Consider the following 56,433-nt stretch of genomic DNA (forward strand, 5'->3'; position numbering starts at 1 on the left):
GAACCCGATGCCCTTGTTCGCCCCGGTGACGACGGCCGTTCTGCCGCTCTGATCGGGGACGGTGATTCCCCTCGCCCTTGCCGAGTTCACGCTCGTCATCTCAGGTTTCCTGCCATCCCGATCGCTTGGCCGTGTGCCCCATCATGCAGAACGGCTCACTCCGCGGTCGGTGCGGCACCGGCCCGCACGTGGTGATGAATCACCTCGGCCACCACGAAGTTGAACCATTTCTCCGCGAACTCCGGATCGAGATGACTCTCGACGGCCAACGCGCGCAGCCGCTTGATCTGCTCGCGCTCCCGCTCAGGATCCGCCGCGGGCAGCCCGTGATCCGCCTTCAGCCTGCCGACCTGCTGCGTGAATTTGAACCGCTCGGCGAGCAGATGCACGAGCGCGGCGTCGATGTTGTCGATGCTCTCGCGGATGCTGTGCAGCTGCTCGAGCGCGCGCGTCCGGTCATCCTGCTGGTCGATGTCGGGCATGTGACGAGGTTACCGGTGGATGGTGTGCGCTTTCCGGGCTCTACCTGGCAGATTCGCTCACTCCGCCATGGCCGAGGGCTCGGCCAGCACGCGTCGCAGCACCGGACGCGTCGCCATGAGTCCGAGCCAGACCACGAGGATGCCTCCCGCGATGCTGGCCGCGATCGTCACGAGCGACAGCGGCGCGAGAACGAGCGCCACGCCGGCCAACGGCAGCACGATCACCACGGCGGTCACCGCGGACCCGATGGTCACGATGCGCAACGGCGACAGCACGGCGCGAACGCGTGCTGCGTTCATGGTGCGCACGGGCATCCCGAGCCGGTCGAGGCTCACGTACAGGTCGCGGCGGTCGAGGATGCCCGATGCCTGGCTCACCCCCACAGAGCAGGCGACCATGAGGAACGAGATCGCCAGCGTGATGAACACTCCCGTGCGCACGTCGGCGAGGAGGAGCGCCTGGCCGTGATCGGCTCGCGAACCGCTGACCGCGCCGATCATCGCGAGCGCCGTGCCCGCGAAGACCGCGATGAAGCTCGTCATCGCGACCCCGCTCACCTGGCGCCAGGCCGCCTTCGGCGACTCGAGCACGGACCGAGCGGCGATCAGCCGTTGCGGAGTGCTGGCGCGTCGCAGTCCGGATGCCGCGAACCTGCGGATCACGAACGGGCCGACCAGCCCCAGCATGGCGTTGGCCGCCACGAACGCGGCCGCGAGGATGACGATCACGGTGACAGCACCACCGAGCATGCTCGGGTTCGCAACGCAGAACACGACGGCGACCAGGATCGCGACACCGGCTGCGACTCGCACCCAGTGCGAGCGTGGCGCCGACTGCCGGGTGCGTACGCCGAGCGGCGAGACGACCACACCCCGCAGGCCGATCGCAGCACTGGCGCCGGCGAGCATGCCGATGCCCACCATCACGGCCGCGACGACGAGCGGGTTCAGCAGCAGCGCGCCGGCTCCGATCGGATGTCCGCGGAACGCGATCAGACCCACCAGCGGCGTGAGCGCGAGGTAGAGCACAACGCCACCGAGCGCACCCAGCACGGCGAGCGCGATCGACTCGAGCACGGTCAACCGCGCGACGAATCCGGTGGTGGCGCCGAGGAGACGCAGGGTCGCGAGCCGGTCGTCCCTGCGGCGAGCGGAGAGTCGCGCCGCCGAACCGCCGAGCGAGGCGAGGGGCACCAGCAGCAGGGACGACGCGAAGATCGCAAGCACCTGGTAGGTGAATCCGAGGTCGTCATGCCAGCGGAAGAACGACAGCGCGCCGGCCAGCGTGGTGAGCAGCAGCGCGGTGGCGACGCCGAACGCGACGATCGGAAGCAGGATGGCGGCACGTCCGGATGCCGTCGGCCGCGCCAGCATGCGCGCTACCGCGAGCGTCTTCATCGCTGCGGCCCTTCGGCTCGGTCCCCGAGGCGCTGGCTTGCCTGGCCGGTGGCCGCTGGGACCGGCGGCATGGTCGCGAAAGCGGATCCCGCCGGAGTCTGGATGTAGTCCATGCCCGCTACGTGCGATCGCGTCTCGACGACCTGCCCGTCACGCAAACGCACCACTCGGGTGCAGCGCGCGGCGACGTTCTCATCGTGCGTGACGACCACGAGCGTGCGGCCTCGGCCCGTGGTCGAGCCGATGAGGGCATCCATCACCTCGCCGGAGGTAGTCGAGTCGAGCGCGCCGGTCGGCTCGTCGGCGAAGACGACGAGGGGCTCGATCACCTGTGCTCTTGCCACCGCGACGCGCTGCGCCTGACCGCCGGAGAGCTGACCGATGCGGCGCTGCTCGAGCCCGGCGAGACCGAGAGCCGCAAGCCATTGAGCGGCGCGCTGCTCGGCGTCCGCACGTGGCACGCCGCCGAGCATGAGCGGAAGCGCCGCGTTCTCAATGGCCGTGAGCTCGGGAATGAGCAGACCCTGCTGGAACACGAAGCCGAAGGTGTCCCGGCGCAGCGCAGAGCGTGCGCCATCGTTCAGACCGCCGACCGACACCGGGCCCTGCTGCGCGTGCAGCACGACGGAGCCGGAGTCGGGCGTGAGGATGCCTGCAAGCACATGCAGCAGCGTCGACTTGCCCGAGCCGGAGGCGCCCATGATGGCCAGCGCCTCGCCGACCTGCACGTCGAGCGAGACCCCGGCCAGGGCGTGGGTGCCGCCGTAGGACTTGGTCAGCGCGGATGCCTCGAGAATCACGGTCATGCATCCATGCTCGCCGCCGTCGTGGCGATGCGCGTCAGGCCATGGGTTGATTCGCAGGCGAGGGGCTAGGCCGATCGGATGACGTGACGAGCACCCTACGCCGGAGTTCGCAGCCCGGCGAGCAGCAGCCGCACCATGCGCTCAGGGCGCCCCGAGCCGGTCCGCTCGTCCGCGTGACACAGATTCGCGACCGCCCCGAGGAACTCGGCGGCGTCCACGTCTTGCACAACGTCTCCAGATCGCTTCGCCGCCGCCAGCAACCGCTGCAGCGTCGGCGCGAGGTGCGTGGAGAAGTAGTGAGCGAGGGGCTCGTACGCCTGGTCGCCCGAGTGCAGAGCTGCCGCAAGGCCGCGCTTCGTCGCCACGAACTGCGTGTAGCGCATGATCCACCGATCCAGTGCCTCGCCGGGCGGGTACTCGGCCTCGATCTCCGCGGCCGCGGCGACGCAGGCGTCGATCTCCTGCCGGAACACGGCCGAGATGAGGTCGGACCTGAGCGGGAAATGCCGGTAGACGGTGCCAACGCCCACTCCCGCTCGCTCGGCGATCGAGCGCACCGGGGCATCCACTCCCGACTCGACGAACACCGCCTTCGCCGCCTCGATGAGGGCGGCGAGATTCTGGCGGGCGTCCGCGCGCTTTCGGCGTGGCTTGGCGTCGATCGTGCCCTCGTCGGCGCGCTCGGTCGAAGTCATGCTCGGTCCCATCTGGTGTACGGAACGATGTTCCGCTAGGGTCTCAATTAAGCGGAACACGGTTCCGGAACAACACTCCCGGTCGCCCACGTGAGATGCGGATCGTTGTTCCGAATATCCATTCTAGCCCGCACGATGCACGACGTCGGTTGGCGTCACGTGCTCGGGCCGCAGGCATCCACTAGAGAAGGCAGCAGCATGCAACACAGAACACTCGGTCGCACCGGGATCAAAGTGACGCCGTACGCCCTCGGCGCCATGATGCTCGGATCGTTCGGCAATCCCGACAGGCAAGAGGCCATTCGCATCATCCATCGCGCGCTCGACGCCGGCATCAACTTCGTGGACACGGCAGACCGCTACGGAGACTCCGAGGAGGTCGTGGGGGAGGCGCTCAAGGGTCGCCGCGACGATGTCGTTCTCGCTACCAAGTTCTGGGGTCCGGTGGACGACGACATCAATCACCGCGGCGCGTCTCGACGATGGATCATGCAGGCAGTCGAACGTTCGCTGCGCAACTTGCAGACCGACCATCTCGATCTCTACCAGCTGCACCGCCCCGACCCGGACACCGACATCGACGAGACCCTCTCGGCGCTGACGGACCTCGTGCGACAGGGCAAGGTGCGTGCCATCGGCACGTCGTCGATGCGCGGATCGGAGATCGTGGAGGCGCAGTGGATGTCCGAGCGTCGCGGTTTCGAGCGCTTCCGCACCGAGCAGCCGAACTACTCGATTCTCGACCGCGAGATCGAGCGGGAGATCCTTCCCGTCGCGCAGCGTTATGGCATGGGCACGCTGGTGTACAGCCCGCTCGCGGGCGGAACCCTGACCGGGCGGTATCGCGCAGGACAGGAGAACGACAACTTCCGGTCCGCCCGAAGCGGTATGCGGCATTTCCACGACCAGCGACGGCTGGACGCGGTAGAGAAGCTCATCGCCCTGGCCGACGAGGCCGGAGTCAAGCTGACACACCTCGCGATGGCTTTCGTGATCGCGCATCCGGGCGTCACGTCGGCTATCGCGGGACCCCGCACCATGGAGCAGCTCGAGGACACGCTGGCTGGCCTAGACGTCGCGCTTTCGGACGACGTGCTCGACCGCATCGACGAGATCGTTCCGCCGGGCGAGAGCATCGGCGCGATGGACATGGTGTACCGCGGACCCGAGATGGAGAGCCCGGCGCTGCGACGCCGGCCCGTGCACGAGCGGGCTGCGGCGTAGGGGGCACCAACAGTCGGCCGGTCGAGGCGCCTCCGAACACATCAGATCTGTCGCCGTTGCACGCGGGGCGAGGCATCCGTGCACAACAGCGACAGATCTGCAAAGACGAGTGCCGCCCGAGCTCTTGACGCTCCACTTGTTTTTTGCAAGTGTGGTCCCAACAACCTGTCAGACTGCAAAGGAACTCACCATGACCGCCATGTTCGTCAACCTGCCCGTCACCGACCTGGAGCGCGCCAAGGCGTTCTACACGGCGCTCGGATTCACCATCAACCCGGCCTTCACCGACCACAACGCGGCATGCGTCGTCGTCGACGACGATCACTGCTACTTCATGCTCCTGGTGCGCGACTTCTTCCAGACGTTCACCGACCGGCCGATCGGCGACCCGTCGTCGACCGTGTCGGCGACGACCGCGATGTTCCTGGACAGCAGGGAAGCCGTCGACACGACCGTCGCCGAGGGCATTTCCGCCGGCGGCAGCGAGGAACGCCCCGCCGCCGACTACGGATTCATGTACCAGCGCCAGCTCACCGACCCGGACGGGAACCTGCTCGAGTTCGGCTGGATGGACCCGAAGGCTGCCGAGCAAGGTCCGGAAGCCTTCGCCGCGCAGCAGGCCTGACGGCGACCATCCAGACAGCACATGGCAGCACGCGACTATGGGCAGTACGGCGGTGTCGCACGAGCCCTCGAGCTCGTTGGCGAGCGCTGGGCGCTGCTCATCGTTCGCGACCTGCTCGTCGGGCCGCGCCGCTACGGAGAGCTCGCCGCGGGCCTTCCGCGCATCCCGAGCAACATCCTGGCGGCGCGGCTCAAGGAGCTGCAGGCGGCAGGCGTCATCCGCAGGGCACCGCGGTCGCGCATCATCATCTACGAGTTGACGCCCTTCGGCCGGGAACTCGAGCCCATCGTGCTCTCTCTCGGCGCCTGGGGATTCAAGGCGCTGGGCGACCCGCGCGATGAGCAGGTGATCACGCCCGACTCGATGACTGTCGACCTACGCACCGCGTTCCAGCCACGGATCGCCGCGTCCCTGCCGGCCACCGCCTATTCGGCGAGGTTCGGCTCGGCACAGTTGCTCGTGCGCGTGAACGGGCCGGCACTGGATGTGACGCGCGGCGACGGACCCTCGGACCTCGCCTTCGCGGCGGGCCCGGGCATCCGTCGGCTCATCTCGGGTGAGCTGGGGCCCGATCAGGCGATCGCGGCCGGCGTCATCGAGGTGTTGCGCGGACCGGGCGACCTCGTCGGCCGCTTCGCCAGCACGTTCCACCTCGCCGCCTGACTCGGAGGCCCGCCCCCGCGGCTGCTCCATCGGCGAGCCCGTGTGGATGACCAAATCCTGCCCAGGCACGGTCGCTCAGGCGAGCGCGGTGATCGAGAAGGCGTTGCCGTCGGGGTCACGGAACGCGAACATCGGCGGGATGCCCTGCCAGCGCAGAATCTCGTCGACGTCGACCCCGCGTGCGGCGAGTTCCCGGTGCGCCGCTTCGATGTCGTCGGTCGTGAAGCGGATTCCGATGGCGCCGCGCGAGACATCCGGCCGCGCGGGCTCGAGCGTAAGGATGACGTCCCCTTCGACCGGCGCTAGTTCGATCCAGCGGCCGCCGTTCGGGGTCGGCATGTCGCGGAGGAGTGCAAACCCGAGCGTGTCGACGTAGAACGGCAGCGCTCTCTCTTGATCGTCGACCGGGATGCTCACCGTTCGGATGCCCGTGATGTGTGTTGCGGCGTTCATGACAGCTCCTTCGATGCGCCCGCCGAATCGGTGGGTCTACGGGTATGACGATCGACGGGCCGGCCGATCGACATGCCGAGGAAACTGATCGGAGGAAGGCCGCGCCGCGCCGGGGCGTCTCAGCCGACGACGGCCGGAACGAGACACGTCGGCGACCCGGTCGCCACCGTCGTCTCTGGCACGGGCATCCCGTCGCGCAACCGGAACACTGCGATGTCCTCGCTCAGCTGGTTGGCCACAAACAGGCGGTCGCCCAGCTGCAGATGGTGTCGCGGCCAGTTGCCGCCGCAGTCGACCGCGGCAACGGGATGCACGCGCGCACCGGCATCCGTCACCTCGAGCACTCCCACCACGTTCGCGCCCCGCACGGTCACGTGCAGGTGCCCGTCGCCGTCAAAGGAGATGTGCGCGCCGGCGTTCCCGTCCCGTTCGTGCGGAGCGATCGCCGGCACGACTGATACGACGCCCAACGTGTGCGGATCGAGCACCGCCACCTCGATCGAGTACTCCGTCATCACGTAGACGTGGCCGCTGGGGTGCAGCGCCATGTGCCGGGGGCCGCAGCCGAAGGGCAGCACGGTCTCCGCCACCGGCACCAGGGATGCACCTTCGGCGCGCCACACTCGCACCGTGTCGTGACCGAGGTCGGTGGTGAGCACGCGTCCGTCGGGCAGGAACAGCGACGAGTGCGCGCGGCTCGGTCGGGGCTCCTCCGCGATATCGCGGTAGGGATCAACGGATGCCTGCGCTTCCGTCCGCCCGACGATCGCCCCGCGTTCGTCGAGCTCGTAGGCAAGCACGCGTCCGTCTCCCCAGCACGTCGCGATAGCGAATCGGCCGTCCGGTGCCACCGCGATGTGGCATACCGCCTCGCCCGCGGCTTGCGCGTCGCCTAGCGACTGCAGCGTGCCATCCCGCGCCACGCGGAACGCGCAGACGCGTCCGGCGAACTCCTCAACGGCGTACACGACAGGAAGGCTGGGATGCGTCGCCACGAACGAAGGCGAGTCGGCGGCAGCAGCCGTACGGATTCCCACGACCACTCCCGCCTCGTCGAGGGCGACGCGTGCGATCCCGCGTCCGTGGCCCCCGGCATCCGCGGTGTAGGTGCCGAGCCAGAGCGAGGAGGTCATGATTCAAGTCTGCGGGGCGTGACGAGAGACATGGTGCAGGCCGGAGTGGGCGCGCCGCCGTCTCGTCCGCGAGAAGCGGTGCGGCCGCCCCTACTCGGTCTCTGACCGCCCCTCGTCGATCCGGCGCATCTCGTATGCGAGCGCCGGGTTGCGCTCCTCGATGTGGGCCGTGATGTTCTCCCGCACATCGGATGCCTTGTTCTGGCTGAGCTTCGCGCGCGCGTCGAAGCGGGTCACGTGCATCCGCAGTCCCACCGTGCCTTTCGCGATGCGACGCGTTCCCGCCTCGTCTTCTGAGAGGCTGCGACCGTGCGGGTGGTGCTGCTCGAAGTAGTCGGTGAGACGGCTGAGCATGCGGTAGTTCTCGTCGTCGCTGAGGATCTCAGGCGTGCCGTAGAGATGCGCGGTGACGTGGTTCCAGGTGGGCACGATGTCGCCGGGCGAGTACCAGCTTGACGACACGTAGTCGTGCGGGCCCTGGATGATGACGAGTATTTCGTGGTCGCCCAGCTCGTGCAGTTCGTCATCCGGACGCCCGAAGTGGCTGACGATCGTGATGCCGTCGGCATCCTCATCAACCATCACCGGATAGTGCGATGCGACGAGCCCGTCACTGGTCGGCGACACGAACGTGGCCCACGGGTTGTCGCGGATCAGCCGCTTGACCTCTTCGGGGTTCGTCATGAGGTAGTGGGGTGTGCGGCGCATGGGATCCTTCGTTCCGGCGGGCATCGCCCGCCTAGACGAAACGCTATCTTGCTCGCACGACCGAACCGATTGAGCGGACGTGTCGGCGCAGCCGCGATATCCGCGATTGCCGCACCGTCCCGCCGATATGCTCGTCGCGGGTAGACAGGGGAGTTGTCCATGCGACGTGCGCGATCCGCGGTGTTGACCGCCTTCACGGCAGTGCTCATGTCGGCATGCCTCGCGGGATGCTCCGCTCCGGCACATGCAGCGGTTCCGCCGGCGCCGACGCTGGCAGCGGCATCCCACCGCACTCCGTTGTCTGCCGGAACCACGAACCTGGGAAGCGTGAACAGCGGTTGGTTCAGTTGAGCGCGATCCGCGAGCCGACCACGTGATCCGCGCGACGATCTTCGATCTCGATGGCGTCGTCCGTCACTTCGATCCGGACTATGTGGGTTTCATCGAGGTGCAATACGGACTTGAGCGCGGGGCTCTCAACCGGGCGGCATTCGAACCCAGGCTCCTCGAGCAGGTGGTGACCGGCCGCATCTCTCGAGCCGATTGGATTCAACGCATCGGAATCCAGGTCGGTGTTCCCCCGGCTGCGGATGCCTGGGGACGACAGCCCTCGCACGTCGACCCCGCGATGATCAGGATTATCGACCAGCTCCGACAGCGCGGCACTACTGTGGCGATACTGACGAACGGCACGGATACGATCCCGCAGGAGTTGACGGACCTCGACCTAGTTCGACACGTCGACCACGTCTTCAACTCGGCAGAGATCGGACATGCAAAGCCAAGCCGCTTCACGTTCCGCTACGTACTCGACGCACTTTCCATGCAGCCGAGCGCAACCTTCTTCACGGACGACTCAGCCGAGAAGGTCGAAGGCGCGGCACTCGTCGGTATGCATACCCATCTCTTTCGGAACGCCCCGGCCCTCAGCGCCGAGTTGGAGCGACTCGGATTGCTCTGAGCGGACTGACCCTCTGCCGGCGTTCGAAACCACGAAGTCCGCCGCTCACCACTTGCTGTTGATCGCCTGCAACCGCTGTCGGATCGCGGCGGACCGCGCATGCAGCACGTACGAAGCACCTGTGACGAGCAGCGGAGCCGGCGAGAGCCAGCCGATCGCGAAGTACGCTCCGATGAGCGGGGGCCACGCGAAGAGCGGGGGCCACGCGAAGAGCGGCAGCATCGGTACGACCGCGAGCAACCCGTAGTAGCACCCGACGACGGGGAGGGAATGCTGGGATATGCGAGCCCGCGTCGATCAGTGCGCCCACGATCAGGCCGGTGCCGCCCCACGCCGTCGTGGCGCGAGGCGGCGAAAGCTCGGCCGGCTCCATGAGCGCAACCAAGCATCGGCAGCATCCGCCCGCCGCACTACCGTTCGGCGGCCTCGCGGAGCATCCGTAGACTCTGCAGCGTCGTCGCGTAGACGATCGTGCTCGGATCGCCGTCGAAGTGGAACTCCCGCACCTCTCGCTTGTCGCCGTGGTGCAGGGCGACGAACACCGTGCCGACCGGCGCATCCTCCGAGGGCTGCGGCCCGCCCTCGCCCGTGACGGCGACGGTCAGGTCGGCGCCCGTCAGCCGCGCAACTCCCTCCGCCATCTGTGCGGCACAGCTGGCTGTGACGACGGGTCCCCGGTCGACCCCGAGCACGTCGTATTTCATCTGCTTCGAGTAGGCGACCACACCGCCCACGAACCACTGCGACGACGATTCGGCGGCTCCGAGGTGGCTCGCGATGGCTCCACTGGTGAGCGATTCGGCGCAGGCCACCTTCAGCGGTCTGCGCTGGGCGACGCGGGCGATGGCTGCGGCCTCTGCTACGGCATCCTCATTCAGTTCACCAGGGCGAGACATGCTCTTGTTCTAACTACGACGGCGATCTGCCCGGGAGCCCTTGACCTCACTCGGGGCCGGTCGCTACTCGGGTGGAGATCCGGCCATCGGTCCGACGTACCGGCCCCTCGGCCGCAGCCTCAGCGGACGCTGCGCGTATTCGTCGAGCGCGTGCGCGATCCAGCCCGCCATGCGGCCGACGGCGAAGATCGCGGCGCCTGCATCGGGCGGCATGCGCGCGGCCGTGGTCAACGCCGCGAGTGCGAGATCCACATTGGGATGCCGCCCGGTGCGAGCCAGCACCTCGCCCGTGAGCCGGTCGACGGCATCCAACACGCGCCGGCCGTCCGGCAGCTCGGCCACGAGCGGCAACAGGATGCCCGCGCGCGGGTCGACTCCCGAGTAGGCGGCGTGCCCGAAGCCAGGGGCCGGGCGGGCGGTGCGCGCGACCGTCCGAGCGAGCGCGGTGCGGGCATCCTCTCCGTCGAACATCATGCCGATGAGCTCGCACGCCGCGCGGCTCGCGTTGCCGTGCAGTGCCGAATCGAGGGCGCCGAGGCCGCTGGACACCACGGCGTACGGCGTAGCGCGAGCGGATGCCGCGGCACGCGCGGCCAGCGTCGACACGGCGAGGTCGTGGTCGACGAGCAGCACGAGCGCGGCGTTCAGCGCACGAAACTCTGCGTCCGTAGGGGGCAGCCCGGTAAAGGCGGTCCAGACCGCGTCGGCGATGGGTGAGTCGCCCTCCACCGGGGTACCCGCGGAGTCCGCCGAAGGTTCCGCTGTCGCAAAGTGCGGGTGTCGCCTGCCCGGACCCGCACTTTGCGACAGCGGAGCGGCGTCGGTGGCGCGGGGCGACAGCGGAGCGGCGTCGGCGGCGCGGGGCGACAGCGGAGCGGCGTCGGCGGCGCGGGGCGACAGCGGAGCGGCGTCGGCACCGCTCGGCGCCAACGCCGCCACCACTCCGCCGATCAGCCGCTCGGCAACGATCCGCACCGATGACGGGGCGAGGTCGTGCCGTGTCGGATCCACCGCTCCGAGCACGGGAACAGCAACCTGGATGCGATCCAGCGGCGTCGCCCCACTCCCGAGAGCGGCAACGGCTGTTCGTGCCGCGGCAACCGCCTCGGGATCGCCCCCGAATCCGCTCGCGCGCTCCGCGAGCGGCTCGCCCCACAGCCAGCGCGCCACCGACTCGTATCGATGGCCAAGAGCCAGCTCGGCGGCCGGAACTCCGCGGAAGTACAGCTCGCCGTCTTCCACAAGCGCGATGTCGGTATCGAGCACCATGAGCGGGGAGCCGGCGGGCGCAGCATCCGTTGTCCGGGGCCCACTCCGCCGACGGGAGCTGGCGAACTGCTCCAGCTCGAGGGCGTCGAAGGTCGAGCCCTGCGCATTCCGCTCGCGTGAGAGCAACCCCCGCGACACGTAGGCGTAGAGCGTCTGTTGACGAACACCGAGGCGTGCGGCGGCCTGCGCGGCGCTGAGACGAGGGAGAGGCGCATCCATGCGCCCATCATATTGATTCGATCAACATTGACGGATGCTAGATCAAGTCGCACCCTGAAATGATCACGAAGGAGATCGGCCATGTCCATCACCGCAGAAACCACGACCAGCGCAGCGGCGCCCACCGCGAAAAGTCGTGCGACCGCCACCATCGACGCCCCGCGCGGACTCGCCGGGGTCGTCGTCGCAGAGACCTCGATAGGCGACGTGCTGGGCAACGAGGGCCGCTACCACTACCGCGGACACGACGCCGTCGAGCTCGCCAAGACCGGCGACTTCGAGCGCGCCTGGCACCTGCTCGTGCTCGGCACGCTTCCCGATGAGGATGCCGCTGCCGGCTTCCGCGCCCGCATTGCGCCCCTGCGCACACTGCCCGACTCCGTGCACGAGTTCATCGCGCGCACGCCGATCGATCCGCTCCGGGGCCTGCAGGCGACGTTGCCGGTGCTCGCCGCAGCGCGCGGGGCCGAGTCGTTGTACGACCTCGATGAAGACGGACGGATCGAGGAGGCGCTCGCCGTGGCGGCTGCCGCGCCGGGCATCCTCGCCGCGTTCCGTCGCAGCCAAGAGGCGGCAGGCCGATCGACCGGCGAACCGGCCGCGGCCGCGGCCGCCAACCGCCTGCACACCGGCACGCCCGCGAACCGCGGGGTCGTCGCCGAGTACCTGCTGCGCGTCACGGGACGCGAACCGGACGAGCGGGCGGTTCGCGCGCTCAGCGCCTACCTCATCGCCACGCTCGACCACGGGTTCAACGCGTCGACGTTCACGGCCAGGGTCATCGCCTCGACGGGTGCCGACATGTCGTCCTGCATCGTCGGAGCCCTCGGCGCCCTCTCCGGCCCGCTGCACGGCGGCGCCCCGAGCAGGGCGCTCGACGCTCTGGATGCCGTGGGCACGCCCGACCGCATCGAGTCGTTCCTGCGCGGCGAACTCTCCGCCGGGCGTCGGCTCATGGGGTTCGGGCACGCGGTCTACCGAACCAGCGACCCGCGCTCCCGTCTGCTGCGCGAAATCGCGCTGGAGTTCGGGGGGTCTCGTGTCGAGCTCGCGGTCGAGTACGAACAGGCCGCCGAGCGGCTGCTCGCCGAGTACAAGCCCGGCAGGGACCTGCACACCAACGTGGAGTTCTACGCCGCGGTGGTGCTCGAGCAGTGCGGCATCCCTCGCGAGATGTTCACGCCGACATTCGCCATGGCACGCACCGTGGGATGGACGGCGCACGCGCTGGAGCAGGCGCGCGATCCGAAGATCATCCGTCCGTCATCGCGCTACGTCGCCTGACTCTCACCCCACGCGACGGAACAGTCGCGCTCCGGCGGCGGTGAGGGCTGCACCGACCGCGAGCACGGCGCAGATGCCCCCGACGTACGCGATCTCGAGATGGCTGCCGTGCTCCGAGACCGTTGCGTACACCAGCACGAACGCGGCAGCCGACACGACGGCCCCGCCGACCGCGATCCACCAGAGCCAGCGCAGCGCACGCGCGCGAACACGCTCAGCCTGGACGCCGAGCAGCGCGAGAACCGCGCCGCCCAGGCATCCGCAGATGGCCACCAGGATGAGGCCGGCGACCACATCGCTCGGACGATGCCACTGACTCACCAGGGCGAGGATGCCGGTCAGCACCGCGAACGCACCGCCACAGAGCGCCGCGACCAGACGCCAGCGCGGGGTCGCCACCAGGAACACGGCGAACGCCGCTGCCGCGGCCACCGTCGTATGCCCGGAGGGGAATGAGTTGCCGAACGGGTCTGTCGCGCCGGTCTCCGGGCGGGTGAGCAAGACGTACTTCGAGAGTTCGGCCAGGCCGCAGGCGACGCCCGCGACCACCACGGCAACGACGAGTTGCGCCCATCGACGTGTGGCGACGCCGAGAGCGAGCGTCAGAAGGATGCCTGCACCGAGCGAGATCAGCGGCACGACGTCGAGAAAGTGCTCGGAGAACGTCGCCACCGCGTTGTGCTGGTTCTCCGCACCATTGAACGCGCGCTCGTCCACGACCTGCCCGGCGTAGGTGCGCACGAAGAAGACATAAACGGCCACGAAACCTGCGAGCAGGCACAGCGCGGCCGCGAAGAACGGCCACGCACGCAGTCTCGGATTCACCGCGCAATCCTCACATCGCGTTCCAGCCTCTAGCTGAGAGCTCGACCCGTCGTCCGTGTTCTCGACCCAGAATCCCCTACTCCTCGAGCAGGTCGTGCCGCACGACGATCGCGTCACGTGCGGGTCCGACGCCGATCGCCGAGAAGCGGGCGCCGCTCATCCGCTCGAGGGCGAGCACATACTGCTGCGCATTCGGCGGCAGGTCGTCGAACTCCCGCACGCCCTGGATGTCCTCGTTCCAGCCGGGGAACTCTTCGTAGATCGGCACCGCGTGGTGGAAGTCGGTCTGGGATGAAGGCACCTCGTCATGACGCACACCGTCGACGTCGTAGGCGACGCACACCGGGATGCGCTCAAGCCCTGTGAGCGTGTCCAGCTTCGTGAGCACGAAGTCTGTGACACCGTTCACACGCGTCGCGTACCTGGCGATCGGGGCGTCGTACCAGCCGGTGCGTCGCGGACGTCCGGTGGTCGTGCCGAACTCGGCCCCGCGCTGACGAAGCCACTCGCCCATGTCGTCGTCCAGCTCGGTCGGGAACGGCCCCGCGCCCACTCGAGTCGTGTACGACTTCACGATCGCGATCACCCGGTCGATGCGGCCGGGTCCCACGCCGGAACCCGTGGCAGCGCCGCCGGCCGTCGACGACGACGAGGTGACGAACGGATAGGTGCCGTGATCGACATCCAGCATCGTCGCCTGACCCGCCTCGAACAGCACCTGCTTGCCGTCATCGAGCGCACGGTTCAGCAGCAGCGATGTGTCGGCCACCATGGGCCGCACCCGGTCGGCGTACGAGAGCAGGTCGTCGACGACCTCGTCGACCGTGATCGCACGCCTGTTGTACACCTTCACGAGCAGGTGGTTCTTCTGATCGAGCGCGCCCTCCACCTTCTGGCGAAGGATGCCCTCGTCGAAGAGATCCTGCACGCGGATGCCTACGCGGTTGATCTTGTCGGCATACGTCGGCCCGATTCCACGCCCCGTCGTACCGATCTGACGCTTGCCGAGGAAGCGCTCCGTTACCCGGTCGAGAGTGCGGTGGTACTGCGTGATGATGTGCGCGTTCGACGAGATCACCAGGCGCGAGACATCCACACCACGGGCGATGAGCCCGTCGAGCTCCTCGCACAGCACCTCGAGATCGACGACGACACCGTTGCCGATCACAGGGGTGACGCCGTCGGTAAGGATGCCGGACGGCAGCAGGTGCAGCGCGTACTTCTCGTCGCCGATGACGACCGTGTGCCCTGCGTTGTTTCCGCCGTTGAACTTGACGACGTAGTCGATACGGTCGCCCAGAAGGTCGGTGGCTTTGCCTTTGCCTTCGTCACCCCACTGGGCACCGACGATGACTATTGCGGGCATTCGTACTCCCTGTGTTCATTCGCGCGCCGCACTGCTTCTTTTGCGCGCCGCTCCCCGCCCGGCGCGCCGCAGTTGGCATGGCGGAGTGCTGTGTTCGGCGCCGGCACAGCCGCCGCCTTGAGGAGCGTGTCGGGCTCTCGAAACCGCGGCCTGTCCCAGCCTACCGGGGCCCAGAGACACGACGCTCTGAGGGGGCCATGCGGTAACCCTCGTGACGCCCGGTCGGCAGCGCGAATTCCGCGGTCCGGCCGCAACCGAGCCGCGGCCCGGAGAACCCCTAGTCCTCGCCGCGGATGACGATGGACTCGGTCGGGGGAGCCGGGTTGTGCACCGGAATCGGCGCGGTGCGCGCCGATTCGATCTCGGTGGCCGCCGTCGGATCGGCCTCGGTGAGCAGCTCGGTGAGGCGCGCCACCTCGTCGGCCTCACGGATGGCATCCGCTGCACGACGCAGTGCGTAGAACGAGCGGAGCACGCCTCGGTTCGGCGAGTGAGACCACGGAATGGAGCCGTGGCCCCTCCAGCCGGCGGCCTCCAGCGCCTCGATTGCGCGGTAGTAGCCGACGCGCGCGTATGCGTAGGACTGGAGCGGCGCATCCGGGTCGAACGTGGCATCCGCGAGCTTCGCCCAGGCCAGGCTGGAGCGCGGATACCGTGCAACGACGAGCTTGAGAACCTCGGGCTCGCCGCCCGCGTCGAGCAGCTCGACGACCACGTCCCGCTCGGCTTCGAGGCGGATCACAGGCTGGTCTTCCGGCAGCGCAGCCGGGGTGTCGGCGCTCATACGGCCATGGTAGTTCGGCTGCCATGCACCGCCGGGAACACTCGCGAAGACCCGCGCACGACTCGGCTAGACGCCACGAAGCACTCGGTCTGAGTCGCTCAGCGGAGGATGAGCACACCCGTCAGGCCGACGCCGGCGACCAGGATCGTCGCGAGCAAGGCCAGCAGCAGGGGGCGGCCGCCCACCCTCACGAGCTTGCGGATGTCCACCCCGGCACCCAGCGCGAACATCGCTGCCGCCAGCACCGCGCCCTGCGCAGTCTTGGCGACATCGAGCACGGGAACGGGAACGATGCCCACCGAGCGCAGCACGACCATGGCCACGAACGCGAGCACGAAGAGCGGGACAAGCGGCGGCCGCTTGCCGGAGGCATCCGCCCCCGTGCGGCGCCGGTGCGCCACGCCGACGACAGCCATGACGGGTGCGAGCAGGAGCACCCTGGCGAGCTTGACGATCACGGCAACGGCGAGCGCTCCGCCGCCGATGACGCCCCCGGCAGCCACGACCTGGGCGACCTCGTGCGTCGAAGCGCCCGCCCACAGCCCGGCTTCACCGCTGGAGAATCCGAGAAGCGAGCTCGCGAACGGAACGAACGGGATCATGAGCGTTCCGAACACCACGACGAGCGCTACAGCGGTCACGACCTCCTCGTCTTTGTCCGTCTGGATGACGCCGTCCACTGCCGCAACCGCCGCGGCACCGCAGATGGAGAACCCGCCGGCGATCAGCATGCGCTGGGCGTATGGCACGCCGAGCCATTTCCCGATCAGCAGCGTGCCGGAGAAGCCGATGCCGACGATGGCGACCACGAGCAGGATGACGCCCCACCCGAGTCCGAGGATGTCGCCGAGCACGAGCTGGAGCCCGAGCAGTACGATGCCGAGGCGCAGCAGCTTCTTGGCGGCGAACGCCAGTCCCGCCTCCATCACAGAGGGCACGGGCACCGTGTTGCGCACAAGCACGCCGAGCACGATCGCCATGAGCGTCGCACTCAGCACAGGCACGACGGATGCAACGGCGAGCGCTATCGCGACCGCCACCGCACACAGAGCAAGCCCAGGCGCAAGCCGAAGAGTGCCGTGCCACAGCGCAGAGGTGCGCGATGCATTGGGGGGATGCTCGATGGGCGCGGTACTGGTCACGATTCCAGCCTGAGATCGAGCCGGGGCGATCGGTAGCCGCCGGATCGGCATGAGGGCATATCATTCCGATATGCCAGCAGTCAGGGATGAGGATGCCGGTGCACACGCCGGCACCGATGCCAGGCGCAACGACCGTTGGCCCGATCTCGCGGTGCTCGAGCTGCTGGTCGCCGTCTCCGAGCACGGGAGCCTGAGTGCAGCGGCGCGAGCGGTCGGAATGGCGCAGCCCAACGCATCCAGGGCCATCGCTGCATGGGAGAAGAGCCTCGGCGTGCGGCTGCTCGAACGATCGCCGCGCGGATCGCACCTGACCGCCGAGGGCGACGTGGTGGTGGACTGGGCGAGCGCCGTGCTCGACGATGCCAGGGCGCTGCACACCGCGATCGCGGCGCTGCGGCGGGATCGCAACTCGCACCTCACGGTTGCGGCGAGCCTCACCGTTGCCGAATACCTCATTCCCGTGTGGCTCACCCGGTTGCGGCGCGAGCATCCTTCGCTCGATGTCGGGCTGCTCGTGCAGAACTCCAGCGAGGTGTTCGATCTCGTCGGCTCCGGGCGAGCGGCGGTGGGGTTCGTCGAGTCCCCTCGGGTGCCTCGCACGTTGCGGCGCATCGCGGTTTCGCACGACCGGCTGGTCGTAGTCGTGGCGCCCGAGCATCCGTGGGCCAAGCGCAGGCGTCCGCTCGGCGCGGCCGAGCTGGCGGCCACGCACCTCGTTACCAGGGAGCCCGGCTCGGGCACGCGGAACACCCTCGATGACGCTTTGGCCGGCTACCGGCGCGCAGATCCCGTGCTCGAGCTGTCGAGCAACGCCGCCGTTCGCGTTGCGGTGGTCAGCGGGGCGGGTCCCGCCGTGCTCAGCGAGCTGGCCGTGGCGTCCGCCGTGCGAAGTGGGGAGCTCGTCGAAGTCCCCCTCTCGGGGCTGGAGCTCGTGCGCACGCTGCACGCGGTGTGGACGGATGCCGCGGCCCTGCATCCTGCGGCGGCCGACCTGGTCGCGATCGCGCGGCGGCAGGTCTCCTCCTGAATCCCTCGCAGCCCTGAACTAGTCGCAGGCCTGAGCTAGTCACGGCCCGGAGCTGAGGCCTCACGCGAGACGACGCGGATTCGCACCGGCCCGCAAATGGGGAGGTGCCGCGCGAATCCTCGCGACGCACAATGGGACATGGCGACCGCGCGCGGAGCCATCCGCACACCCGATCAGCGGCTACGTGTTTTCGTGAGTTCAACGCTCCGCGAACTGGAGTCCGAGCGCAGAGCCGCGCGTTCGGCCATCGAACGCCTGCGTCTGGCCCCCGTGATGTTCGAGCTCGGCGCACGCCCTCACCCGCCGAGATCGCTGTACCGGGCCTACCTGGAACAGAGTGACGTCTTCGTCGGGCTGTACTGGGAGCGGTACGGCTGGATCGCACCCGGCGAAGAGGTGTCGGGGCTGGAGGACGAGTACAACCTCGCGCCGCCCGAGATGCCCAAGCTCATCTACATCAAGTCGTCTGACAAACGCGACGAACGCCTGCTTCACCTGATCGATCGCATCCGCTCCGACGACAACGCCGCCTATGTGTCGTTCGATTCGGACGAGCAGCTCGCGGAACTGATCGCGGCAGACCTGGCCACCCTGCTGGCCGAGCGCTTCGACGACAGCCGCGGCAGGCATCCGGGCGCACGCCACGAAGGCGACGGCGAAACTGCGCGTGATACTCAGCCGAAGCCGGCGCCGCTGGACGCAGCTCGCCCCCTTCCTCCCGCATACACGCCGATCGTCGGGCGTGAACGGGAGGTGGCAGAGATCGCCAGGATGCTCCACGCCGGCTCCGACCGCTTGCTCACGATCGTCGGGCCTGGCGGTGTGGGCAAGAGCCGGCTCGCACTCGAGGTGCTCGAGCGCGCCCGCCACGACTTCGCGGACGGGGCATACTTCGTGCCGCTGGAGAACGTGTTCGAACCCAGCCTGCTCCTCTCCACCATCGCCTACGCGCTCGGCGTGCGCGACACAGGCGAGGTGTCCGTCGAGGAGCGCCTCTCCATCGCCCTCGCGGGCAAACGCATGCTGATCGCGCTCGACAACTTCGAGCAGATCATCGGCGCCGGGCCCACCCTTGTGCACCTGTACTCGATCGCACCGTCAGCCTCCTTCCTCGTGACGAGCCGGTCTGTGCTCCGCGTGCGAGGAGAGCGCGTCTACGAGCTGCAGGGGCTCGGGGTGCCCGATGAGAGCGTCGAGGCCACGGTCGAATCGGCGCTCGAGTCGGAGGCCGTGCGGCTCTTCGTGGCGCGGGCATCCGCGGTGCAACCCGACTTCGTGCTCGACGACTCCAACGCCGACACCATCTCGCGCATCTGCGAGACGCTGCAGGGCCTGCCGCTCGCAATCGAGCTGGCCGCCGCACGCATGCGCGTGCTCACGCCTCAAAGCATGCTCGAGCGACTGGACAGGCAACTGCCGCTCCTCGTCGCGGCGCCCCGAGACGCGCCGGAGCGCCAGCGAACCCTGCGCAGCACCATCGAGTGGAGTACCAACCTGCTAGGCGAACGCGATCGGGCGCTGCTCTTCGACCTCTCCGTTTTCTCGTTGCAGTTCACCCTCGACGCCGTTGAGGCGCTCGGCAAGGGCCGGGCGTGGGAAGGGGCAGAGCTGGAGGAGCTGGACGCCCTGATCGACAGCTCCCTCGTGCGTCAGCACGACGCGGAGGGGCAGCCGTCGTACTCGATGCTGGCCACCGTGCGGGAGTACGCGCTGGAGAAGCTCCACGAGTCCGGCGGCGAGGCGACCATGCGCACGGCGCACGCGACGCACTACCTGGAGCTCGCCCGTACGCTTGGCCCGCAGCTGAAGGGTTCAGGTCAGGTGGCCGCGCTCACCCGGCTGGAGCGCGAACGGTCGAACCTCCGGTCCGCCGTGCGACACCTGGTCTACACGGGGCAATTCGACGATGCCGCCGATTTCGCCTGGAACCTGCTCGTGTTCTGGTGGATCGGCGGGTTCTTCGGCGAGGTACGCATCTGGATGAAGGAGATTCTCGACTCCGGGGCGGAACTGACGGACCGCACCGCAGCCATCGCCCGGTTCTACGTGCTCTGGATGCGCATGTGGCAAGACCCCGATGCGAGCGTCGTCGAGGGATTCGAACAGGTGCGAGCGGTCTTCGAGGCATGCGGCGAAGCGGATGCCACGGCCGTCGCGCTCGGATGCACGGCCATGACACGTGCGCAGATCCCGAATGCCGACCGTGCCGACGCCCGGACCGAACTCGAGCAGGCGATCGAACTCTTCAGGAGCCTCGATGACGGATGGGGCGAGGCCGTCGCATGGGTCACGATGGGACGCCTCGACATGCTCGACGGGGACAACGACGCAGCGCTCGATCACTACCGCCGCGGCGCGGAGGTGTCTCAGCGCACGGGGGACGCCTTCGCCGTCACGATCACGGAACACCACGTCGCGCGGCTGCTGCTGTTCCAGAACAGGCCGGACGAGGCCGAGCCGGCGTTTGCCGACGCCGCCTACGTGTCTGCCACACTCGGCCACCTGGAGGGCGCCGCGTACGGGATTGAGGGTCTGTGCGCGATCGCAGCGCTCAGGGGCCATGCCGAGCGCGCGGGCATCCTCGCCGGTGCGGCCCACGAGATGCGCAAGAAGTCGGGCATGTACGACGCTCCAGCCTTCGTCTACCACCACAAGTATCTCGAGCCGTTGCGCGCCGCCTTCCCGGAGCTCATGCGCGACGCCGAGGAACGCGGGCGCCGCATGTCGGCGGCGGGTGTGATGCGCTACGCCCTCCCGCCCGAGAAGCAGGAGGCGGCTGCGGCGGGCTTCAGCCGCAAGTGAGGTGAGGCATCCAGGCCTTGCTTAACTTGCACGTTACTGTGCAAGTTAGTACGCTGGATGCATGGCCGAGAAATCCGAGACATCCCCGCGGTCGCGTGCACCGCGAAAGGATGCCGCCGAGAACAGGTCGGCCCTGCTCGAGGCCGCCGTACGCCTGCTCAACCGCGACATCGACGCCTCCCTGGAGGCCATCGCGGCCGAGGCCGGGCTGAGCCGCCGCGCGGTCTACGGCCATTTCGCCACGCGTGACGACCTGGTGCGCGAGGTGCTCGTGCGCGGGGCAGAGCGCATCGGGGCATCCATTCTCCCGATCGAGCATGTGGATGCCCGCGTCGAGATCGCTCTCTACGGCGCCACCCTCTGGCGCGAGGTGCGACACGCGAGCGTCACCGCCGAATTCGCAGTGCGCGGACCCCACATGCAGCTCGTCGCACAGTCGCTGGAGCCGGCGAGAGCCAAGCTCAGGACGACCGTGCGGCGCGGCGTGAACGACGGGGTGCTGCGGCGCGACATCGCACCCGAGCCGCTCGCTCGCCTCATCGAGCGAGCGGCACTCGACGTGCTCACCGAGGCGACGCACGAGGGGCTGGACGCCCGTGCCGGTCACACGCTCGTCATGGTCACGGCGCTGAGCGTCGCCGGGCTGGGCTGGCGCGAGGCGAACGAACTCGTGGCCGAGACGCCCGAGCTGGAGTACCGGGAGACCGAGTCGCCGGATGTCGAACAAGTGCCGCGCTCCGGCACGACGAGCGCGAGCGCCACCGCGGCGGCGAAGGGGATGCAGGCGTGAGGATCGAGCTCAACGCGGTGTCGAAGCGGCCGGCCCTCGACTCCGTCACGCTCACCTACGGCACGGGCGAGGTCGTGCTGGCCAGGGCGGAGACCGAACAGCGGCCGACCGTGCTCGGCCTGCTGGCATCCGGCCGCATGAAGCCTGGATCCGGCACCGTGACCGTGGACGGCGAGGATGACTCAGCAACCATTCGCAGGACTGTTGCGCTCGTCGACGCGCCAGACGTGAGCGATCCGGCACCGAACGTCACGGTCGCCGGCGTCACTGCCGAGGAGCTCATGTTCGCCGGGAGGCCGTCCGGGCCGCGGTCGGTGAAGGCGGAACTCGAGTCGCTCGGCATGGCCGAGCATGCGCGCGACGCGATCGGGCAGGTTCCGCCAACGGTGCGCCTCCGATTGCTCGTCGAACTCGCCCTGCTTCGCGAAGGTGTGCGAGGCATCGTGCTCACCTCGCCCGACCGGCACGGCGGCGATCCGAACGCGTGGTGGCGCATCGCCCTCGAGGTCGCGTCGCGGGGCTACGCCGTGCTCGTGATCGCGGGCGACGCCTCAGCAGCCGCCATCGCCGCGAACTCTCTCGTCGAGCGCCTCAAGGCACCGTGGGACGACCCCGCCCCCGACGACGACCCGGCACGCGACGACTCCGACACCTCATTGCTGCGCGAGGACGGCGTGCTCGACCTCCCCGATGTGATCAGCCGGCCCGTACCGGTACACGAACAGTTCAGCGACGACGCCGAGACCGACGTCGCGTCCGACCACGACACTCACACCGAATCGAGTGACGAATGAAAGTCCCCCAGATGATCGCGGCCGAACTGCGCCGTCTGACGGCCAGCCGCATGGCGACCATCGCGCTCCTCGCGCTGATGTGCGTGCCGGTGATCTATGGCGCGCTCTATCTCTGGGCGAACCAGAACCCGTACGCCAAGCTCGACCAGATCCCCGCAGCCATCGTCGTGACCGACACGGGCGCAACGGTTGACGGCAAGGCGACGAACTATGGCGAGAAGGTCGCCGAGCAGCTGGTCGACGACGGCACGTTCGCGTGGCACCCCGTGTCCGCCGCCGCGGCGGCGAAGGGCCTCGGCGACCAGCGCTACGACTTCGCGATCACCTTCCCCGCCGACTTCTCGACGCAGCTCGCCAGCGCTTCAACCTCGAACCCGCAGAAGGCCGTCGTCAAGCTGACCACGAACGACACCAACAGCTACCTCGCGTCCACCATCGGCAAGCAAGCGGCGGAGACCATCAGGACCTCCATCGTGCAGGAGGTGAACCGCGAAGCGGCGAGCCGATTCCTGCTGGCGCTGTCGGACATCCGCTCCAACCTGTCCACCGCAGCGGATGCCGCCGGCCAGTTGAGCGACGGAGCCCAGGCAGCACACACCGGGGCATCGACCCTCGCCGACGGCACGGCACAGCTGGCCTCCGGGTCGGCGACGCTGCGAGACGGGCTGAACACCCTTGCGTCGAAGACCGCAGATCTGCCTGCGCAGACGGCGCAGCTGGCTGACGGTGCCCAGCAGGTCGCCGCGGGCGACGCCACGCTAGCGGGTTACGCCGGCCAGGCGGGAAGCCTGTCGCAGCAGGCGGCGGATGCCGTGCCCACCGTTCGTGCGCAGGTCATCCAGTACATGAAGCAGCAGGGCATCCCGCAGGACCAGATCGACCAGGTCGTCGCACAGCTCGATGTGCTCGGCGGAAAGGTGACCGACGGCAACCAGAAGGTGCAGAGCGCCGTCGGGCAGGTGAACCAGCTCGCGAGCGGCTCAGAGCAGGTGGCGGCGGGAGCGTCGCAACTGGCGGCATCCGCGCCCGCGCTGAGCGGAGGAATCCAGCAGGCCGCGTCGGGCGCGTCGCAACTCGCGGATGGTTCGGCGCAGGCATCGAGTGGCGCAGCGACCCTGCGCGACGGGCTGGGCACGCTGGCCGACGGGGCGACGAAGCTGAAGTCAGGGCTGGATGACGGGGTGCGGCAGATCCCGCAGACGACGGCATCCGAGCGCGCGGCACAGGCGAAGACGATCGCTGACCCCGTGAAGCTGACCAACACCAACGAGGCGAGCGCGGGAACGTACGGAGCCGGACTCGCGCCGTTCTTCATGGCGCTTGCCGCCTGGATCGGCATGTACGCGCTGTTCCTCATCGTGAAGCCCGTGTCGCGGCGGGCCATCACGGCTCTGCGGTCGCCGTTCCGCGTGACATTCGCGGGCTGGCTCACCCCCGCGCTGCTCGGCGTCGTACAGATGGCGGCCCTGTACGCCATCGTGACGGGAGCACTGCACTTCGGCGTGAGTAACCCGGCTGCAACGCTCGGCATCATGGTGCTGGCGTCGGTGACGTTCGCGTCGATCATCCTCGCGCTGAACGTGTGGCTGGGCAGCGTCGGGCAGTTCCTCGGCCTCGTGCTCATGGTGCTGCAGCTCGTGACGGCAGGCGGCACCTTCCCGTGGCAGACGCTGCCTGCGCCTCTTGCCTGGCTGCACCACCTGCTGCCGATGTCATATGCCGTCGACGGAATACGACAGACCATGTACGGGGGCAGCCTGTCTCTGGCCGGTGGCGACGCGTTGTTCCTCCTCCTGTGGCTCGTGATCGCGCTTGCGGTCACGTCGGTCGGCGTCATCCGCATGACCCACCGGCGAACCCTGCGCGACCTGCAGCCCAGCCTGATCGGCTGATCCGATCGCCGATTCGCCCTTGTGCTGTGGAGCCACCCCGGTACCGCCGACCCACCGACACGGCTGCGGCGCCCGATCCATCTACACCAGCCGTTTTCAGGACACAGCCCTGTCCGCCCACGTAGTCGCGCCGGCCGGGCGCATGTCCTGAAAACGGATCGCGGTCCGGCGGCAAGGACCAGCGGAGGCTCCCGGGCCGCGGGATGCCGCCGGTATCGTGGCCGGATGAGGTTCGACGACAGAGTGGCCGTCGTGAGCGGTGGAGCGAACGGCATCGGCTGGGCGACGGCGGAACGGCTGCTCGACGAGGGTGCGCAGGTCGCGCTGCTCGACCGAGAGCCGGGGGTGGCGGCAGCCAGGCTGGCGGAACGGGCCGAACGCGACCCGTCGACGCCCGCGCGCACCGCCGTGTTCGAGTGCGACGTGCTGGATGCCGCATCCGTCGACCGCGCCGCGGCATCCGCACTCGAGCGGTTCGGTCGCATCGACGTGCTGGCGTCCGTCGCGGGTGGCGACCACTTCGTCGAGGACGGCCTGGACGAAGCGCACTGGAACGAGATCGTCAGCCTCAACCTGCACGGGCCGATGCGGCTCATCCGCGCCTGCCGTGAAGCGCTGCTCGCCAGTCGCGGCGCGATCGTGCTGGTCAGCTCTGTGAACGGCATAGCGGCATACGGCGAGCCCGCATACGGCTCCGCCAAAGCGGGACTCACGCTCCTGGCGAAGAACCTCGCCGTCGAGTACGGGCCGTCCGGCGTGCGCATCAACGTCGTCGCCCCCGGCACCGTCCGCACCCGCGTGTGGGACGACCAAGGCGGCCCGGATGCCCTCACACCGCTCTACCCGCTCGGTCGCGTCGGCGAGCCCGCCGACATCGCGGCCGCGGTGGCGTTCCTTGCCTCCGACGACGCATCCTGGATCACGGGCGTCACCCTTCCGGTCGACGGCGGTTCCCTTGCCGGGCCGCTCATCACCATGGGACACGTGCTCCCGCACTGACCGCTGTGCCGCACCGTGCGGTGCCCCTGCGGCGTCACCGGGCGTGGGTAGGGTGGCCGCGTGAAGGCATCCCACCAGGCACGCGCCGACCTGCGTCTGCTGCACATCAGCGATACCCACCTCTTCGGTGACCCCTCGACGCTGCACTACGGCATCGTCGACACGGGGGCCGCGTTCGCCCGCGTGCTCGCCACGGCGTCCGAGATTCCGGGTATCGACGCGGTCGTGCTCTCGGGCGATCTCAGCGAAGACGGCACGGAGGCGTCGTACCGCGGGCTCCGCGACCTCGTCGAGCCGTGGGCCGAGGAACGCGGAGCGCAGGTCGTGTACGCCATGGGGAACCACGATCATCCGGATGCCTTCGCCGCCGTGCTCGGGCCGCGCACCCGTGCGATCACGATCGGCAGGCACCGAATCGTGACTCTCGACTCGTCGGTTCCGGAGGCCGCCTATGGGTCCGTGGATGCCGACCAGCTCGCCTGGCTCTCCGCAGCGGTGGCACAGCCCGTCGATCTCGGCACGGTCGTCGTCGTGCACCACCCCCCGACGCGCGCGGTGACGCCGCTCCTGCGGCGGCTCGAACTCGCCGACCCGCACGCGCTGCTCGGTGTGCTCGAGGGCAGCGACACTCGCCTCGTGCTCAGCGGCCACTACCATCACCCGCTGGTCACGCTGGAACGCGGCATCCCGATCGTGGTGGCCCCTGGCGTCACCAACACCTCCGATGTCACGGCTCCCGACGGTGTCGAGCGGGCACGCATCGGCGCGGGGTTCGCGCTCATCGATCTGCCGGCATCAGGGGCTCCGCGCGTCTCGATCGTGGCGGCACCCAGCCCGCGGGACGGTGAGCTGGTCTTCGAGCTGGATGCCGAGGGCATCCACCGCGTCGCCGAATCGTTCGGAGCGCCCAGCGAGCTCGCTGGCTGAGCGATCGCGCGGAGTCGAGAGCGGAGAGGAACCGATGAAGATCGCCGTTGCCGGAGGAACCGGAATCGTCGGAAGGCACGTCGAAGCGGCGTTGAAGGCGCGCGGGCACGAGCCGGTCACGCTGTCTCGTTCTGCCGGCGTGGACCTGCTGTCGGCATCCGGGCTCGAAGAGGCGGTGCAGGGAGTGGCCGCCGTCGTCGATGTGACCTCGACGACCTCGCAGTCGGCGAAGGCGGCCGTGAGGTTCTTCGGGACGGTCACACGCAATCTCCTCGCAGCCGAGAAGCGCGCTGGTGTGCCGCACCACGTGGCGTTGTCGATCGTCGGCGCCGCCAAGGCGGACAGCGGGTACTACGCGGGCAAGGCAGCGCAGGAGCGGATCCTCCTGGCGATGCCTGGGGGCTGGAGCATGGTGCGGGCGACCCAGTTCCACGAGTTCGCGCAGCAGATGACGACACGCGCCGCCTTCGGTCCGCTGCAGCTCGCGCCCGTCGCACGCTGTCAGCCGATCGCCGCGGCCGAGGTGGGCGAGGCACTTGCGGAGATCGCTCTCGGCGAGCCGCGTGGGCTCGACAGAGACCTGGCGGGGCCACGCGAGGAGCAGCTGACGCACATGATCAGGGCGTATCTGGCGGCGCGGGGCATGCGTCGGGTCGTGATCGACTTCGGGATGCCAGGGGCGATGGGCCGCGGCATGCGCGACGGCGGCATTCTGCCTGGACCCGACGCACGGCTCGGCACCCAGACGTTCGACGAGTGGCTGGCTCAGCAGACTTCGTGATCGCGCCGCCGGTCTACTGCGCCAGAACCTCGCGTCTGCGCCACAAAAGCCGGCGCAATCGGCAGGTTCGGGCGCAATAGCCTCTCTGGCGGGCCTTCGGTTTCAGCCCAAGCGCGCGTGCTGCACGACCCAGGCGTGCATGGCGATGGCAGCCGCAGCAGACGCATTGATGGAACGGGTGGAGCCGAACTGCGCGATCTCCACGATGGCATCCGCCGCGTCTATCGCCTCGGCCGAGAGGCCGGGCCCTTCCTGGCCGAAAAGCAGCACGCAGCGCTCGGGCAGGTCGAACGTCTCGATCAGCACGCTGCCAGGAACGTTGTCCACCGCGATGATCGGCATCCCCTCGTTCCGTGCCCACGTCACAAGGTCGGCGATCGTGTCGTGGTGAACGACGTGCTGGTAGCGGTCGGTGACCATCGCGCCGCGCTTGTTCCAGCGCCGCCGCCCGACGATGTGCACGGTGTGCGCGAGGAACGCGTTCGCACTGCGCACGATCGAGCCGATGTTCATGTCGTGCTGCCAGTTCTCGATCGCGACGTGGAACGGATGCCTGTGCGCATCCAATTCCGCGACGATCGCCTCGATGCGCCAGTAGCGGTAGCGATCGATGACGTTCCGGGTATCCCCGTTTGCAAGCAGTTCCGGGTCGTACCGATCGTCGTGCGGCCAGGCATCCGGTCCGCCCGGCCATGGGCCCACTCCGTGGGTTGACTGCTCGGGTGTGGCGCTCGCGCCTGCGGCTGAATCGGGCGCGTCGTCCACGGAATCACTGTACTTGCACGGAAGCAGCCCTCGGCCCGCACGACGAAGTGCCTCGGCGTGCGCCCGCGTCAGTCGTAGGGGGCCGGCCCCTGTGGAGCGCTCGGGCGGCGCCCCCATTACAGGCGGGACGCCGGCGAGCTTGGCGGGCCGGGTCCTCGCTTGATCCGACTACCCTTGGACTACCGCAACTAGGAGGCTCATTGGGCAATCGCGACGAGATCGAGTGCTGGCTCACTGACATGGACGGTGTTCTCGTGCATGAGAACGAGGCGCTCCCTGGGGCTGCGCAGCTGATTCAGCAGTGGCGGGACTCGGGCACGCCGTTCCTCGTGCTCACCAACAACTCCATCTTCACGCCGCGCGACCTCGCCGCCCGGCTCCGCACCTCTGGACTTGACGTTCCGGAGGAAGCGATCTGGACATCCGCTCTCGCGACCGCGGCCTTCTGCAGATCGCAGATGCCAGGGGGCAGTGCCTTCGTCATCGGCGAGGCCGGCATCACGACCGCGCTGCACGAGGCCGGATTCATCCTGACCGAGACCAACCCGGACTACGTCGTGGTGGGCGAGACCCGCAACTACTCGTTCGAGGCGATCACGAAGGCGATCCGCCTGATCGGTCAGGGGGCGCGATTCATCGTGACCAACCCGGATCCGACCGGGCCGAGCGCCGACGGACCCCTTCCCGCCACGGGCGCGATCGCCGCGCTCATCACCAAGGCCACCGGACGCGAGCCCTACGTCGTGGGCAAGCCGAATCCGATGATGTTCCGGTCGGCAATGAACAAGATCGGCGCCCACTCCGAGAACACAGGCATGATCGGCGACCGCATGGACACCGACATCGTCGCGGGCATCGAGGCGGGCCTGCACACCGTGCTGGTGCTGACAGGCATCAGCGACACGTCGGAGATCGAACGCTATCCGTTCCGCCCCAACGAGGTGCTCGACGGCGTCTTCCAGCTGGTCGCCGCGGAGCCGCTCGAGACCGACGCGTTCTAACGCCCGCAGCGCTCAGCGGTAGCAATCGGGCTGTGACGCTACTCCCGGGTCGGGCCGGTCCTGGCATCCGCTAGCGTCGGATGCGTGACCTCCTTCGCCGAAACCGTGCAACTGAACGGACCGCTCGCCACGCTCGAACCGCTCTCGCCCGACCATGCATCTGCACTCGGGCGTGCGGCAGCAGACGGCGAGCTCTGGAAGATCTGGTACACCAACGTACCCACGGCCGAGGGCATTGCGGAGGAGATCGAACGCCGGCTGTCGTTGCAGACGGAGGGTTCGATGGCGCCGTGGGCGATTCGCAATACGCGGACGGGCGAACTGGTCGGCATGACGACGTATTGCAACATCTCGCAGGAAAACCTGCGGGTCGAGATCGGCTACACGTGGCTCGCCGCCTCCGCACACGGCACGGGCGTGAACGCAGACGCGAAGCGACTTCTGCTCGAGCGCGCGTTCGACGTGCTCGGCTGCAACGCGGTGTACTTCCACACGCACTGGCACAATCACCAGTCGCGTGCGGCGATCGCCCGTTTGGGCGCCAAGCAAGACGGTGTGCTGCGCAACCACCAGGTCTACAAGGGAATCGTGCGCGACACCGTGGTGTTCTCGATCCTCAACAACGAGTGGCCAGGGGTGCGACAGGGTCTCGAGGCCCGCATCGGCCAGCGCGCAGGCTGACCTACTGGGGACCGGGACCCGCCAGGCTGCCCGCGATCGGCTGCCCGGAAGAGCGGCTGACGAAGCAGAAGTAGGAACGCTGGCCGTCTTTCCACTGCTTCTCGGTGACCGGATAGCTGCCCTGCACCTGAGCATCGTCGTACTGTCCGGCGGCATCCAGGTTGAGCACGCCGGGTCGCGAGCACAGCAGGTTGATCTGCGACGCGAGTTGATCCACACCAGGGAATGCCGCGTTCGGGTCGGCCGAGAACACGCCCGTGTAGACCATTTGAGCTGCGTGCGGAGCGGCGCAGTCGACGACGGTGAAGGCCTGGGCCCATGGGGACGTGAAGGGCTGCAGACATTCGCCGCCCCGCAACGTGTTCCACGGATGCGTGCCCGGCGCCTGCGGACCCGTCGCCGCCGCGGTCGCGGTCGGTGTCGGGGTGGGCGTCGGCGTTGCGGTCTTCGTCGGCGTGGGGCTCGGCGTCACGACCGAGACGGGCTGCGCCATGTTGCGCCCGACGATGAACAGTGCAACGAGCAGCAGCACGAAGAGCATGGCGGCCGCGACGATCAGCATGATGCGCTGTGCCCGCGGCGACGGCCCGCCTGCATCGTCGTCGCGCCCGGATGCCTCGCCTCGGCCAGGCCCGCCGGCTTTCGGTGCCCGACGCGCTCGCCTACCCGACGGCCCCTCGTCGCCGGCCAGGAGTGCGGCACCGCCTGCACCCGCACCGCCTGCACCCACACCGCCAGCTCCCGCACCGGGTGGCTCCAATCGCTCCGTCGCCGATGTCGGAGTGCCGCCGAGGTCATCCGTCGCGGAAGACTCGACCGGCGAGGGCATGGGCATCTGGCCGATCGGGACTCCGGCCACGACTCCCGTGAAGACGGTGGTGGCATCCGGATGCTCGTCCGCCGACTGCGACGACGCAACCGCTGACGCACCCCACGGCCAGGAGGGCGCGTCGGATGCCGTTGCCGAGCCCGCGGAGACGGGTGGCGCAGGCGGCGCAGCGGCCTCATCGTCATCCTCATCGTCATCGTCCTGGTCCTCGATCGACGACGAATCGAGCTGCGGCGCCTCGTGCTCAGGGAGCTCGGATGTCTGCGGCCCCGTATCGAGCAGGTCCCCGAACAGCGACCACGCTGACGTGTCGCTGCCGTCGTCCGCTGCCGCGCCTGCCTCGTCGACGCCGTGTGCAGCTTCCGCTCGGGCCTCTTCTCCGGTCGCTTCTTCGTTGGCCGCGGGTTCGTTGGCCGCGGGTTCGCTAGGCGCCGGTTCCCCCGAGTGTTCGGATGGCTCCGTGGCAGCGTCGGCACCCGCCGCGTGCGGGAAGTCGACACCGGGGGCTGCGATGGGGAAGCCGTCGCTCGGCGGCACGCCGGGCAAGCCATCGGACGGGGCCACCGGGAGGAGGCCATCGGCGACCTCATCCTCGGCCTGCCGCCTCCTCGAGCGGCGCAACCAGGGCAGTGTCACCGTGCCCGGTGCAGGCTCCGGGTTCTCAGTGGATTCCGGGGTCGCCGGTGTGGTGGACTCCGGGGCTGGCGGTGTAGAGGCGGGCACCGGCGGAACCGACCCGGGCACCGACGGAGTCGAGTCGGGCGCTGGCGGAATCCAGCCGGGCACCGACGGAGTCGAGTTGGGCACCGACGGGATCGTCCCGGGCACCGGAGGGATCGCCCCGGGCACCGGAGGAATCGCTGCCGTGGCTGACGCGGCCGACTCCGACGCAGGGGGAGCGGATTCACGCTCGCCGACGGTAGGCGTGGCCACGGTGGGCGTGTCCGCAGGGTTCGGCGCGGGTGCCGTCACCGGCTCCCCTGCTTCGCCGATCGCGCCAGCCTGCGGCAGGACAGCCGTGGGCGGTTCAGGTGCGGGTGCCGTCACCGGCTCCCCTGCTTCGCCGATCGCGTCGGCCCGAGGCAGGACAGCCGTGGGCGGTTCGGCGGTGGGGGGCTCCGGCTCGACCACGGGAGGCACGTAGGGCGCAAGCGGAACAGTCGGCGGCACGAGACCCGGTCCTGGCCGGTCACGACGAGCGCGTCGCCCGCTCGATGCCTTCGTCTCGTCCGACTCCCGAGCGGGCGAGCCCTCGTCTCCATCGGTGTCCGGGGCAGGCTCGCCATCCCTGCTGTCCCGCGGGTCCGCGTCGGGCGGAGCGTCGTCGGCACCCCCTGCGCCGTGCACGAGCGGGTCGGGTTCGTCGTTCGGGGTCAGACCCCAGAAGAATCTCGCCTCGCCGTCGCCCGTGCCGCCCGAACCGGCGCTCGACGACCCGCGACGTGGCCCCTCGGGCCGAGGCGGGATAGGCATCGACAGCTCGGGGATGTCATAGGTGGGCGGCGCCGCCCGCGGATCGGGCAGCGTCGGGGCGGGCCGGGGTGCGGCCGACGGAAGGGGCGGGAAGGCCGGCTCGTAGGCATCCGGATCGTCGTCGATATCGAGCTCGTCTGGTTCGAAGGGAAGCCGCCGGTCTGTCCCGAGGTCGTCGCCGTCGCCCGAATCGCCGTCGCTTCGCGACTCATCGTTGCCAGCGCCGAGCAACGATGCGAGGTCGTCGTCGGGTTCCTCTGGGTCATCGGGCCCGCTCGGCCCACCGGAGAAGCGATCGGACACTAGGCGAGACCCAGATCGTCGAGTCCGATGGCGGCGAGGTAGCGATAGCCGGCGTCCTCGATCACCTCTCGCGCTCCGGTATTGCGGTCGACCACGACCGCGACCGCGGCGATCTCGGCGCCGACCTTCTTCAGCGCCTCGACAGCTTTAAGGGGGGATCCGCCGGTGGTCGAGGTGTCTTCGAGCACGATCACGCGCTTGCCCTCGAGGTCGGGGCCCTCCACCTGCTTGCCGCGCCCATGGTCCTTCGGTTCCTTGCGCACGACGAAGGCGTCATAGGCGAGGCCGCGGGCCGCTCCCTGGTGCAGGATCGCGGCGGCGACGGGGTCGGCGCCCATGGTCATGCCGCCCACGGCGGAGACATCCGGTACGTCGGCGATGAGGTCGAGCATGACTTGACCGATCAGCGGCGCGACCCTGTGGTCGAGGCTCACCTTGCGCAGATCGACGTAGAAGGATGCCTTCTTGCCGCTCGTCAGCGTGAAGTCGCCGTGGAAGACGGCCTCGTTCGAAATGTGTTCGATGAGCTGCTGGCGGGTGTCGGTCACCCCTCAAGGGTAATGGTGCAATGGTCGGTGAGATCCTGGGTGTCCCGCGCCTTCACTAGCCTTGGCGCATGCGCCATCGCCTCGCCTCCGTGTTCGCCGTGCTCGTCGCGGCCTGCGCCATAGTGCTCATCGGAGGCGCACCGGCGGGTGCAGCGCCGCGCGAGGCATCCGGGCCTGCCGATGCCGTGGCATCCGGCGTCGTGCGCCCGCTCGCGGCCGACCCCGTCGCGTCGCTCACGGTGGACCGCTTCGACGCCGTGTTCGACCTGCACCGCGACGCCGCCCGCAACTCGTCCATGACGGTCATCGAGACGATCGCAGTGCGGTTCCCCGACGCCGACGTGAACCACGGAATCGAGCGCGCTATCCCCACGTTCGTCGACGACATCCCGCTGCACGTGAAGCTGCGCTCCATCACGGATGCCCAGGGCGCCTCCCAGCCATACGCCACGGTCGACAGCAGCGAAGCGGGCTACGGCGACGACATGCTCGTGGTTCGCGTCGGGGACAAGAACACGTACGTGCACGGGGCCAAGACCTACGTGATCACCTACACGCTGCAGAACGTCGTGCGGCACTTCGACAACACCCACGACGCGGAGCTCTACTGGGATGTCAACGGGACCGGATGGGGCTCGCGGGTGGGTGAGGCATCCGTGCAGGTGCGACTGCACGACGGCATCACCGGCGCCTTGACGGGGCAGCAGGCGTGCTATCCCTCCGCCGCCGAAGCCGCCAACGGAGTGTCGGAGCAGCCGTGCAGCATCCGCACCGAAGGCGACACCATCGCCGCGAGCGTTCAGGGCTTGAGCCCGTACAAGTCCCTGACGGTGGCGATCGGCTTCCAGAACTCGGCGTTCGCCGAACCTCCGCATGCCCGCACGGCATGGCAGTGGGCAGTGTTGCCGTGGTTCTTCTTCATCCCCGTGCTCGCCGGCATCGGCTGGGTGGTCTATCTGCGCACGGGCCCGTTCCGCGATGCCAAGGGCCGCGGGATCATCGTGGCCGAGTACGACGCGCCCGCCGGCGTTTGGCCCATGCTCGCCGCGGACTTCTTGGGCAAGAGCGACGCGGCCTTCCCTGCAGAACTGGTCGGCCTGGCGGTGGGCAAGTACATCAGCATCTCCGAGAACACGGATGCCCCGGCCAGCTCCCGCTACACGGTCACGCTCCAGCGCACGGACTGGTCGTCACTCGACAACTCGGAGATCGCACTGCTCGGCGTGCTCTTCCCCCAGGCGCAGGTCGGCACCAGCCGCGTGCTCGACCAGTCGGATCGCACGCTCGGCGATGCACTCGCTGTGCAGCGGGCATCCGCTCGCAGCCGGGTCACGGAGCTCGGGCTGCGCCTGAAGGCGAGGAATCGAGCCAACTCGTGGGTGCGGTTCGGCCTGCTGCTTCTCTTGGTGCTGCCGATCGTTCACCTGATCCTGGCCGCCGCGAACAAGGCGGGCGCCTGGTGGGTTGTGCTCCCCGACCTCCTCACGGCGTTGTTCGCTCTCGTGCTGCTCGTTCTCAGGTCGCCTCGGCTGCGCATCACAGACAAGGGCGCCGAGGTGCGCGATCACCTCGAGGGGCTGAGGCAGTACATCCAGCTGGCCGAGAAGGACAGGATCGCCTTCCTGCAGAGCCCGAAGACAGCGGAGCGCATCGACGTGCGCGATTCGCAAGCGGTCATCAAGCTGTACGAGAAGGTGCTGCCCTACGCCATGGTGCTCGGAGTGTCGGAGCAGTGGGTCAAGGTGCTGCAGGATCGCTACGTGACGACGGATCAGGGCGCGCCTGACTGGTACAGCGGTCCTTCCCCGTTCTTCACCCTTGCCCTGTGGTCGACCGCGTTCTCGAGCTCGAGCTTCGCCACGACGCCCGCGGCGAGCAGCGGCGGATCCAGCTCGTTCGGCGGATCGGGCGGAGGCGGCTTCTCCGGTGGTGGAGGCGGCGGTGGCGGCGGAGGCGGCTGGTAGCCGCCTCCGCATCTCGCGCCCCGCGCCTCGTGCGTGCGCCTGCCCCGACGCGGCGCGCCTCGCCGTTTGCGCCACATTGGCGCGCTTGCGCCAGGAAACGTGGCGCAATCACGCAAACGTGGCGCAATTGCAGCACGGTCGCCCTGGTACACGCGCGACGAACTGGCGCAATCGCAGCGCGGCGGCCCTGGTAGGCATCCGACGACGGTGGCGCGATTGCGGCGCGGCCTCCCGTCGGAGGCACCCGATAGATTGTCGGCATGCGTGTGGCCACCTGGAACGTGAACTCCATCCGCGCCCGCGCGGGCCGCATCGTCGACTGGCTCGTGCGCGAAGACGTCGATGTTCTGGCGATGCAGGAGATCAAGTGCAAGCCTGAGCAGTTCCCCATCGAGGCCTTCGAAGAGGCCGGCTACGAGGTGGCGATCCACGGGTTCAGCCAGTGGAACGGTGTCGCCTTCGCCTCGCGTCTACCCATCGAGGATGTCGCCGTCGAGTTCGACGGGATGCCCGGCTTCGAGAAAGGCGAGGAGGGCCCTGAGCTTCCTCGCGAGGCTCGAGCAATGGGTGTGACGGTCGCCGGCATGCGGCTCTGGAGCCTCTACGTTCCGAACGGCCGTTCGCTCAGCGACCCGCACTACGTGTACAAGCTGGACTGGCTGGCCACGCTGGCAGCGGATGCCCGTGCCTGGCTCGCGGAGAAACCCGACCAGCCGCTCGCGCTCATGGGCGACTGGAACATCGCGCCGACGGATGCCGACGTGGGCGACCCCAGCCTGGTTCCCGGGATGTCTACCCACATCTCTCAGCCTGAGCGGGAGGCATTCGCTGCATTCCAAGCGATCGGGCTGACCGACGTGGTGCGGCCTTATCAGCCGGAGGGATTCACCTACTGGGACTACAAGCAACTGCGCTTCCCGCGCAACGAGGGACTGCGCATCGACTTCATCCTGGGTTCGCAGCCGTTCGCCGACCTCGTGACGCACGCGAGCATCCATCGCAACGAACGCAAGGGCGATGCTCCGAGCGACCACGTGCCGGTCCTCGTCGACCTCGACGTCTCGCTGCACGGCCCCAATGAAGACGAAGACCGCCCGATGATCTTCGGCTGAGCTCGGCCGCCGCAGCTTCTACGACACGCACGGGCTCCCCTCTCGCGGACGCGCGCCGATCTCACGCCAGCAGCCAGGCGATCACGAGCAGGGCTGGTATCGCCGCGATAGTCGTGACGAGCACGGTGTCCCGCGCCAACACCTCGCCGCGCTGGTACCGGCTGGCGAAGTTGAAGACGTTCTGTGCCGTGGGAAGCGCCCCGAGTGCCACCGCAGCGAAAAGCTGGTGACCGTGCAGCCCGAGCAGGGACGCGACGATCCATGCCGCAACCGGCATGAACACGACTTTGCCCACGGATGCCACGATGATCGGCGTCCTTTCGCGAACCGCTCGGAGCGGCCGTGCCCCGCGCAGCGACATCCCGAACGCCAGCAGCACGAGCGGCACCGCGGCGCCGCCGAGCAGTTCGAACGGCTGGAATACGGCATTCGGCACCTTCCAACCCGTCAGGTCGAGGAGTAAGCCGGCCAGGGATGCCAGGATCATCGGGTTGCGAACGGGCTGCAGCAGGATCGAGCGAACGGATGCGCGCCCGTGCGACGTGATATCGAGAACGACGAGGGCCGTCGGGGCGAACACGATCAGCTGAAGCAGCAACACCGGCGCAACGAACGACGCATTCCCCAGCACGTATACGGCAACGGGGAGTCCGATGTTGTTGGCGTTCACATACCCCGCGCCGAGCGCGCCGATCGTCGTCTCGGCTGCCGAACGACGGAAGAACAACCGGCTGGCGAGCACGAACAGTGCGGCGGTCAGGATGGCCGACACGGCCGCGATGACGACGCTCGCCGAGAACACCTCCCGAAGGTCGGCGCGGGCGAGCACAGTGAACAGCAACGCAGGGTTCGTGACGAAGAACGCCACGCGGTTCAGTACGAACGGTGCGGACGGCCCGCCGATGCCGAGACGTCCAGCGACGTAGCCGACGACGATGACGAACGCGATGATTCCGAATCCCATCAGCACGCCCGTCACCGCTCAAGCCTACGGACCCGGGCGAGACCGGATGGCAACGCGTTGCCACGGCACGCCTCCAACGTGGTGCGGTGCTGCACGTGCCGGCGACGACGACTCGAAGAGGGGTCCTGCGACGACGGCCCTGCGACGATCGCTCGGGTGCGACGTCCCGGCGACGCTGGCTCGGCGATGCCGGCGGTTCCGCCCGACGCCTGGCCCCCGCATCGCGCCCGCCGTAGGCTCGGAAGCATGCCACACCTGAGTGTGCCGGGCGCCGAGCTCTACTACGAGGCCGAGGGACCGGCATCCGCGCCGGCCGTTCTGCTCATCCACGCCGGATGCGCCACCCTGCGCATGTGGGACCCGCTCGTCCCCGCCCTGGTCGACGACCACTTCGTCGTGCGCTTCGACACCCGCGGCTACGGACAGACCCGCACCGACGACGTGACGTTCAGCGACCGCGACGACACCCGCGACCTGCTCGCACACCTGGGCCTTGAGGAGGCGGCCGTCGTCGGGGCGTCGAGGGGCGGGCGCATCGCGCTCGACCTGGCGCTCGAGAGCCCTGACCGGGTCACGGCCGTCGCGACGATCGGATCCGAGCCGAGCGGGTTCCCCGACGCCGAGCTGACCGACGGAGAGGATGCCGCATTCGACGAGCTCGACGACGCCTACGCGAACCGCGACTGGGAGCGGCTGTCGAAACTGGAGACATCACTGTGGGTGATCGGCGTCGGGCGCGACGAGGAGGAGCTCGACCCTGAATTCGTGCAGCTGGCCTACGCGCTGAATCGCGTGAACTCCGTGCACCGCACGGAGGCGCCGTCGTCGGTCCCGCTGGAGCCGCCCGCATGCGAACGACTCGCCGACCTGCGGATGCCCGTGCTCGCCACCGTCGGCGAGTTCGACCTCTCCTACGAGTTGGCCGCGCAGGCGTTCATCGTCGACGCAGTGGCGCATGCCGAGGGATACGTGTTCAGCGACACAGCGCATCTGCCGAGTGTGGAGCATCCGGAAGAGTTCAACTCAGTGCTCTGCGGCTGGCTGGCGAAGCACCGCCTCTGAGCGCAGCGCGCCCGCGTGCCGAGACAAGCAGGCTATGCGCGCCGCGGGCGGCAGCGTCTGCGCCAGAACGCAGGGATTGCGCCAATCGTTCTGGCGCAATTACCGCGACCTGGCGCAATCGCTCGGGTCGCCGCGACGTGGTGCAATCGCCCGCGGCCACCGCGACGTGCAATTGCTCGGGTCACCGGGAAATGGCGCAATCGCTTGGGTCGCCGCGACGTGGCAATTGCCGGGGTCACCGCGACATGGCGCAAGTGCTCGGGCCACCGGCGGGGCGGTGCGGTTGCCCGGGCCGACGCCGCGAGAGAGCGCGCGGCGGTGCCTCAGCGGCGCCCGACGAAGTCGTCCATCGAGGAGTAGACGCCGAAGACGGGGCCGGCGACGGCATCCCAAGCCTTCACGGGAAGGATGCCCTTCAGCGCCCTGGCGAGCGCGACCGACCGCGGCAGCGTGAGCAGCGGTTTACCCGCCAGCATGGCATCCCACACGCGGTCAGCGACGTACTCGGGTCGCATGATGGGCGTCAGCAGCGGACCCCGCGCACCCTCGAACATGCCCGTGTCGATGTAGCTGGTTGCGACGGTGGTGACCTTGACGTTGCCGTGGTCCTCGCGCTCGAGTTCGAGTCGCAGCGAGTCGCTCCATCCGACGACGGCCCACTTTGATGCCGCGTACACGCTCATTCGCGGATTCGACAGCAACCCGGCTGCCGACGCGACGTTCACGATGCGCTTGGCTCGGTACGGATCCCCGATCATCGCCGGCAGGAACTCCCGCGTCACATACATGGGCGCGAGAGCATTGACCTGCATGATCTTGCGGGTGTCGTCGCCGTTGTCGTGCTCCCAGAACAGCGCGCCGCGAACGATGCCGGCGTTGTTGATGAGGATGTCCGGATCGCCCGCTGCCTTGCGCACCTTATGCGCCGTCTGCGCGATCGCACCAAGCTCGCTCAGGTCGACGACGAACGGATGCACCGTCGTACCGGGCTCGGCGACCGCGCGCAGTACGTCCGTGAGCTCCTCGAGCGACGCCCGGTCGACATCCCACAGCACGATGGACTTGGCGCCCTCCAGCACGGCACGCTCCGCGTAGAGCCTACCCATGCCGCTCGCCGCTCCCGTGATGAGGACGCGAGCGCCCCTAACCGTACGTGCCATGGGCTCTATTGTCGCGGGTCGGACCGAAGGGGTCCGTGGTTCAGGATGCCCGCCGGAACCTTTCAACTGCAGAAAAGGCTCTTCTCTGCAGCGGGAAGGGCCTTTTCTGCAGTCGAAACGGGTTCGCGTCCCGGGGCATTCACGAACGGCGCCCGTCAGCTGCTCCTGCGTCACCCGACGACTCCGAACGCGGCCCGGCACCCAGCGGTCACTACGGTGGTATGCATGCCCGAGCAGGAACGCCGCCCCGATTTCGAGACCCGCCAGATCCACGCGGGAGCACTCATCGACGCGGAGGCCCACGCTCGCGTCACACCCGTCTACCAAACCGCCGGGTACCTGTTCGAGAGCTTCGACGACGGTGAAGACCTGTTCGCCGGCCGGAGCACGAGGCGCGCGTACTCCCGCAACGACAACCCGACCAACGCCGTGGCCGGCAAGAGACTGGCCGATCTCGAGGGCGGAATCGACGGCATCCTCGTCGCCAGCGGGCAGGCCGCCATCGCGGCTGCCCTGTTCGCGTTGGCGCAGGCAGGTGATCACATCCTGGTCACGCAATCGTTGTACGAGGGTACGCGCGAGATGTTCCGCGGCACGCTCAAGCGGCAGGGACTCGACGTCGAGTACGTGCCGGATGCCGCGACCGACGAGGAGTGGGCATCCCGCTTCCGCCCCAGCACCAAGGCTCTCTACACTGAGACGCTGCCGAACCCGCTCGGCCAGGTCACCGACATCGAGCGGCTCGCGCGCATCGCGCATAAGGGCGGGGTTCCGCTCGTGGTCGACAACACGGTTCCGACGCCGTACCTCGAGCGTCCGATCGAGTACGGCGCCGACATCGTCATCCATTCCACGTCGAAGTGGCTGGCGGGACACGGTTCGGTGATCGGCGGTGCCGTCGTGGACGGCGGAACCTTCGACTGGGCGGCTCAACCGGAACGCTTCCCGCAACTGGCGGAGGCCCCTAAGCCGGATGCCCCGTCGTTCGTCGCGCGGTTCGGCGCAGGTGCGTTCGGCGCGTACCTGCGCAGCGTCATCGTGCTGGAGTACGGCCCAACGGTGCCGCCGACGAGCGCCTTCCTACTGCTGACCGGAATCGAGACGCTGTCGTTGCGTATGGAGCGACACGTCGCCAACGCACAGCGCGTGGCCGAGTGGCTCGAGCAGCGGCCCGAGGTGGCCGTCGTGCACTACCCGGGGCTGGCATCCAGCGCGTACAACTATCTCGCGAAGCACTATCTGCCGCTTGGACCGGGCTCGATCGTGAGCATCGATCTCGCAGGCGGAAGGGATGCCGCCCGCCGCTTCATCGACTCGCTTCGGCTGGTCTCGCCCATGACGCACATCGGCGACGTGCGCACCCTCGCCATTCATCTCGGGTCGACCATCCACGGCAAGCTCACGGAACAGGAACGACTGGATGCCGGCATCACACCCGGCCTCATCCGGCTGTCGATCGGGCTGGAAAGCGTGCGGGACATCATCGACGACCTCGAGCGCGCCCTCGTGGCGGCGGGTGCCGCCGGTTGAGTAGGCGGCAACGCCGCCCCACCCCGCCGGCGGCGGCTACTCAACCCGCGGTTACGCCCTCGACGGCGACCCTCGACCGGCTGCTCGCTCGATCGCGGCGGGCAGCAACCACAGCGGCGATGCGTCGCACCGCCTCGACGACGGTGGACGGCGCGCACGCCAGGTTGACGCGCACGAAGCCCTCGCCGCCTGTACCGAACGACGGGCCCGAGTTGAAGGCCACCCTGCCCTCTTCGCGCAGAACGACAGCCGGGTCGTTGCCCAGACCGGCCTCGCGGAGGTCGAGCCAGACCAGGTAACCGGCATCCGGGGTTACAAGTCGAGCCTCCGGCACGTGGCTGGCGAGCTCTGAGCGGAAGAGTGCGATGTTGGAGACGACCTGCTCCACGACCGCGTCCCGCCACTCGACGTCGTCGAAGGCTGCGATGGCCGCGTGCAGGCCCAGGATGCTCGTGCGCGCCGCCGTCTCTTCGGGGAGACGCTCGAGGCGGGCGGCTGTGCGGGCATCCGCCGGCACGATCCAGGCGCACTTCAGGGCGGCGAGGTTCCAGGCCTTGCTTGCACTCGTGACCGTCACGCTGCGTGCTCCCGCGGCAGCGGCGATCGGGGCGAACGGGGTGAAGACGGCGTCGGGATGCGCGAGAAGCGCGTGAACCTCGTCGCTCACGATGGGAACGTCATAGCGGGCGGCGAGCTCCGCGAGCGCCTGCAGCGACTCGGGCGAGTGACATCGTCCGGTGGGGTTCTGCGGATTGCAGAGCAGCAGCGCATCCGCGCCGTTCGCGAAAGCCCGTTCGATGCCGGCAAGGTCGAGAGCCCACCCGGATGCCTCCAGCAGCGGCACCTCGACGGGTCGCGCGTGCACCTCGCCCACCATCTCGTAGAAGGGCGCGTACACCGGGGGCGTCAGCACGATGCGGCCGCCGACGGGAGGGACGAGAAGCCGCAGGGTCTCGACGATTCCCACCGTGACATCCGTCGCGAGATGAACGCGATCCGGGTCGATGTGCCAGCCCCACGAGCGCTGGGCGAATCCGGCGAAGGCGGGAGCGAGCGGACCGGGGCCGTCGAGGTAACCGGTGTCACCGGCGGCGAGCGCACGGGAAACGGAATCGACAACGGCGGACGACGGCTCGAAATCCATCTCGGCGACGAAGAGCGGCAGTACGTCGGGGGCGTAGCGGCGCCACTTGATGCTTCCCCGCTCGGCACGGAGCCGATCGATGGAACGAATCGCGACGTGGTTCACTTCTCGTGGCTTTCGACGGTGGACGGTACCCCTCGAATGTATTCGGCGCGCCACGGGGTCCGATCGAAAGCGACGCCGCGTTACGCCCGCTCGGCCTGACGAACCACGAGCAGCTCCCGCACGACCTGGGTGAGATCGACCGAGAAGGTGGGCGGCAGGTCGATGGATGCCGGGCTCGTGCCGACGGCATCCGTCTCGTCGTTCATACCGGTTCTCCCATCAGCTTGTTCTCGTAGGCGAAAGCGACCACCTGCACCCTGCTCTTCAGACCGAGCTTGCCGAGCACCTGGCGCACGTGGCTCTTGACCGTTGCCTCGCTCAGCACGGTGGCCTCGGCGATCTCCGCGTTGCTCAGCCCGCGGGCGATCAGCAGGAAGACCTCGCGCTCGCGGCCGCTCAGCGCGGCGAGGGTCTCGTCCGGTGTTCGCGTCTGCGCAGGCCGCGCGAACTGTCTGACCACCTGCATGGCGTCCGCTCCGGCCCCCAGCCCGTTCTCGGCGACCGCCTCGCGAATGGTGCCGAGCACTTCGCGAGGCAGGGCATCCTTCGTGAGCAGGGCCGTGGCGCCCGCGCGAAGCGCGAGGTAGACGGCTTCATCGCGCTTGATCGTCGTGAGCACGATGACCTTCGGCGGGTCCGAACCCGCGACGATGAGCTCGGTCGCCTCGAAACCGTTGATGCCGGGCATCCTCAGATCCATCAGCACCACGTCGGGCCGCACCTGACCGACGAGCGTCAACGCGGAACCGCCGCCGTTGGCAGTGCCGACACAGTGCATGTCGGGCTGCGCGTCGATGAGCATCGCCAGGCCCGCCGTGAACAACGGCTGGTCGTCGACGATGACTACCCGGATCTGCGCGCGTTCAGCCATGGCGTCCTCAGTCATGCCGCACCTCGATCGCCTGCAGGGGCGAGGCGTCCGGCGCGATCAAGGCGGTGCTATCCGGCGGGATGAACGCCGTGACCACGAATGTGTCGTCGTCGCTTGGCAGTGCCGTCAGCCACCCGCCCACGAGTCGGGCGCGCTCCTTCATTCCGGCGATGCCGATGCCCCGCGTGGCGCCCGTCACGAGTGGGCTGCCACCGGTGCAGGTGGAGACGACGAGCACGGCGAGCCCTGCCCCCTGCGCGTCGAGCGTGACCGTCACCGTCGCGCCGCGGCCCGCGTGCTTCAGCGCGTTCGTCAGGCTCTCCTGCACGATGCGATAGGCGGCGACCTGCTTAGAAAGGGCAAGCGGGGCGAGGTCGCCAAGCACTCGTAGCGTGACGTCGATGCCCGCGGCGCGCACATCGTCCACAAGAGCGGGGATGTGCTCGATGCGGCTCCTGTGCTCGCTCACGTCGTCTTCGTCATTGATGCGCTCGACCAGCCGCCGCACCTCGCCGAGTGCCTCTCGCGCGACCGTCGCGATGTTCCCCAGAGACTCGCGCGAGGCATCCGGATCTACCTCGTGAATGGCGGAGGCGCCTTCCGCCTGCGCAACCACGATGGCGAGCGAATGCGCCAGGGAGTCGTGGATGTCTCGCGAGATTCGCCCGCGATCGTGCGCCAGCCGCAGCTCGAGGTCCGCGTCGTCGAGCTTGGCCGTCGTCGTCTCTAGGCGATCCGTCACGACTTCGACGCGGCGCAACGCGGCAAGCCCGATCCCGATAAGCCAGGCCGCCGCAACCGCGGCCACAAGTGCGGCGACGAACACGACACAGCTGCTCAGCATGCTTCCGAAGCCGTTCCCGATCGCGGACGTCCATGACAGCCATCCGCTCAGCACGAGAACGACCGAGTACACGACGGCGCTCGCGACGCCGGCGAGCAAGGATGCCACGCGCATCCGCCTGCGCTCGTTCGTCATCGCGACGTACCCGACCACGACCGGAACGGCGAACCACGCGGGCCACGAGGTCGAGAGGTCGATGCCCCAGCCGGCCCAACTGAAGAAGTATCCGGCGTAGGTCTCAGCAAGCGGCGTCAGCACGGTGACCACGAGGCCCAGGGCAAGCAACCCCACCGGAACAGCCGCGATGACGGCGAGCGCGAGCCGCGGCATCACCCCGGCCAGGCCGATCGCGAGCGCATAGAGAGCGAACATCACGAGTTTCGGCGCCAGCGGCGTGCGACCGCTCTCCGCGATCGTCCACAGCACCAGGAAGGTGACGGCCGCGGCCAGGGGAATCCCGACGCGCAGCAACCGTGCGACGCTGGGCGTCAACTCGCCGCGGATCGGCAACCGTGCGAACAACTCATCCATGGCCGCCACGCTACGGCCGACGTCATGCCCCGAGCGCGTGCCCACTGGCAAGTTCATCCCTCAGGATGAGTGGCCCGCCTGGCCGAAGCCCTTTGAACTGCAGAAAAGGCTCTTCCCCTCGAGGGGTAGAGCCTTTTCTGCAGTCGAAATCAGGCCTGGAGGATCAGTACCAGCCGGACGACTCCGAGTGACCCCACGCGGCGCACGGGGTGCCGTAGCCACGCGAGATGTAGTCGAGGCCCCAGGCGATCTGGGTGGCAGCGTTGGTCGCCCAGTCGCTGCCGAACGACGCCATCTTCGAGCCGGGAAGCGCCTGCGGGATGCCCGTCGCGCCGCTTCCTGCGTTGTAGGACTGGTAGTTCCAGCCGGACTCGCGATTCCACAGGCTGTTCAGGCACTGGAACTGGTCGCTGCCCCAGCCGTACTTGCTGGCCATCATCGACTGCGCGACGGTCCTGGCGCCGTCGGGCGTATTCACCCTCGAGAGCGCCTCGGCCGCGGCCTGCGCCTCGGCTGCGGCCTTCGCCGCCGCCTCCTGCGCGGCCAGTTGTGCGGCCTTCTGCGCGGCGACCACTGCCGCGTCATGCGCGGCAGCTGCGGCATCCGCGTTCTTGACGGCAGCCTGGGCGGCCACCGTCAGCTTGTGCAGCGTTCCGGGGTTGGACGAATAGTTGTTCTGCAGAGCACTGATCGCCTTGCCCAGATCGGTGACGTCGGCTCGGCCCTGCACCTGTTCCTGGGTGATCTGGGCCACGGCAAGCGCGTCGAACGACGCCTTGGCGGCCTTGGGCACCACCGACGTCGCGGAGACGGACGACGCCTTCACGGCGTCTGTAAGGGGCCCGGCTGCCGTGATGTCGGCGGCCGCTGCGGCCAGCTGCTTCGCCGGTTCGGCGTATGCGTTCGGCACCACGACGGAGGTGGCGACCGCGGCGATGGCGACAGCGGCAACGGCCGTCGCGCCGAAGAGGAGGGGGCGCTTGTGGCGGGTGATCTTGCCGGCCGCTCGGTGCCGGCCGTTGCGGTCGGAGAGCGCGCGAAGGGTGTTCTTGAGGTTGGCGGGTGAGATTCGGGTAAGGAAGGTCAAAAGGTTCCAATTGTCGGGGCTGCCCCGCGTTGTCCACCGGCAAGCGCGCGCACGCATCTTGCAGGCAACGGATGCTCCCCGCACGCTGTGCGCGCAGGCCACACCCGGGCGGGCTGGTCGTCCCTGAACGCCACGCGCGGCTCACCGCCGTGTGGGGGCACGGCGGCGGCCACGACGCGCGCTGAACGCGCGCCGGCTAGGCGCCCCGCGGGTACAGCAGGCAGCATCCGCGGTATTGGGGCTTTCGTCGAACGGCATCACGACCCTTACGGGTGTTGTCTGGATCGAGCGTTTAAGTCCGACGACTCCGACACGGTACTCATGCGCTCTGGACAGCCTGTGCACAGACCCTCCGAGGGCCCTGGGAGCGAAAATCCCGCGGAATCACGCGGATTTTGGCGGGCAAATCACGCGATCCTCGAAAACGCAAGTCGATTCATCCGTATATGACGGCACCCTCTCAGGTTGACGTGCGTGCTTGAAGCGCGGTCAGGGGCGACGGCTACGGCGACACAGACGGCTACGGTGAGACAGACAGGAAGAGGAACGCGGCGAAGATCACCAGGTGCACTCCGCCCTGCAGCTTCGTCGCGCGGCCGGGCACGACGCTCAGGATGCTCACCACTATCGAGAGCAGCAGCAACACGATCTGCGTCTCCCCGAGCCCGAGGACGAGCTGCTGAGGCATCCAGATGGATGCAACCGCCACGGCCGGAATCGTCAGCCCGATGCTCGCCATGGCCGACCCGAGGCCCAGGTTGAGGCTGGTCTGGATGTGATTGCGTTGAGCAGCCCGAACTGCCGAGATGCTCTCGGGCAGCAGGATGACGAGCGCGATGACGACTCCGACGACGGACTCCGGAAGCCCGAGCGCCACGACGCCACCCTCGATCGACGGCGATTCGAGTTTCGCGAGCCCGACGACGGCGACCAGCGAGACGAGAAGCAGCACGAGGCTCGTCAGCGTGGCGCGGACCGTGGGCGGCTCGCTGTGCTCGTCTTCGGCGTCCTCCTCCAGCACCTTCCCCGTGTCTGAGACCGGCAGGAAGAACTTGCGATGCGAGATGGTCTGGGTGATGACGAACAGCACGTACAGCGCGAGGGATGCGATCGCGGCGAATGCCAGCTGAGTCGGCGAGAAGCGCGGTCCGGATGCCTCGGTGAAGTCGGGCAGCACGAGGCACAGCACCGCGAGCGTGGAGAGCGTGGCGAGCGCGGCGCCGGATCCCTCCGAGTTGAACCGCACGGTGCCGAACTTGAACGCGCCGACGAGTATGGAGAGCCCGACGACGCCCATGGTCGTGATCATGAACGCCGAGAACACGGTGTCTCGCGCGAGGGTCGCCGCATGTTCGTCGCCGCCGGCCGACAGCGTCACGATGAGGCCGACCTCGATGATCGTCACCGCGATGGCGAGGATCAGCGAGCCGAACGGCTCGCCCACCCGGTGCGCGATGATCTCGGCGTGGTGAACGGCGACGAGGATGGCGCCGATCAGGATGACCGCGAGCACGATGGCGAGACCGACTCCCGGCTTCGTGCCCCAGGCCAGCACCAATGTGAGCGCCGCGACCAAAGGCACCGCAACGGGGACCCACTTGCCGATGGTGCGAAGCGCCGTCATCGTTCCATCTTCGCAGGCGTCAGAATGGGGCCCTGCGGAAGGAAGGCGAGGCGATATGGCAACCCGCGCATGGCGCACTCTCGAACCGGGTCAGCTCTCGAGGCTGGTCGTCGTCGACATCACGACCGGTGAACGCCGGGTGGTGCTGGAGAACACGGATGCCGTGTTCGAGGCCCCGAACTGGACCGTTTCGCCGTTTTGGGGTGACGCGGAGTGGCTCGTTTTCAATCAGGACGGCCTCATCTACCGCATCGAGGCATCCGCGGAGCGTGCAGGTCGGGACGCGATCGAGCACGTGCCGACGGGCGCCATCGACAGCTCGAACAACGATCACGTCGTCGCACCGGACGGCCGCTACCTCTACATTTCGGCCGAGGACAAGCACATCCATCAGGTCTCGCTCGCGGACGGCACGACCCGACAGGTGACGCACGAGCACGACGGGCCCTTCAACCACTACCTGCACGGCATCTCGCCAGACGGCACGACGCTCTCGTACATCGGGCTGGAGCCCCTCGGCCCGAAGCCCGGCCCGGGCACGCCGGCCCGCACGAACGTCTTCACGATCGGCGTCGACGGATCGGACGACACACAACTCACGTTCTCCGAGAAGCCGCACGACGGAGCCGAATTCGACCCAACCGGTGAGTGGGTCTACTTCAACTCCGAGCGGGAATCCGAGCACCATGGGCACGCACAACTGTTCCGTTGCCGGCCGGACGGCTCATCCGTCGAGCAACTCACGTTCGACGAGCGCGTCAACTGGTTCCCGCATGTAGCCCCAGGTGGCCGTGATCTCGTGTACGTGAGCTACGGGCCTGGTGTGGCGGGGCATCCCGCCAACGAGCAGGTGCTGATCAGGCGAATCGATCCCGACGGCGGAGAGCCTGTGGATGTCGTCGAGCTGTACGGCGGACAAGGCACGATGAACGTCGCGAGCTGGTCGCCCGACGGCACGCGGTTCGCGTATGTGGAGTATCCGATCGCCCACTGAGAAGCTCGCGGCCGCGGTTGTTTATGGCTCGACGCAATGAAGTTGCGCCGATTCGGTCACAGACGCAGCTCTGGGTCGCTACTCGGCAAACTCGACCCCGATGGCCGTCGTTACGCTCGGAGGAGACGCAAAAGAGTCACCACCGAGGAGGTCTCGTCATGTCCATCGCCTTTTCCACGGGGGCCGACGAGGCTCTCGATACGAACGCCGAACGCCTCGCCGGCATCGCGACCGATCCCGCGTGGCTCGCGCTCAAGCACGCGGCCTCGAGCATCCAGGGCGATCAGGTCAAGGACGGCTCCATTCCGGATGCCTCGCGCCACGCGGATGCCCGCGCTCGCGTCGCCACGATCGTGGAGTCGATCCGCGACCTCGCCCCGCTCTTCCCGCACGACGCGGACTACCTCGCCGCACTGCAGGGCGACTTCGAGCGCTGGGTCGACTCCGGCTTCGGCGTGCCCGACTTCTACGACTCGCTCGTCGCGTTCCAGCCGCAGCAACACCGCATCGACGGGCTGCGGCACCTCGTCGTCTTCCCGATGTACACGCAGAACGGCTCGACCGAGAGGCACGTCGAGGCCCTGATCGTCGAGACGATCTGGCCCGAGTTCGTCGCAGAGCTCGAGCGCACCGACTACGGCAACAAACTGTTCGTGTCGCTGCGCCTCGTCGACTTCACGAGCGGGTACGACACCAACTCGGCGGTGCTGTTCCCCGAGACGGTGGCCATGCGAGAGCTCCCGACCTTCACGTGGGGGGCGATCTTCCAGGACCGCGAGGCCGCACGCTACCGCGTCGTGGTGCGCGCGGCATCCGAGATCACGAAGCTCGACCTGCCGAACGACGCCGCACGCCTGCTCGATAACCAGAAGCTGGCCGAGGAGACGTTCGTGATGTGGGACATCATCCACGACCGCACCCACATGCGGGGCGACCTGCCGTTCGACCCGTTCATGATCAAGCAGCGCATGCCGTACTTCCTCTACTCGCTCGAGGAGCTGCGCTGCGACCTCACGGCGTACCGGGAGGCGTACCGACTGGAGCAGACCCTCGGTGCGCGGGCCCCTGAGGAGCTGTCTGACGACCAGCGCAGCATCCTGGAGCACGCAAAGCTTGTGCGCTATGCGATCCTGTTCGACCGCATCTTCCGCTTCCCCATCACGGGCAGCCGGGTGCGCAACTACGACGGTCTCGGCGGGCAGCTGCTGTTCGCGTGGCTGCACCAGCACCGCGTGCTCGACTGGACCGACACTCAACTCTCCGTCGATTGGGATGCCGTCGGCGACGCGGTCGTCTCGCTCAGCGATGCCATCAACGAGTTGTACTGGCGCTCGATCGACCGGCCGAAGACCGCGCACTGGCTCGCGGCGTACGAGCTCGTGAGCAGCGTGCTTGCGCCGAACCCGGCATCCGTCTGGGCGAAGGGGCTGCCGCTCGAGGTGCTTGCGGGCGCGCCGAAGGGCTACACGGATGCCGTGCTCGACGACGAGTTTCCGCTTTCGATGTTCTACGAAGCGCTCGGCAAGAAAATGGGCGATGCGATCGAGTCCACGAAGGGCATCATCGCCACGTCCGTCGGCTGACCCAGGCAACCCCTGCTCACCGAGACGTGGTGGTGGCGACGAGGCTTGCCGTACTGCGCTGAGTCTCATCGCGTGCACCAAGTCTCGCGGGGCCGACCGTGCGGACACAGCGACAATAGGAAGCGATGACTACACGACTGCACGACCCCGACTCCCGCTCGTTCGCCTCGGACAACTATGCGGGCGCGCATCCCGAGATCATCGACGCCATCGTGGCCGCGAACGGCGGGCATCAGATCTCCTATGGCGAGGATGCCTACACCGAGCGCCTGCACGAGGTGTTCGCCGAGCACTTCGGGGACGGCGTCGAGGTGTACCCGGTGTTCAACGGCACCGGAGCGAACGTGACAGCGCTGCAGTCGATGCTTCCGCGGTGGGGTGCTGTTGTGGCATCCTCCACGGCGCACATCAACACCGACGAGAACGGTGCGCCCGAGCGAGTCGGCGGCCTCAAGCTGCTGACGGTCGACACTCCGGACGGCAAGCTCACGCCCGAGCTCATCGACAAGCACGCGTGGGGCTGGGGCGACGAGCACAGGGCCCAGCCGCTGGCCGTGTCGATCACGCAGACCACGGAGCTCGGCACGTGCTACTCGGTCGAGGAGGTGCGTGCAATCACCGACCACGCCCACTCGCTGGGCATGCGTGTGCACATGGACGGCGCCCGCATCGCCAACGCGTCCGCCCACCTCGACATGCCGCTTCGCACCTTCACAAGCGATGCGGGAGTCGACGTGCTGAGCTTCGGCGGCACGAAGAACGGGCTGCTGTTCGGCGAGGCGGTCGTGGTGCTGAACCCGCATGCCTCGCAGGGCATGACCTACCTGCGCAAGCTCGACATGCAGCTGGCATCCAAGATGCGGTTCATCTCGGCTCAGCTGATCGCGTTGCTGACCGATGAACTCTGGCTGCGCAGCGCGCGGCACTCCAACGCGATGGCGCAGCGGCTTCGCTCCGAGCTCGAGGATGCCATTGCCTCCGGCCGCGCTCCCGGCCTCGCGTTCACGCAGGCGACGGAGTCGAACGGCGTCTTCGCCACGCTCCCGAAGGATGCCGCGAACTCGGTTCGCGAGCAGCACCGCTTTTACGATTGGGACCCGGCGCGCGGCGAGGTGCGCTGGATGTGCTCGTGGGACACCACGGAAGACGACATCGACGCTTTCGTCGCCGCGATCGTGGACGCCCTCGGCTCATCGCGGGTTGAGTAGCGGCCCAGCCGCCCACCGCCGGTTGAGTAGCCCGCGAACTCGACGCGCAATGTGGGTACAGGGTCATCGCACCTGCGAAGACTCACAGGTTTGCACCGGATACCTGGCACGTCGCTGAACTGCGGCCATAGCATCCGTCTCACTGAGTCCGCGACGATGCGGCGCACCGGAAGGAAGCGAACCCGATGACCACGACAGAGTCAACACGGCGTACCTCCGGCATCGAGGTGCGCTCCATCGATTACGTGCCTCTTGCCGAACGGCACGGAAAGGTCTCGCACATCGGGCCGTTGTGGTTCATGTGCAACGCCCAGATCGCAACGCTCGCGACGGGGCTGATCAGCATCACGACCGGCGGCAACCTCATCTGGTCGTTGATCGCGATCGCGCTGGGCATCTGCATTGGCACGTTCTTCATGGCGGCGCACTCGTCGCAGGGGCCGCAGCTGGGCCTGCCGCAGATGATCCAGTCGCGTCCACAGTTCGGATACGTCGGTGCGCTGCTCGTCTGGCTGTTCGCCTACATCCAGTACGCCGGGTTCAACATCTTCAATTCCGTGCTGGGCGGAGAGGCGATCGGGGGAGCGATCGGATCGGGGCAGGCATCCAACCCGCTGTGGATCTGGGTCGTCACGATCATCGCAGTGATCATCGCTCTCGTGGGCTACGACTTCATCCACTCGTTCGAGCGCTACCTCACGTACCTCACGATCGTCGTGCTCGCCCTCGTGTCGGTCTCGGCGATCATCCATCTGCACATTCCGGCATCCGAATTCAATCTCGGCGCCTTCAACCCCGTCGCGTTCTTCGGGCAACTCGGGGTGGCGGCCGGCTACCAGATCTCGTGGGCGATCTACGTGTCGGACTACTCGCGCTACCTGCCGGCTGACACGAAGACGAGCAGCACCTTCAACGTCACGTTCTGGGGCAGCGCGCTCGGCGGCATGTGGATGATGTTCCTCGGCTCGTGGATCGCCGTATCGGCCAAAGACATCGGCTCGAACACCATCGTGGACATCAAGAAAGTGGCGGATGCCCTGTTCCCCGGCTTCGGGGTCATCGCACTGATCGTCTTCGCTCTCGGCCTCATCTCCGTCACCGCCTTGAACATGTACGGCGGGTCATTGACCCTCATCTCGTCGATCGACAGCTTCGTGAAGGTGCGGCCCACGCTGACCATCCGCATAGTGACGCTGAGCGTCACCGCAGTGTTCTCGTTGGCTTTCGCGCTGTTCGCGACGTCGGACTTCCTCGCGAACTTCAACGACTTCCTGCTGCTGATCCTCTACCTGTTCATTCCGTGGACCGCCGTCAACCTCACCGACTTCTTCATCGTGCGGCGCGGCCACTACGCCATCGCCGAGATCTTCAAACCCGACGGCATCTACAAGCGCTGGGGATGGGCAGGCATCGGTGCGTATGTGCTCGGATTCGTGGCCATGATCCCGTTCTTCAACGTGGCAGGCGTCTTCGTAGGACCGGTCGCCCACGCGATGGGCGGCGTCGACATCTCGCTCTTCATCGGCCTGCCTGTGGCGGCGGTGGCCTACTGGCTGTTCACGCTGAGGGTGGATGTCGCTGCCGAGCGGGAGCTGGCGAGCCAGCAGGCGCTCGAGATCGAGCAGGCATCCGCCCAGCACGAGTTGCCCTAGCGCAGGGCCGGCAACCGCGGGTTGAGTAGCCGCCGAACGCGGCGTATCGAAACCACACCACCGTGACCCGAACCGCTCCCCGCGACGCAACTCAACCGGCGACGGCGTCCGGCATTCCGGACGCCGCGGGCCGCCGGAGGCGGCACCCGGATGCACACTGGCAACATGTCCGTGTACGTGTCGGCGCTCGACCTGTTCTCGATCGGGATCGGGCCGTCCAGTTCGCACACGGTCGGGCCGATGCGAGCAGCCGGACGCTTCGTCGCCGAGCTCGCGGCGCGAGGCATCCTTCCGGGTCTCACCCGCCTCGAGTGCACCTTGTACGGCTCCCTCGCGGCGACCGGTGTCGGCCACGGCACGCCCGATGCCGTCGTTGCCGGCCTCGCAGGCGAACGCTCGGAGACGTGCGACCCGGCGGCCGTGCATGGAGCGTGGGCCCGAGCCACCGAGAGCGCCCTCCTGACGCTGCGCGATCCCGAGGGCGCGGAGGTCACCGTACCGTTCCACGGGGCGGATCTCACGTTCGAGCCGCGCACGAGGATGCCCGAGCATCCGAACGCGCTCACCCTGCGCGCTTACCTGGATACGTCGGAACCTGCCATCGAGCGCACCTACTTCTCTATCGGGGGCGGCTTCGTCACCGAGCGGGGTGCGGCATCCGCTGGCCACAGTGCCGAGCGAGGCACCGCGACCGAGTGGCCGTTCTCCACCGCGGCCGAGCTGCTGGCGCTGTGCGCGCGGTACGGACTGGGCGTCTGCGATGTGGCGTATCGCATCGAACTCGAGCGCAGGGGCGAATCCGAGGTCGTGGCGGGACTCGACGCCATCCGCCAGGCGATGCACGACTGCATCGAGCGCGGGCTGTACTCCGACGGCGAGTTGCCAGGCGGGCTGCATGTGCCCAGACGGGCGAAGGCGATGCGTGAGCAGCTGGAGGCGACGCCGCCGGATGCCCCGGACTTCGCCGCCGAGTGGATGCGTGCGTTCGCCCTCGCCGTCAACGAGGAGAACGCGGCGGGCAGCCGCGTGGTCACGGCGCCCACGAACGGTGCAGCCGGCATCGTGCCCGCCGTGCTCGAGTACCACCTGCGCTTCAATCCGAGCGCGACGGATGCCGACGCGCGCCGCTACCTCCTCACCGCGGCCGCCATCGGCTCGATTCTGAAGGCGAACGCATCCATCTCGGGTGCCGAGGGCGGATGCCAGGCCGAGGTCGGTTCCGCGTGCGCGATGGCCGCGGCAGGGCTCTGCGCCGTGCTCGGCGGCACGCCCGACCAGGTGGAGAACGCGGCGGAGATCGCCGTCGAGCACCACCTCGGGCTGACCTGCGACCCGGTCGGCGGGCTCGTGCAGATCCCGTGCATCGAGCGCAACGCGATCGCGGCATCCACCGCGGTGTCCGCTGCACGTCTGGCGCTGCACGGAGACGGCCGGCACCTCGTCCCGCTCGATGTCGCCGTCGAGACCATGCGGCAGACGGGCGCCGACATGAGCGATCGGTACAAGGAGACGAGTGCCGCGGGCCTCGCCGTCAACGTCATCGAGTGCTGACCTGCCACTTCTGGGCGCCACACCTCTGTGGTCCGCACCCCAGGTCCTTACCCCAGGGCCACACCCAAGCCCATACCCGAGGGGCCACACCCCAGGTCCTTACCCCAGGGCCACACCCAAGCCCTACCGGAGGGCCCACGCCAGGCCCTGAGCCACAGCCAAGGTGTCCGCGGAAACAGGCAGACCTATCGAAAACAGGCGAGAATTGTCTGTTTTCGCCGCGAGAGCGCGACCATGCCTGTTTTCCGGACAGGTCGGCCGCGGCCGGGCCCCGACACGAAAACAGCAGCTGTGACCGAGAACAGCTGAAATCCTGCTGTTGCGGCCGCGAGAGCGCGAACACTGCTGTTTTCGGAACGGCCGGGCCGACGGGGCGGGGCGACGGGCACCGGACAGGTCCGGCGGCGCGGGGCGACGGGCACCGGACAGGTCCGGCGGCGCGGGGCGACGGCCCGGGGCGACCGGCACGGCGCCGACGGGACCGGGCCGACGCGCGGCGGGGCAGCGCGCTAGCGGATGCCCGAGGTGGCGAGCGAGAGCATCCGCTGGAGGCCGGCATCCGAGTCGCCGCGGCGCTGCGATGCCCACGCCACAGATGACACGAGCGCGAAGAGGTCACGTGGCTCGACGTCGTCGCGGATCGCGCCGGCCTCCTTCGCGCGACCTACGAGCACGGCCATGGTCTCGGTCAGCGGACGGCAGGAGTTGCGCAGCGGCGAGTCTTCGGTGCGGAACGCCGCCGCGATCGACTCGGGCAGGTTGTCGTAGGTGCGCAGGTGGTTGGCGAGCGCGAGCATCCATTCGTCGAGGGCAGCGCCCGGATCATCGGATGCCCGCAGCCGCTCGGAGAGCGCCGCAAGCTTGTCGAGGCTCTCGCCGAGCGCAGCGGCGATGAGTCCATCACGGGTCGGGAAGTGCCGGTACAGGGTGCCGGGGCCGACGCCCGCACGGCACGCGATGTCGTCGAGCGAGGTGAGCACTCCACGTTCCGCGAACGCGTCGCTGGCGACCCTGACGATGCGCTCGTAGTTGCGTTGCGCATCGGCCCTCAACGGCCGCGACCGTGCGGCGGTAGCGGCGCCCATCTGATTCGCTTCCCTTCACTCTCGTTCGCGCGGTGTTCGCGCCCGGTGCTCTCGAATGTCACCGGTTACCTGCAGACTGTTCCCACTCCGTCCGACGAGGGGCGGGGCGGTCACCTCCAGGCTAAGCCTCGCTGCCTGACACCGGGCCGGACCCGACCGATCGCGCTCGACCTGATCTCGCTCGACCGGATCGTGCTCGACCGATCCCGCTCGATCCGATCGTGCGGGCCTGATCTAGACGGCCAGGCGACCCCTCCCCGTTCGCCCAGGACGAACGGATTGTCGTTGACAAAGCGGAGACAGTCTCCGTATCGTGATGATCACTAACAGGAGAGCTCCTCCGGATTCCCACACTACGACACGCTGCCGTGGATTACACCGTTCGTCAGGTGTTACTCAGCGGCGCTTCGCCGTGGGCGTAGGGCACCGGCCTCCCGGCAGTGACAGCAGCAGACGAAGGCTCACGCAGAGCAGAGACAGGGGCGCACCACATGGCCGATACCACACTCGTTCCACCAACAGACGGCATCCGATTGCCGGCCGGCGACCGCCTCGCCGACGCCGACCTCGGCAACGCCGGCACGGCATCCGCAGAAACGGATGCCCGCCCGAACCGATTCCGCACGCTCGGCCTGATCGTCGTGTTCATCACGCAGCTCATGCTGATCGTCGACGCAAGCATCGTGAACGTCGCGCTGCCCGACATCCAGAAGGCGCTCGGCTTCACGCCCGTCGGCCTGTCGTGGGTGGTCACGGCGTATGCGCTCGCCTTCGCAGGCCTGATGCTGCTCAGCGGCAAGGTCGGATCGATGATCGGTGCCAAGCGAGCACTCATCATCGGCACGCTCGTCTTCATCATCGCCTCCGCCGCAGGCGGACTCGCCCCCACCGCCGAGGTGCTGGTGGCTGCACGAATCGTGCAGGGCATCGGCGCAGCCATCGCCGCGCCGAGCACGCTCGTGCTCATCATGGCGAGCACGACTCCAGGCAAGCAGCGCAACCGCGCGCTCTCGCTGTTCGTGCTGGCCTCCGGCAGTGGCGGTGCGATCGGACTCATCTTGGGCGGAGTGCTCACCACCAGTTTCGGCTGGGAGTGGGTGATGTTCGTGAACGTGCCGGTCGGCATCCTCATCGTGATCGGCGGGGCCCTGTTCCTGCGCGAGACCGACCGCGAGCGCGCCCGCCTGGACGTGGGCGGTGCCGTCGCGTCGACCATTGGCATGATCGCGCTGATCTACGGATTCACTACCGCTGCCAGCGCAGGCTGGACGGATCCCGTTGCCCTGAGCGCGTTCGGCGTGGCCCTCGTGTCGCTCGCCGCGCTCGTGCTGATCGAGCGCAGGCACCACAGCCCGGTGGTTCCGCTGCAGCTCTTCCGCGGGCCGCGCAACGTGGCTCCGCTGGTGGCGATGCTGCTTGTCCCGGCCGGAATGTTCGCCTTCTTCTACTTCATCACCCTGTTCACCCAGCAGGTGCTGCGCTACAGCGCCCTCGCCACGGGGCTCGCGCTGCTGCCGTTCGTGGTGGTGCTGGTCGTCGTGAGCCAGGTCGTTCCGCGGTTCCTGTCGCGGATCGGCGAGTGGATCGTCGGCGCCGTCGGACTCGGGCTGCTCGCGGCCGGGCTTCTCTGGCTGAGCACGCTCGACTCGCACGATACGTTCGTGTCGGGCATCCTCGGTCCGATCCTCGTGATGGGGGTGGGTGCCGGCCTGACGTTCGCACCCATCACCGCGGTCGTAATGGACCGGGCGCCCGAGGAGCACGTGAGCGCGGCATCCAGCGTGCTGCAGGCCATGCAGCAGCTGGGCGGATCGATC

At 68.3% G+C, this 56,433-nt stretch carries 53 protein-coding genes (2 of these 53 running past the window's edge); 26 read left to right on the forward strand and 27 right to left on the reverse strand.

Annotated elements, in window-relative coordinates; genetic code table 11:
* The 5 genes from ACO2Q7_RS09350 to ACO2Q7_RS09370 all read right to left on the reverse strand — a co-directional run.
* Positions 1-99: the start of an SDR family NAD(P)-dependent oxidoreductase gene (locus ACO2Q7_RS09350; protein WP_423355336.1), read on the reverse strand. The gene continues 852 nt to the left of window position 1, outside the view; only the first 99 of its 951 coding nucleotides appear in the window; it begins with the start codon at positions 97-99; the stop codon falls past the left edge of the window.
* A gap of 56 nt (positions 100-155) precedes the next feature.
* Positions 156-482: a chorismate mutase gene (locus tag ACO2Q7_RS09355; RefSeq protein ID WP_423355337.1), complete on the reverse strand. Its 327-nt coding sequence runs from the start codon at positions 480-482 to the stop codon at positions 156-158.
* 57 nt (positions 483-539) lie between these two features.
* On the reverse strand, positions 540-1,880 hold the full coding sequence (locus ACO2Q7_RS09360) for an FtsX-like permease family protein (protein ID WP_423355338.1): 1,341 nt from the start codon (positions 1,878-1,880) through the stop codon (positions 540-542).
* Positions 1,877-2,686, reverse strand: a complete 810-nt coding sequence (locus ACO2Q7_RS09365; RefSeq protein WP_423355339.1) for an ABC transporter ATP-binding protein — start codon at positions 2,684-2,686, stop codon at positions 1,877-1,879. Before ACO2Q7_RS09365 ends, ACO2Q7_RS09360 begins: the two co-directional genes overlap by 4 nt.
* A gap of 95 nt (positions 2,687-2,781) precedes the next feature.
* Positions 2,782-3,381 carry a TetR/AcrR family transcriptional regulator gene (locus ACO2Q7_RS09370; RefSeq protein ID WP_423355340.1) on the reverse strand — a complete coding sequence of 200 codons (600 nt, stop codon included), beginning with the start codon at positions 3,379-3,381 and terminating at the stop codon, positions 2,782-2,784.
* 198 nt (positions 3,382-3,579) lie between these two features.
* Between ACO2Q7_RS09370 and ACO2Q7_RS09375 the strand changes: the two genes are divergently transcribed.
* The 3 genes from ACO2Q7_RS09375 (at position 3,580) to ACO2Q7_RS09385 (ending at position 5,893) form a co-directional block, all read left to right on the forward strand.
* Positions 3,580-4,605, forward strand: coding sequence for an aldo/keto reductase (locus ACO2Q7_RS09375; protein WP_423355341.1), 1,026 nt, complete (start codon positions 3,580-3,582; stop codon positions 4,603-4,605).
* Between the two features lie 190 nt (positions 4,606-4,795).
* Positions 4,796-5,230, forward strand: a complete 435-nt coding sequence (locus ACO2Q7_RS09380; RefSeq protein ID WP_423355342.1) for a VOC family protein — start codon at positions 4,796-4,798, stop codon at positions 5,228-5,230.
* Positions 5,231-5,251: 21 nt separating this feature from the next.
* Positions 5,252-5,893, forward strand: coding sequence for a winged helix-turn-helix transcriptional regulator (locus ACO2Q7_RS09385; RefSeq protein WP_423355343.1), 642 nt, complete (start codon positions 5,252-5,254; stop codon positions 5,891-5,893).
* Positions 5,894-5,968: 75 nt separating this feature from the next.
* Here ACO2Q7_RS09385 and ACO2Q7_RS09390 read toward each other — a convergent pair whose 3' ends face one another.
* The 3 genes from ACO2Q7_RS09390 to ACO2Q7_RS09400 form a co-directional block, all read right to left on the reverse strand.
* Entirely contained in the window at positions 5,969-6,346 is a 378-nt protein-coding gene (locus tag ACO2Q7_RS09390; RefSeq protein ID WP_423355344.1) for a VOC family protein, read from the reverse strand.
* 119 nt (positions 6,347-6,465) lie between these two features.
* Positions 6,466-7,479, reverse strand: coding sequence for a lactonase family protein (locus ACO2Q7_RS09395; RefSeq protein WP_423355345.1), 1,014 nt, complete (start codon positions 7,477-7,479; stop codon positions 6,466-6,468).
* Positions 7,480-7,569: 90 nt separating this feature from the next.
* Complete coding sequence (locus tag ACO2Q7_RS09400; protein ID WP_423355346.1) at positions 7,570-8,187, reverse strand: FMN-binding negative transcriptional regulator; 618 nt, start codon at positions 8,185-8,187, stop codon at positions 7,570-7,572.
* 159 nt (positions 8,188-8,346) lie between these two features.
* Between ACO2Q7_RS09400 and ACO2Q7_RS09405 the strand changes: the two genes are divergently transcribed.
* Complete coding sequence (locus ACO2Q7_RS09405; protein WP_423355347.1) at positions 8,347-8,538, forward strand: hypothetical protein; 192 nt, start codon at positions 8,347-8,349, stop codon at positions 8,536-8,538.
* A 22-nt stretch (positions 8,539-8,560) separates the two neighbouring features.
* Positions 8,561-9,148, forward strand: coding sequence for an HAD family hydrolase (locus ACO2Q7_RS09410; RefSeq protein WP_423355348.1), 588 nt, complete (start codon positions 8,561-8,563; stop codon positions 9,146-9,148).
* Positions 9,149-9,193: 45 nt separating this feature from the next.
* Here the strand turns inward: ACO2Q7_RS09410 and ACO2Q7_RS09415 are convergent, their stop codons facing one another.
* From ACO2Q7_RS09415 to ACO2Q7_RS09425, 3 genes are all read right to left on the reverse strand, one after another.
* Positions 9,194-9,370, reverse strand: a complete 177-nt coding sequence (locus ACO2Q7_RS09415) for a hypothetical protein (RefSeq protein WP_423355349.1) — start codon at positions 9,368-9,370, stop codon at positions 9,194-9,196.
* 188 nt (positions 9,371-9,558) lie between these two features.
* The gene (locus ACO2Q7_RS09420) at positions 9,559-10,044 is read right to left on the reverse strand and encodes a CinA family protein (protein WP_423355350.1); all 486 of its coding nucleotides are present in this window, start codon (positions 10,042-10,044) and stop codon (positions 9,559-9,561) included.
* 63 nt (positions 10,045-10,107) lie between these two features.
* Positions 10,108-11,532, reverse strand: a complete 1,425-nt coding sequence (locus tag ACO2Q7_RS09425; RefSeq protein ID WP_423355351.1) for a citrate/2-methylcitrate synthase — start codon at positions 11,530-11,532, stop codon at positions 10,108-10,110.
* Positions 11,533-11,613: 81 nt separating this feature from the next.
* Here ACO2Q7_RS09425 and ACO2Q7_RS09430 point away from each other — a divergent pair, with 81 nt between their 5' ends.
* The gene (locus ACO2Q7_RS09430) at positions 11,614-12,816 is read left to right on the forward strand and encodes a citrate/2-methylcitrate synthase (RefSeq protein ID WP_423355352.1); all 1,203 of its coding nucleotides are present in this window, start codon (positions 11,614-11,616) and stop codon (positions 12,814-12,816) included.
* A gap of 3 nt (positions 12,817-12,819) precedes the next feature.
* On the opposite strand, the gene ACO2Q7_RS09435 is transcribed toward ACO2Q7_RS09430, so the two are convergent.
* From ACO2Q7_RS09435 to ACO2Q7_RS09450, 4 genes are all read right to left on the reverse strand, one after another.
* Positions 12,820-13,641, reverse strand: coding sequence for a phosphatase PAP2 family protein (locus tag ACO2Q7_RS09435; protein ID WP_423355353.1), 822 nt, complete (start codon positions 13,639-13,641; stop codon positions 12,820-12,822).
* A gap of 76 nt (positions 13,642-13,717) precedes the next feature.
* Positions 13,718-15,007, reverse strand: coding sequence for an adenylosuccinate synthase (locus ACO2Q7_RS09440; protein WP_423355354.1), 1,290 nt, complete (start codon positions 15,005-15,007; stop codon positions 13,718-13,720).
* A gap of 277 nt (positions 15,008-15,284) precedes the next feature.
* A complete protein-coding gene (locus tag ACO2Q7_RS09445; RefSeq protein WP_423355355.1) occupies positions 15,285-15,791 on the reverse strand; it encodes a DUF3151 domain-containing protein in 507 nt (168 codons plus the stop codon).
* Positions 15,792-15,889: 98 nt separating this feature from the next.
* The gene (locus ACO2Q7_RS09450; RefSeq protein ID WP_423355356.1) at positions 15,890-16,933 is read right to left on the reverse strand and encodes a YeiH family protein; all 1,044 of its coding nucleotides are present in this window, start codon (positions 16,931-16,933) and stop codon (positions 15,890-15,892) included.
* Between the two features lie 70 nt (positions 16,934-17,003).
* Between ACO2Q7_RS09450 and ACO2Q7_RS09455 the strand changes: the two genes are divergently transcribed.
* From ACO2Q7_RS09455 to ACO2Q7_RS09490, 8 genes are all read left to right on the forward strand, one after another.
* Positions 17,004-17,960, forward strand: coding sequence for a LysR family transcriptional regulator (locus ACO2Q7_RS09455; protein ID WP_423355357.1), 957 nt, complete (start codon positions 17,004-17,006; stop codon positions 17,958-17,960).
* Between the two features lie 138 nt (positions 17,961-18,098).
* The gene (locus ACO2Q7_RS09460; protein WP_423355358.1) at positions 18,099-20,762 is read left to right on the forward strand and encodes a DUF4062 domain-containing protein; all 2,664 of its coding nucleotides are present in this window, start codon (positions 18,099-18,101) and stop codon (positions 20,760-20,762) included.
* 61 nt (positions 20,763-20,823) lie between these two features.
* Complete coding sequence (locus ACO2Q7_RS09465; protein ID WP_423355359.1) at positions 20,824-21,552, forward strand: TetR/AcrR family transcriptional regulator; 729 nt, start codon at positions 20,824-20,826, stop codon at positions 21,550-21,552.
* Positions 21,549-22,346 carry a hypothetical protein gene (locus ACO2Q7_RS09470; RefSeq protein ID WP_423355360.1) on the forward strand — a complete coding sequence of 266 codons (798 nt, stop codon included), beginning with the start codon at positions 21,549-21,551 and terminating at the stop codon, positions 22,344-22,346. The genes ACO2Q7_RS09465 and ACO2Q7_RS09470 overlap by 4 nt, the downstream gene beginning before the upstream one ends.
* Positions 22,343-24,238, forward strand: a complete 1,896-nt coding sequence (locus ACO2Q7_RS09475; protein ID WP_423355361.1) for a YhgE/Pip family protein — start codon at positions 22,343-22,345, stop codon at positions 24,236-24,238. The genes ACO2Q7_RS09470 and ACO2Q7_RS09475 overlap by 4 nt, the downstream gene beginning before the upstream one ends.
* A gap of 225 nt (positions 24,239-24,463) precedes the next feature.
* A complete protein-coding gene (locus tag ACO2Q7_RS09480) occupies positions 24,464-25,237 on the forward strand; it encodes an SDR family NAD(P)-dependent oxidoreductase (RefSeq protein ID WP_423355362.1) in 774 nt (257 codons plus the stop codon).
* Between the two features lie 60 nt (positions 25,238-25,297).
* Complete coding sequence (locus ACO2Q7_RS09485) at positions 25,298-26,164, forward strand: metallophosphoesterase (protein ID WP_423355363.1); 867 nt, start codon at positions 25,298-25,300, stop codon at positions 26,162-26,164.
* A gap of 34 nt (positions 26,165-26,198) precedes the next feature.
* Positions 26,199-26,945 carry an SDR family oxidoreductase gene (locus ACO2Q7_RS09490; protein WP_423355364.1) on the forward strand — a complete coding sequence of 249 codons (747 nt, stop codon included), beginning with the start codon at positions 26,199-26,201 and terminating at the stop codon, positions 26,943-26,945.
* A gap of 102 nt (positions 26,946-27,047) precedes the next feature.
* Here ACO2Q7_RS09490 and ACO2Q7_RS09495 read toward each other — a convergent pair whose 3' ends face one another.
* The gene (locus ACO2Q7_RS09495) at positions 27,048-27,710 is read right to left on the reverse strand and encodes a TrmH family RNA methyltransferase (protein WP_423355365.1); all 663 of its coding nucleotides are present in this window, start codon (positions 27,708-27,710) and stop codon (positions 27,048-27,050) included.
* A 200-nt stretch (positions 27,711-27,910) separates the two neighbouring features.
* On the opposite strand from ACO2Q7_RS09495, the gene ACO2Q7_RS09500 reads away from it, so the two are divergent.
* Entirely contained in the window at positions 27,911-28,711 is an 801-nt protein-coding gene (locus ACO2Q7_RS09500) for an HAD-IIA family hydrolase (protein ID WP_423355366.1), read from the forward strand.
* 84 nt (positions 28,712-28,795) lie between these two features.
* A complete protein-coding gene (locus tag ACO2Q7_RS09505; protein ID WP_423355367.1) occupies positions 28,796-29,392 on the forward strand; it encodes a GNAT family N-acetyltransferase in 597 nt (198 codons plus the stop codon).
* 1 nt (position 29,393) lies between these two features.
* Here ACO2Q7_RS09505 and ACO2Q7_RS09510 read toward each other — a convergent pair whose 3' ends face one another.
* Both ACO2Q7_RS09510 and pyrE read right to left on the reverse strand, forming a co-directional pair.
* A complete protein-coding gene (locus tag ACO2Q7_RS09510) occupies positions 29,394-31,997 on the reverse strand; it encodes a septum formation family protein (protein WP_423355368.1) in 2,604 nt (867 codons plus the stop codon).
* Positions 31,997-32,545, reverse strand: coding sequence for an orotate phosphoribosyltransferase (gene pyrE / locus ACO2Q7_RS09515; RefSeq protein ID WP_423355369.1), 549 nt, complete (start codon positions 32,543-32,545; stop codon positions 31,997-31,999). The genes ACO2Q7_RS09510 and pyrE overlap by 1 nt, the downstream gene beginning before the upstream one ends.
* A 68-nt stretch (positions 32,546-32,613) precedes the next feature.
* On the opposite strand from pyrE, the gene ACO2Q7_RS09520 reads away from it, so the two are divergent.
* Both ACO2Q7_RS09520 and ACO2Q7_RS09525 read left to right on the forward strand, forming a co-directional pair.
* A complete protein-coding gene (locus ACO2Q7_RS09520; RefSeq protein WP_423355370.1) occupies positions 32,614-34,509 on the forward strand; it encodes a DUF2207 domain-containing protein in 1,896 nt (631 codons plus the stop codon).
* Positions 34,510-34,769: 260 nt separating this feature from the next.
* Complete coding sequence (locus tag ACO2Q7_RS09525) at positions 34,770-35,621, forward strand: exodeoxyribonuclease III (RefSeq protein WP_423355371.1); 852 nt, start codon at positions 34,770-34,772, stop codon at positions 35,619-35,621.
* Positions 35,622-35,682: 61 nt separating this feature from the next.
* Here ACO2Q7_RS09525 and ACO2Q7_RS09530 read toward each other — a convergent pair whose 3' ends face one another.
* Positions 35,683-36,600, reverse strand: coding sequence for an AEC family transporter (locus ACO2Q7_RS09530; RefSeq protein WP_423355372.1), 918 nt, complete (start codon positions 36,598-36,600; stop codon positions 35,683-35,685).
* Between the two features lie 231 nt (positions 36,601-36,831).
* On the opposite strand from ACO2Q7_RS09530, the gene ACO2Q7_RS09535 reads away from it, so the two are divergent.
* The gene (locus tag ACO2Q7_RS09535) at positions 36,832-37,647 is read left to right on the forward strand and encodes an alpha/beta fold hydrolase (protein WP_423355373.1); all 816 of its coding nucleotides are present in this window, start codon (positions 36,832-36,834) and stop codon (positions 37,645-37,647) included.
* A 323-nt stretch (positions 37,648-37,970) separates the two neighbouring features.
* Here the strand turns inward: ACO2Q7_RS09535 and ACO2Q7_RS09540 are convergent, their stop codons facing one another.
* Positions 37,971-38,807: an SDR family oxidoreductase gene (locus tag ACO2Q7_RS09540; protein WP_423355374.1), complete on the reverse strand. Its 837-nt coding sequence runs from the start codon at positions 38,805-38,807 to the stop codon at positions 37,971-37,973.
* A 225-nt stretch (positions 38,808-39,032) separates the two neighbouring features.
* On the opposite strand from ACO2Q7_RS09540, the gene ACO2Q7_RS09545 reads away from it, so the two are divergent.
* Entirely contained in the window at positions 39,033-40,337 is a 1,305-nt protein-coding gene (locus ACO2Q7_RS09545; protein ID WP_423355375.1) for an O-acetylhomoserine aminocarboxypropyltransferase/cysteine synthase family protein, read from the forward strand.
* A 40-nt stretch (positions 40,338-40,377) separates the two neighbouring features.
* Here ACO2Q7_RS09545 and ACO2Q7_RS09550 read toward each other — a convergent pair whose 3' ends face one another.
* The 6 genes from ACO2Q7_RS09550 to ACO2Q7_RS09575 form a co-directional block, all read right to left on the reverse strand.
* Complete coding sequence (locus ACO2Q7_RS09550) at positions 40,378-41,586, reverse strand: MalY/PatB family protein (RefSeq protein ID WP_423355376.1); 1,209 nt, start codon at positions 41,584-41,586, stop codon at positions 40,378-40,380.
* An 80-nt stretch (positions 41,587-41,666) separates the two neighbouring features.
* Positions 41,667-41,792 (reverse strand): hypothetical protein, encoded by a 126-nt coding sequence (locus ACO2Q7_RS09555; RefSeq protein WP_423355377.1) that lies wholly within the window; start codon positions 41,790-41,792, stop codon positions 41,667-41,669.
* Positions 41,789-42,472, reverse strand: coding sequence for a response regulator (locus ACO2Q7_RS09560; RefSeq protein WP_423355378.1), 684 nt, complete (start codon positions 42,470-42,472; stop codon positions 41,789-41,791). Before ACO2Q7_RS09560 ends, ACO2Q7_RS09555 begins: the two co-directional genes overlap by 4 nt.
* Positions 42,465-43,832, reverse strand: a complete 1,368-nt coding sequence (locus ACO2Q7_RS09565) for a sensor histidine kinase (RefSeq protein ID WP_423355379.1) — start codon at positions 43,830-43,832, stop codon at positions 42,465-42,467. Before ACO2Q7_RS09565 ends, ACO2Q7_RS09560 begins: the two co-directional genes overlap by 8 nt.
* Before the next feature lie 163 nt (positions 43,833-43,995).
* Complete coding sequence (locus ACO2Q7_RS09570) at positions 43,996-44,919, reverse strand: phospholipase (protein ID WP_423355380.1); 924 nt, start codon at positions 44,917-44,919, stop codon at positions 43,996-43,998.
* Positions 44,920-45,439: 520 nt separating this feature from the next.
* Positions 45,440-46,543, reverse strand: a complete 1,104-nt coding sequence (locus tag ACO2Q7_RS09575) for a calcium:proton antiporter (RefSeq protein ID WP_423355381.1) — start codon at positions 46,541-46,543, stop codon at positions 45,440-45,442.
* Positions 46,544-46,598: 55 nt separating this feature from the next.
* On the opposite strand from ACO2Q7_RS09575, the gene ACO2Q7_RS09580 reads away from it, so the two are divergent.
* The 5 genes from ACO2Q7_RS09580 (at position 46,599) to ACO2Q7_RS09600 (ending at position 53,531) form a co-directional block, all read left to right on the forward strand.
* Entirely contained in the window at positions 46,599-47,537 is a 939-nt protein-coding gene (locus tag ACO2Q7_RS09580; protein WP_423355382.1) for a TolB family protein, read from the forward strand.
* 158 nt (positions 47,538-47,695) lie between these two features.
* The gene (locus ACO2Q7_RS09585) at positions 47,696-49,120 is read left to right on the forward strand and encodes a DUF6421 family protein (RefSeq protein WP_423355383.1); all 1,425 of its coding nucleotides are present in this window, start codon (positions 47,696-47,698) and stop codon (positions 49,118-49,120) included.
* 125 nt (positions 49,121-49,245) lie between these two features.
* On the forward strand, positions 49,246-50,328 hold the full coding sequence (locus ACO2Q7_RS09590) for a threonine aldolase family protein (RefSeq protein WP_423355384.1): 1,083 nt from the start codon (positions 49,246-49,248) through the stop codon (positions 50,326-50,328).
* Positions 50,329-50,513: 185 nt separating this feature from the next.
* Positions 50,514-51,980 carry a purine-cytosine permease family protein gene (locus ACO2Q7_RS09595; RefSeq protein WP_423355385.1) on the forward strand — a complete coding sequence of 489 codons (1,467 nt, stop codon included), beginning with the start codon at positions 50,514-50,516 and terminating at the stop codon, positions 51,978-51,980.
* A gap of 165 nt (positions 51,981-52,145) precedes the next feature.
* Positions 52,146-53,531 (forward strand): L-serine ammonia-lyase, encoded by a 1,386-nt coding sequence (locus tag ACO2Q7_RS09600; RefSeq protein ID WP_423355386.1) that lies wholly within the window; start codon positions 52,146-52,148, stop codon positions 53,529-53,531.
* A 509-nt stretch (positions 53,532-54,040) separates the two neighbouring features.
* Here ACO2Q7_RS09600 and ACO2Q7_RS09605 read toward each other — a convergent pair.
* Positions 54,041-54,616, reverse strand: coding sequence for a TetR/AcrR family transcriptional regulator (locus tag ACO2Q7_RS09605; RefSeq protein WP_423355387.1), 576 nt, complete (start codon positions 54,614-54,616; stop codon positions 54,041-54,043).
* 491 nt (positions 54,617-55,107) lie between these two features.
* On the opposite strand from ACO2Q7_RS09605, the gene ACO2Q7_RS09610 reads away from it, so the two are divergent.
* On the forward strand, positions 55,108-56,433 hold the 5' portion of the coding sequence (locus ACO2Q7_RS09610) for an MFS transporter (protein WP_423355388.1). Its footprint extends 189 nt past the window's final position; the window shows 1,326 of its 1,515 coding nt (coding positions 1-1,326); it begins with the start codon at positions 55,108-55,110; the stop codon falls past the right edge of the window.

It is taken from the genome of Rathayibacter sp. KR2-224 (assembly GCF_049446075.1).
Classification (GTDB): Bacteria; Actinomycetota; Actinomycetes; order Actinomycetales; family Microbacteriaceae; genus Humibacter.

Bases quoted from the DNA above. Each gene is read 5' to 3' on its own strand.
- ACO2Q7_RS09355 (WP_423355337.1), bottom strand. From the start codon at position 482: ATGCCCGACATCGACCAGCAGGATGACCGGACGCGCGCGCTCGAGCAG.
- ACO2Q7_RS09360 (WP_423355338.1), bottom strand. From the start codon at position 1,880: ATGAAGACGCTCGCGGTAGCGCGCATGCTGGCGCGGCCGACGGCATCC.
- ACO2Q7_RS09365 (WP_423355339.1), bottom strand. From the start codon at position 2,686: ATGACCGTGATTCTCGAGGCATCCGCGCTGACCAAGTCCTACGGCGGC.
- ACO2Q7_RS09370 (WP_423355340.1), bottom strand. From the start codon at position 3,381: ATGACTTCGACCGAGCGCGCCGACGAGGGCACGATCGACGCCAAGCCA.
- ACO2Q7_RS09375 (WP_423355341.1), top strand. From the start codon at position 3,580: ATGCAACACAGAACACTCGGTCGCACCGGGATCAAAGTGACGCCGTAC.
- ACO2Q7_RS09380 (WP_423355342.1), top strand. From the start codon at position 4,796: ATGACCGCCATGTTCGTCAACCTGCCCGTCACCGACCTGGAGCGCGCC.
- ACO2Q7_RS09385 (WP_423355343.1), top strand. From the start codon at position 5,252: ATGGCAGCACGCGACTATGGGCAGTACGGCGGTGTCGCACGAGCCCTC.
- ACO2Q7_RS09390 (WP_423355344.1), bottom strand. From the start codon at position 6,346: ATGAACGCCGCAACACACATCACGGGCATCCGAACGGTGAGCATCCCG.
- ACO2Q7_RS09395 (WP_423355345.1), bottom strand. From the start codon at position 7,479: ATGACCTCCTCGCTCTGGCTCGGCACCTACACCGCGGATGCCGGGGGC.
- ACO2Q7_RS09400 (WP_423355346.1), bottom strand. From the start codon at position 8,187: ATGCGCCGCACACCCCACTACCTCATGACGAACCCCGAAGAGGTCAAG.
- ACO2Q7_RS09405 (WP_423355347.1), top strand. From the start codon at position 8,347: ATGCGACGTGCGCGATCCGCGGTGTTGACCGCCTTCACGGCAGTGCTC.
- ACO2Q7_RS09415 (WP_423355349.1), bottom strand. From the start codon at position 9,370: ATGCTGCCGCTCTTCGCGTGGCCCCCGCTCTTCGCGTGGCCCCCGCTC.
- ACO2Q7_RS09420 (WP_423355350.1), bottom strand. From the start codon at position 10,044: ATGTCTCGCCCTGGTGAACTGAATGAGGATGCCGTAGCAGAGGCCGCA.
- ACO2Q7_RS09425 (WP_423355351.1), bottom strand. From the start codon at position 11,532: ATGGATGCGCCTCTCCCTCGTCTCAGCGCCGCGCAGGCCGCCGCACGC.
- ACO2Q7_RS09430 (WP_423355352.1), top strand. From the start codon at position 11,614: ATGTCCATCACCGCAGAAACCACGACCAGCGCAGCGGCGCCCACCGCG.
- ACO2Q7_RS09440 (WP_423355354.1), bottom strand. From the start codon at position 15,007: ATGCCCGCAATAGTCATCGTCGGTGCCCAGTGGGGTGACGAAGGCAAA.
- ACO2Q7_RS09445 (WP_423355355.1), bottom strand. From the start codon at position 15,791: ATGAGCGCCGACACCCCGGCTGCGCTGCCGGAAGACCAGCCTGTGATC.
- ACO2Q7_RS09455 (WP_423355357.1), top strand. From the start codon at position 17,004: ATGCCAGCAGTCAGGGATGAGGATGCCGGTGCACACGCCGGCACCGAT.
- ACO2Q7_RS09460 (WP_423355358.1), top strand. From the start codon at position 18,099: ATGGCGACCGCGCGCGGAGCCATCCGCACACCCGATCAGCGGCTACGT.
- ACO2Q7_RS09465 (WP_423355359.1), top strand. From the start codon at position 20,824: ATGGCCGAGAAATCCGAGACATCCCCGCGGTCGCGTGCACCGCGAAAG.
- ACO2Q7_RS09475 (WP_423355361.1), top strand. From the start codon at position 22,343: ATGAAAGTCCCCCAGATGATCGCGGCCGAACTGCGCCGTCTGACGGCC.
- ACO2Q7_RS09480 (WP_423355362.1), top strand. From the start codon at position 24,464: ATGAGGTTCGACGACAGAGTGGCCGTCGTGAGCGGTGGAGCGAACGGC.
- ACO2Q7_RS09490 (WP_423355364.1), top strand. From the start codon at position 26,199: ATGAAGATCGCCGTTGCCGGAGGAACCGGAATCGTCGGAAGGCACGTC.
- ACO2Q7_RS09520 (WP_423355370.1), top strand. From the start codon at position 32,614: ATGCGCCATCGCCTCGCCTCCGTGTTCGCCGTGCTCGTCGCGGCCTGC.
- ACO2Q7_RS09525 (WP_423355371.1), top strand. From the start codon at position 34,770: ATGCGTGTGGCCACCTGGAACGTGAACTCCATCCGCGCCCGCGCGGGC.
- ACO2Q7_RS09535 (WP_423355373.1), top strand. From the start codon at position 36,832: ATGCCACACCTGAGTGTGCCGGGCGCCGAGCTCTACTACGAGGCCGAG.
- ACO2Q7_RS09540 (WP_423355374.1), bottom strand. From the start codon at position 38,807: ATGGCACGTACGGTTAGGGGCGCTCGCGTCCTCATCACGGGAGCGGCG.
- ACO2Q7_RS09545 (WP_423355375.1), top strand. From the start codon at position 39,033: ATGCCCGAGCAGGAACGCCGCCCCGATTTCGAGACCCGCCAGATCCAC.
- ACO2Q7_RS09555 (WP_423355377.1), bottom strand. From the start codon at position 41,792: ATGAACGACGAGACGGATGCCGTCGGCACGAGCCCGGCATCCATCGAC.
- ACO2Q7_RS09560 (WP_423355378.1), bottom strand. From the start codon at position 42,472: ATGACTGAGGACGCCATGGCTGAACGCGCGCAGATCCGGGTAGTCATC.
- ACO2Q7_RS09565 (WP_423355379.1), bottom strand. From the start codon at position 43,832: ATGGATGAGTTGTTCGCACGGTTGCCGATCCGCGGCGAGTTGACGCCC.
- ACO2Q7_RS09575 (WP_423355381.1), bottom strand. From the start codon at position 46,543: ATGACGGCGCTTCGCACCATCGGCAAGTGGGTCCCCGTTGCGGTGCCT.
- ACO2Q7_RS09580 (WP_423355382.1), top strand. From the start codon at position 46,599: ATGGCAACCCGCGCATGGCGCACTCTCGAACCGGGTCAGCTCTCGAGG.
- ACO2Q7_RS09585 (WP_423355383.1), top strand. From the start codon at position 47,696: ATGTCCATCGCCTTTTCCACGGGGGCCGACGAGGCTCTCGATACGAAC.
- ACO2Q7_RS09590 (WP_423355384.1), top strand. From the start codon at position 49,246: ATGACTACACGACTGCACGACCCCGACTCCCGCTCGTTCGCCTCGGAC.
- ACO2Q7_RS09595 (WP_423355385.1), top strand. From the start codon at position 50,514: ATGACCACGACAGAGTCAACACGGCGTACCTCCGGCATCGAGGTGCGC.
- ACO2Q7_RS09600 (WP_423355386.1), top strand. From the start codon at position 52,146: ATGTCCGTGTACGTGTCGGCGCTCGACCTGTTCTCGATCGGGATCGGG.
- ACO2Q7_RS09605 (WP_423355387.1), bottom strand. From the start codon at position 54,616: ATGGGCGCCGCTACCGCCGCACGGTCGCGGCCGTTGAGGGCCGATGCG.